The organism is Murimonas intestini, from assembly GCF_024622195.1.
Classification (GTDB): Bacteria; Bacillota; Clostridia; order Lachnospirales; family Lachnospiraceae; genus Murimonas; species Murimonas intestini.
In genome coordinates, this window is the sequence record NZ_JANKBI010000021.1 from 1 (window position 1) to 57671 (window position 57671).

At 41.5% G+C, this 57671-nt stretch carries 55 protein-coding genes, 1 tRNA gene and 2 pseudogenes (1 of these 58 running past the window's edge); 18 read left to right on the forward strand and 40 right to left on the reverse strand.

Annotated elements, in window-relative coordinates; translation table 11 throughout:
- Window positions 1-188: 188 nt before the first annotated feature.
- The 3 genes from NSB28_RS21560 to NSB28_RS21570 all read right to left on the reverse strand — a co-directional run bounded on the left by NSB28_RS21560 (window position 189) and on the right by NSB28_RS21570 (window position 4936).
- A complete protein-coding gene (locus NSB28_RS21560; RefSeq protein ID WP_109748663.1) occupies window positions 189-2474 on the reverse strand; it encodes a hydratase in 2286 nt (761 codons plus the stop codon).
- Window positions 2475-2494: 20 nt separating this feature from the next.
- Window positions 2495-3583 carry a PucR family transcriptional regulator gene (locus NSB28_RS21565; protein ID WP_109748662.1) on the reverse strand — a complete coding sequence of 363 codons (1089 nt, stop codon included), beginning with the start codon at window positions 3581-3583 and terminating at the stop codon, window positions 2495-2497.
- A 240-nt stretch (window positions 3584-3823) separates the two neighbouring features.
- Window positions 3824-4936 carry an ABC transporter ATP-binding protein gene (locus NSB28_RS21570; protein ID WP_109748661.1) on the reverse strand — a complete coding sequence of 371 codons (1113 nt, stop codon included), beginning with the start codon at window positions 4934-4936 and terminating at the stop codon, window positions 3824-3826.
- Between the two features lie 264 nt (window positions 4937-5200).
- On the opposite strand from NSB28_RS21570, the gene NSB28_RS21575 reads away from it, so the two are divergent.
- Window positions 5201-6148 carry a 3'-5' exonuclease gene (locus NSB28_RS21575; protein ID WP_109748660.1) on the forward strand — a complete coding sequence of 316 codons (948 nt, stop codon included), beginning with the start codon at window positions 5201-5203 and terminating at the stop codon, window positions 6146-6148.
- A gap of 86 nt (window positions 6149-6234) precedes the next feature.
- Here the strand turns inward: NSB28_RS21575 and NSB28_RS21580 are convergent, their stop codons facing one another.
- The 3 genes from NSB28_RS21580 to NSB28_RS21590 all read right to left on the reverse strand — a co-directional run bounded on the left by NSB28_RS21580 (window position 6235) and on the right by NSB28_RS21590 (window position 10162).
- Window positions 6235-6972 (reverse strand): tyrosine-type recombinase/integrase, encoded by a 738-nt coding sequence (locus NSB28_RS21580; protein WP_109748659.1) that lies wholly within the window; start codon window positions 6970-6972, stop codon window positions 6235-6237.
- Window positions 6969-8768 (reverse strand): D-alanyl-D-alanine carboxypeptidase family protein, encoded by a 1800-nt coding sequence (locus tag NSB28_RS21585; RefSeq protein ID WP_257497906.1) that lies wholly within the window; start codon window positions 8766-8768, stop codon window positions 6969-6971. The genes NSB28_RS21580 and NSB28_RS21585 overlap by 4 nt, the downstream gene beginning before the upstream one ends.
- A gap of 104 nt (window positions 8769-8872) precedes the next feature.
- Complete coding sequence (locus NSB28_RS21590; RefSeq protein ID WP_109748657.1) at window positions 8873-10162, reverse strand: Na+/H+ antiporter NhaC family protein; 1290 nt, start codon at window positions 10160-10162, stop codon at window positions 8873-8875.
- Window positions 10163-10394: 232 nt separating this feature from the next.
- Here NSB28_RS21590 and NSB28_RS21595 point away from each other — a divergent pair, with 232 nt between their 5' ends.
- The 4 genes from NSB28_RS21595 to NSB28_RS21610 are packed head-to-tail and all read left to right on the forward strand — an operon-like array spanning window position 10395 to window position 14918.
- Window positions 10395-11171: an ABC transporter ATP-binding protein gene (locus NSB28_RS21595; protein ID WP_109748656.1), complete on the forward strand. Its 777-nt coding sequence runs from the start codon at window positions 10395-10397 to the stop codon at window positions 11169-11171.
- Window positions 11161-13203, forward strand: coding sequence for an ABC transporter permease (locus NSB28_RS21600; RefSeq protein ID WP_109748655.1), 2043 nt, complete (start codon window positions 11161-11163; stop codon window positions 13201-13203). The genes NSB28_RS21595 and NSB28_RS21600 overlap by 11 nt, the downstream gene beginning before the upstream one ends.
- 16 nt (window positions 13204-13219) lie before the next feature.
- Window positions 13220-13903, forward strand: coding sequence for a response regulator transcription factor (locus tag NSB28_RS21605; RefSeq protein ID WP_109748654.1), 684 nt, complete (start codon window positions 13220-13222; stop codon window positions 13901-13903).
- The gene (locus NSB28_RS21610) at window positions 13896-14918 is read left to right on the forward strand and encodes a sensor histidine kinase (RefSeq protein WP_257517613.1); all 1023 of its coding nucleotides are present in this window, start codon (window positions 13896-13898) and stop codon (window positions 14916-14918) included. The genes NSB28_RS21605 and NSB28_RS21610 overlap by 8 nt, the downstream gene beginning before the upstream one ends.
- Here NSB28_RS21610 and NSB28_RS21615 read toward each other — a convergent pair.
- The 6 genes from NSB28_RS21615 to NSB28_RS21640 all read right to left on the reverse strand — a co-directional run bounded on the left by NSB28_RS21615 (window position 14915) and on the right by NSB28_RS21640 (window position 21266).
- Window positions 14915-17779: an ATP-binding protein gene (locus tag NSB28_RS21615; protein ID WP_109748652.1), complete on the reverse strand. Its 2865-nt coding sequence runs from the start codon at window positions 17777-17779 to the stop codon at window positions 14915-14917. The two genes, NSB28_RS21610 and NSB28_RS21615, sit on opposite strands and share 4 nt — an antisense overlap.
- Window positions 17780-17967: 188 nt before the next feature.
- Entirely contained in the window at window positions 17968-18387 is a 420-nt protein-coding gene (locus NSB28_RS21620; protein ID WP_109748651.1) for a transcriptional repressor, read from the reverse strand.
- 4 nt (window positions 18388-18391) lie between these two features.
- Complete coding sequence (locus NSB28_RS21625; RefSeq protein WP_109748650.1) at window positions 18392-18535, reverse strand: FeoB-associated Cys-rich membrane protein; 144 nt, start codon at window positions 18533-18535, stop codon at window positions 18392-18394.
- Between the two features lie 54 nt (window positions 18536-18589).
- On the reverse strand, window positions 18590-20776 hold the full coding sequence (gene feoB, locus NSB28_RS21630) for a ferrous iron transport protein B (RefSeq protein WP_109748649.1): 2187 nt from the start codon (window positions 20774-20776) through the stop codon (window positions 18590-18592).
- Between the two features lie 44 nt (window positions 20777-20820).
- Window positions 20821-21042: a FeoA family protein gene (locus NSB28_RS21635; RefSeq protein WP_109748648.1), complete on the reverse strand. Its 222-nt coding sequence runs from the start codon at window positions 21040-21042 to the stop codon at window positions 20821-20823.
- An 11-nt stretch (window positions 21043-21053) separates the two neighbouring features.
- Window positions 21054-21266: a FeoA family protein gene (locus NSB28_RS21640; protein ID WP_109748670.1), complete on the reverse strand. Its 213-nt coding sequence runs from the start codon at window positions 21264-21266 to the stop codon at window positions 21054-21056.
- 226 nt (window positions 21267-21492) lie between these two features.
- Between NSB28_RS21640 and NSB28_RS21645 the strand changes: the two genes are divergently transcribed.
- From NSB28_RS21645 to NSB28_RS21655, 3 genes are read left to right on the forward strand one after another with little or no spacing between them, the layout of a single operon-like run.
- A complete protein-coding gene (locus NSB28_RS21645; protein ID WP_109748647.1) occupies window positions 21493-21858 on the forward strand; it encodes a metal-dependent transcriptional regulator in 366 nt (121 codons plus the stop codon).
- 35 nt (window positions 21859-21893) lie between these two features.
- Window positions 21894-22280, forward strand: coding sequence for a BlaI/MecI/CopY family transcriptional regulator (locus tag NSB28_RS21650; RefSeq protein WP_109748646.1), 387 nt, complete (start codon window positions 21894-21896; stop codon window positions 22278-22280).
- The gene (locus NSB28_RS21655) at window positions 22281-24107 is read left to right on the forward strand and encodes a BlaR1 family beta-lactam sensor/signal transducer (RefSeq protein ID WP_109748645.1); all 1827 of its coding nucleotides are present in this window, start codon (window positions 22281-22283) and stop codon (window positions 24105-24107) included.
- A 153-nt stretch (window positions 24108-24260) separates the two neighbouring features.
- Here NSB28_RS21655 and NSB28_RS21660 read toward each other — a convergent pair whose 3' ends face one another.
- The 12 genes from NSB28_RS21660 to NSB28_RS21715 form a co-directional block, all read right to left on the reverse strand.
- Window positions 24261-24929: a class I SAM-dependent methyltransferase gene (locus tag NSB28_RS21660; protein WP_109748644.1), complete on the reverse strand. Its 669-nt coding sequence runs from the start codon at window positions 24927-24929 to the stop codon at window positions 24261-24263.
- Entirely contained in the window at window positions 24919-25605 is a 687-nt protein-coding gene (locus NSB28_RS21665; protein ID WP_109748643.1) for an ABC transporter ATP-binding protein, read from the reverse strand. The genes NSB28_RS21660 and NSB28_RS21665 overlap by 11 nt, the downstream gene beginning before the upstream one ends.
- Window positions 25606-25610: 5 nt before the next feature.
- The gene (locus NSB28_RS21670; protein WP_257517614.1) at window positions 25611-27833 is read right to left on the reverse strand and encodes a hypothetical protein; all 2223 of its coding nucleotides are present in this window, start codon (window positions 27831-27833) and stop codon (window positions 25611-25613) included.
- A gap of 137 nt (window positions 27834-27970) precedes the next feature.
- Window positions 27971-29095 (reverse strand): sensor histidine kinase, encoded by a 1125-nt coding sequence (locus NSB28_RS21675; RefSeq protein ID WP_257497907.1) that lies wholly within the window; start codon window positions 29093-29095, stop codon window positions 27971-27973.
- Complete coding sequence (gene vanR / locus NSB28_RS21680) at window positions 29088-29792, reverse strand: VanR-ABDEGLN family response regulator transcription factor (protein WP_109748641.1); 705 nt, start codon at window positions 29790-29792, stop codon at window positions 29088-29090. The genes NSB28_RS21675 and vanR overlap by 8 nt, the downstream gene beginning before the upstream one ends.
- Before the next feature lie 385 nt (window positions 29793-30177).
- The gene (locus tag NSB28_RS21685) at window positions 30178-30738 is read right to left on the reverse strand and encodes a GNAT family N-acetyltransferase (protein WP_257497908.1); all 561 of its coding nucleotides are present in this window, start codon (window positions 30736-30738) and stop codon (window positions 30178-30180) included.
- A 28-nt stretch (window positions 30739-30766) separates the two neighbouring features.
- Complete coding sequence (locus tag NSB28_RS21690; protein ID WP_109748640.1) at window positions 30767-31066, reverse strand: DUF1330 domain-containing protein; 300 nt, start codon at window positions 31064-31066, stop codon at window positions 30767-30769.
- Window positions 31067-31100: 34 nt separating this feature from the next.
- Complete coding sequence (locus NSB28_RS21695; protein ID WP_109748639.1) at window positions 31101-31790, reverse strand: hypothetical protein; 690 nt, start codon at window positions 31788-31790, stop codon at window positions 31101-31103.
- 260 nt (window positions 31791-32050) lie between these two features.
- Window positions 32051-32392, reverse strand: coding sequence for a HEPN domain-containing protein (locus NSB28_RS21700; protein WP_257497909.1), 342 nt, complete (start codon window positions 32390-32392; stop codon window positions 32051-32053).
- A gap of 39 nt (window positions 32393-32431) precedes the next feature.
- A complete protein-coding gene (locus tag NSB28_RS21705) occupies window positions 32432-32587 on the reverse strand; it encodes a nucleotidyltransferase domain-containing protein (protein ID WP_257497910.1) in 156 nt (51 codons plus the stop codon).
- 260 nt (window positions 32588-32847) lie between these two features.
- Window positions 32848-33096, reverse strand: a complete 249-nt coding sequence (locus tag NSB28_RS21710) for a TfoX/Sxy family DNA transformation protein (RefSeq protein ID WP_109748636.1) — start codon at window positions 33094-33096, stop codon at window positions 32848-32850.
- 75 nt (window positions 33097-33171) lie between these two features.
- Complete coding sequence (locus NSB28_RS21715) at window positions 33172-33519, reverse strand: hypothetical protein (RefSeq protein WP_109731892.1); 348 nt, start codon at window positions 33517-33519, stop codon at window positions 33172-33174.
- A gap of 287 nt (window positions 33520-33806) precedes the next feature.
- Here NSB28_RS21715 and NSB28_RS21720 point away from each other — a divergent pair.
- Window positions 33807-34532: pseudogene (locus tag NSB28_RS21720) on the forward strand (tyrosine-type recombinase/integrase).
- A 2-nt stretch (window positions 34533-34534) separates the two neighbouring features.
- Window positions 34535-34660, forward strand: a pseudogene (locus NSB28_RS24755) (transposase zinc-binding domain-containing protein); the annotation flags it as partial.
- Between the two features lie 344 nt (window positions 34661-35004).
- Here NSB28_RS24755 and NSB28_RS21725 read toward each other — a convergent pair.
- From NSB28_RS21725 to NSB28_RS21755, 7 genes are all read right to left on the reverse strand, one after another.
- Window positions 35005-35202 (reverse strand): hypothetical protein, encoded by a 198-nt coding sequence (locus NSB28_RS21725; RefSeq protein ID WP_109748635.1) that lies wholly within the window; start codon window positions 35200-35202, stop codon window positions 35005-35007.
- A 259-nt stretch (window positions 35203-35461) separates the two neighbouring features.
- A tRNA-Arg gene (locus NSB28_RS21730) sits at window positions 35462-35535 on the reverse strand.
- A 327-nt stretch (window positions 35536-35862) separates the two neighbouring features.
- Complete coding sequence (locus NSB28_RS21735) at window positions 35863-36738, reverse strand: DUF3881 family protein (RefSeq protein ID WP_109748634.1); 876 nt, start codon at window positions 36736-36738, stop codon at window positions 35863-35865.
- Window positions 36739-36785: 47 nt separating this feature from the next.
- The gene (gene serS / locus NSB28_RS21740; protein WP_109748633.1) at window positions 36786-38069 is read right to left on the reverse strand and encodes a serine--tRNA ligase; all 1284 of its coding nucleotides are present in this window, start codon (window positions 38067-38069) and stop codon (window positions 36786-36788) included.
- A 215-nt stretch (window positions 38070-38284) separates the two neighbouring features.
- Window positions 38285-38797 carry a DUF4446 family protein gene (locus tag NSB28_RS21745; protein WP_109748632.1) on the reverse strand — a complete coding sequence of 171 codons (513 nt, stop codon included), beginning with the start codon at window positions 38795-38797 and terminating at the stop codon, window positions 38285-38287.
- A gap of 12 nt (window positions 38798-38809) precedes the next feature.
- Window positions 38810-39718, reverse strand: a complete 909-nt coding sequence (locus NSB28_RS21750; RefSeq protein WP_109748631.1) for a ParB/RepB/Spo0J family partition protein — start codon at window positions 39716-39718, stop codon at window positions 38810-38812.
- Complete coding sequence (locus NSB28_RS21755) at window positions 39709-40485, reverse strand: ParA family protein (protein ID WP_109748630.1); 777 nt, start codon at window positions 40483-40485, stop codon at window positions 39709-39711. The genes NSB28_RS21750 and NSB28_RS21755 overlap by 10 nt, the downstream gene beginning before the upstream one ends.
- Window positions 40486-40842: 357 nt before the next feature.
- Between NSB28_RS21755 and NSB28_RS21760 the strand changes: the two genes are divergently transcribed.
- A complete protein-coding gene (locus tag NSB28_RS21760; RefSeq protein ID WP_109748629.1) occupies window positions 40843-41370 on the forward strand; it encodes a GNAT family N-acetyltransferase in 528 nt (175 codons plus the stop codon).
- Between the two features lie 89 nt (window positions 41371-41459).
- On the opposite strand, the gene NSB28_RS21765 is transcribed toward NSB28_RS21760, so the two are convergent.
- A complete protein-coding gene (locus tag NSB28_RS21765; RefSeq protein WP_109748628.1) occupies window positions 41460-41786 on the reverse strand; it encodes a hypothetical protein in 327 nt (108 codons plus the stop codon).
- A 403-nt stretch (window positions 41787-42189) separates the two neighbouring features.
- Here NSB28_RS21765 and NSB28_RS21770 point away from each other — a divergent pair, with 403 nt between their 5' ends.
- Window positions 42190-43134 carry an alpha/beta fold hydrolase gene (locus NSB28_RS21770; RefSeq protein ID WP_257497911.1) on the forward strand — a complete coding sequence of 315 codons (945 nt, stop codon included), beginning with the start codon at window positions 42190-42192 and terminating at the stop codon, window positions 43132-43134.
- Between the two features lie 98 nt (window positions 43135-43232).
- Here the strand turns inward: NSB28_RS21770 and rsmG are convergent, their stop codons facing one another.
- From rsmG to rpmH, 8 genes are all read right to left on the reverse strand, one after another.
- Window positions 43233-43961, reverse strand: coding sequence for a 16S rRNA (guanine(527)-N(7))-methyltransferase RsmG (gene rsmG / locus NSB28_RS21775; protein ID WP_109748626.1), 729 nt, complete (start codon window positions 43959-43961; stop codon window positions 43233-43235).
- Between the two features lies 1 nt (window position 43962).
- Window positions 43963-45852 carry a tRNA uridine-5-carboxymethylaminomethyl(34) synthesis enzyme MnmG gene (gene mnmG, locus NSB28_RS21780; protein ID WP_109748625.1) on the reverse strand — a complete coding sequence of 630 codons (1890 nt, stop codon included), beginning with the start codon at window positions 45850-45852 and terminating at the stop codon, window positions 43963-43965.
- Between the two features lie 57 nt (window positions 45853-45909).
- Window positions 45910-47286, reverse strand: coding sequence for a tRNA uridine-5-carboxymethylaminomethyl(34) synthesis GTPase MnmE (gene mnmE / locus NSB28_RS21785; RefSeq protein ID WP_109748624.1), 1377 nt, complete (start codon window positions 47284-47286; stop codon window positions 45910-45912).
- Between the two features lie 111 nt (window positions 47287-47397).
- Window positions 47398-48228 (reverse strand): RNA-binding cell elongation regulator Jag/EloR, encoded by an 831-nt coding sequence (gene jag / locus NSB28_RS21790; RefSeq protein WP_109748623.1) that lies wholly within the window; start codon window positions 48226-48228, stop codon window positions 47398-47400.
- 16 nt (window positions 48229-48244) lie between these two features.
- Complete coding sequence (locus tag NSB28_RS21795; RefSeq protein WP_109748622.1) at window positions 48245-49510, reverse strand: YidC/Oxa1 family membrane protein insertase; 1266 nt, start codon at window positions 49508-49510, stop codon at window positions 48245-48247.
- 39 nt (window positions 49511-49549) lie between these two features.
- Window positions 49550-49759, reverse strand: a complete 210-nt coding sequence (yidD, locus tag NSB28_RS21800) for a membrane protein insertion efficiency factor YidD (protein WP_109748667.1) — start codon at window positions 49757-49759, stop codon at window positions 49550-49552.
- A gap of 5 nt (window positions 49760-49764) precedes the next feature.
- Window positions 49765-50109, reverse strand: coding sequence for a ribonuclease P protein component (rnpA, locus tag NSB28_RS21805; protein WP_109748666.1), 345 nt, complete (start codon window positions 50107-50109; stop codon window positions 49765-49767).
- Window positions 50110-50163: 54 nt separating this feature from the next.
- The gene (gene rpmH / locus NSB28_RS21810; protein WP_109748621.1) at window positions 50164-50298 is read right to left on the reverse strand and encodes a 50S ribosomal protein L34; all 135 of its coding nucleotides are present in this window, start codon (window positions 50296-50298) and stop codon (window positions 50164-50166) included.
- A 575-nt stretch (window positions 50299-50873) separates the two neighbouring features.
- Here rpmH and dnaA point away from each other — a divergent pair.
- The 6 genes from dnaA to gyrA form a co-directional block, all read left to right on the forward strand.
- A complete protein-coding gene (gene dnaA, locus NSB28_RS21815) occupies window positions 50874-52226 on the forward strand; it encodes a chromosomal replication initiator protein DnaA (protein WP_109748620.1) in 1353 nt (450 codons plus the stop codon).
- A 241-nt stretch (window positions 52227-52467) separates the two neighbouring features.
- Window positions 52468-53571, forward strand: a complete 1104-nt coding sequence (gene dnaN, locus NSB28_RS21820) for a DNA polymerase III subunit beta (RefSeq protein ID WP_109748619.1) — start codon at window positions 52468-52470, stop codon at window positions 53569-53571.
- A gap of 26 nt (window positions 53572-53597) precedes the next feature.
- Window positions 53598-53807, forward strand: a complete 210-nt coding sequence (locus tag NSB28_RS21825; RefSeq protein ID WP_109748618.1) for an RNA-binding S4 domain-containing protein — start codon at window positions 53598-53600, stop codon at window positions 53805-53807.
- Window positions 53808-53818: 11 nt separating this feature from the next.
- Window positions 53819-54901: a DNA replication/repair protein RecF gene (gene recF / locus NSB28_RS21830; protein ID WP_109748617.1), complete on the forward strand. Its 1083-nt coding sequence runs from the start codon at window positions 53819-53821 to the stop codon at window positions 54899-54901.
- A gap of 29 nt (window positions 54902-54930) precedes the next feature.
- The gene (gyrB, locus tag NSB28_RS21835) at window positions 54931-56856 is read left to right on the forward strand and encodes a DNA topoisomerase (ATP-hydrolyzing) subunit B (protein WP_109748616.1); all 1926 of its coding nucleotides are present in this window, start codon (window positions 54931-54933) and stop codon (window positions 56854-56856) included.
- 12 nt (window positions 56857-56868) lie between these two features.
- On the forward strand, window positions 56869-57671 hold the start of the coding sequence (gene gyrA, locus NSB28_RS21840) for a DNA gyrase subunit A (protein ID WP_109748615.1). Its footprint extends 1717 nt past the window's final position; the window shows 803 of its 2520 coding nt (coding positions 1-803); the start codon lies at window positions 56869-56871; its stop codon lies beyond the right edge, outside the window.

Consider the following 57671-nt stretch of genomic DNA (forward strand, 5'->3'; position numbering starts at 1 on the left):
AGGATGATGACTTAGATGACGATGAATTTGAAGAAGGATTTTATATTGACCTCTTTTAATCACCGTCTGTTTGCTTCGCCCGCATTTTGCGGGCTTTTTTTAATCAATGGTTCGCCATTTGGCGAACTTTCCTATTATAGAACAAAAAGCTGCCGCAAAATCTGCGGCAGCTTCCTGCTGTTCAGTCATTATCCTTTATAATAATTAATCAGGCATCCTTTCAGGATGATCGTTCTCTCATCATCTGTCAGTTCGCCCATCTGCAGCGTGAATTCTTTCATGGTATCACCTGCCACATATGCTTTGATCTCTGTGGCCTTCTCTTCCACAGCCCTGCGCACATCCGGCACGAACAGGTAGTCACCGTTCTTAAACGGAAGTTCGCCCTTCTCGATCACGAAGGGCAGCATTCCCCAGTTTATCAGGTTGGAGCGGTATCTCTTCGTTGCATATTCATTTGCAATATTTGCCCATCCCCCAAGCACCTTCTGGCAGGAAGCCGCCTGCTCACGCGCTGAACCATCTCCGGGCTTTACGGCAAAGATCGTGCTTCCTATACCTGTATTAGAAGCATCAGCTTCAGGATACAGAGTATGGATCGTATCAATTACAGGCTTTAACTCACTAAATGCCTCTGCCGGGTCTTTACCCTCTTCCCTGGCTGTCTCAGCAGCCTGCACCTCTTTTGCCCTTCCCACATAAGCCGGGTCCTTTCTGGACAGGGTAAACTGTGCCAGTCCGATTGGATTTGAGCGGTAGGACGATGTCTCACCTGACGGGATCAGCTCATCTGTAGTAGTGACAGGGTCATGGATCTCTGATACGACCTTCAGGATCAGGTTGTCAGTCAGTGCGCACATTGCCGGCCAGTCCTTGATGTTAGGACCAAACTTGATCTCCACATCAGGGTCTGCGACCCCGTGGCTGTCGAATACGCGGTTTGCATAGATCTCTTTATCAAAGAAATATTTAGGATTGCTGTATGTTACGTCTACTTCAGTGGCAGGAGTCAGATATCCCTTGTTTGCCGCTGTAGCTGCTATAGAGCGGGCATCCATAAGAGCAACTGAGGATATCTGCCCATTCTGAAGCTTGCTGCCCTCCCTGTTGGGGAAGTTCCTCGTAGAATGACGGATGGAGAATGCATTGTTGGCCGGCGTGTCTCCTGCTCCAAAACATGGGCCGCAGAATGCAGTCTTTACAATAGCGCCAGTCTGCATCAGATCTGTCAGCCTTCCATTCTTGGCCAGTTCTACATAGATAGGCGTGCTGGCCGGATATACGCTCAGTGTAAACTCATCGCTTCCGATACTGTGCCCTTTAAGGATATCTGCAGCCGCACAAATATTTTCAAAACCACCGCCGGCACAGCCCGCAATGATTCCCTGATCTACATAGAGCCTTCCGTTTCTCACTTTATCCTTTAATTTATAATCCACAGCTCCATCCAGGCTTACTGCCGCCTTTTTCTCCACATCATCCAGAATATCCAGAAGATTTGCATTCAGCTCTTCTATGGTATATGTATTGCTGGGATGGAACGGCATGGCAATCATAGGACGGATCCTGCTCAGATCCACATAGACCATACCGTCATAGTAGGCTGCCGCACCTGGGTTCAGCTCTTTATAATCTTCGCTTCTTCCATGGATATCATAGAATTCCTGAATCTTCTCATCTGTCCTCCAGATCGATGACAGGCAGGTAGTCTCAGTAGTCATTACGTCAACGCCGATCCTGAAATCAGCGCTCAGGTTAGACACACCCGGCCCCACGAATTCCATGACTTTATTCTTTACATAGCCATTTCCAAACACTTCGCCAATTATGGCAAGGGCCACGTCCTGAGGCCCCACGCCCGGTACAGGAGCTCCTGTCAGATATATTCCGATGACTTCCGGCATGTTAATATCATATGTCTTGGAGAGCAGCTGCTTAACAAGCTCCGGACCGCCCTCTCCCATAGCCATAGTGCCCAGGGCACCATAGCGTGTGTGTGAGTCTGAACCCAGGATCATCCTGCCGCCGCCTGCAAGCATCTCCCTTGCAAACTGATGGATAACTGCCTGGTGAGGAGGTACATATACCCCGCCGTATTTCTTGGCGCAGGTAAGTCCAAACATATGGTCATCCTCATTTATCGTCCCGCCCACGGCACACAGACTGTTATGACAGTTTGTCAGCACATAAGGGATGGGGAATTTCTCAAGGCCTGAGGCACGCGCCGTCTGTATAATACCTACAAATGTAATATCATGGGATGTCAGCTTATCAAACTTAATTTTCAGCTTTTCCATATTTCCGGAGGTATTATGCTCCTCCAGTATCCCATATGCGATCGTGTTCCTGGCTGCTTCTTCCTTTGAGGGTGCCCCTCCCAGTTCACGCTTCAGGACAGCCTCCGCTTCGGGGCCATCCTCCACGATATCCGTTCCATTTACAAGATACACACCTTTGTCGTATAACTTTATCATCGAACTAATCCTCCTTTTATTTAATAATCCTGTTTCTCCATATATTTCATGTAGCTGACTACCATAAGAGCTATTTTAAATGTGAGGGCATCATCAAATACCCTGATATCCAGCCCTGTACTCTTCTGGAGCTTCTCCAGACGGTATACAAGGGTATTTCTGTGGACATACAGCTGCCTGGACGTCTCAGACACGTTCAGATTATTTTCAAAAAACTTATTTATAGTCATCAGTGTCTCATCGTCAAAGGTATCCGGCATATTCTCCCCAAACACTTCTCTCATGAACATCTCACAGAGAGGTATGGGAAGCTGATATATCAGCCTTCCTATTCCCAAAGTACTGTAAGCGATAACTGTCTTTTCCGAGTAGAATATTTTTCCCACGTCAAGGGCCATTTTTGCCTCTTTGTAGGACTTTGACACCTGTTTGATCTCATTTACGATAGTTCCGTAGGAGATGCGCACGCTTGTCATGGCTTCTGAGTTGAGCATGTCCCTCATTGTCTGGGCTACTGTCTCCAATTCCTCATATGTCTCATCTTCTCTTAACTCTCTTACAATAATAATGCTCTTTTCATCGACAGCAGTAATAAAATCCTTAGTTCTCGCTGCAAACAGGCTCTTGACTGTTTCCATGGCATTGCTGTCCTTCTCATACTTAGTCTCTATCATGAAGACAACACGTTTTGCTTCCACTTCTATATGAAGTTTTTTAGCCCTGTTGTAGATATCCACCAGAAGAAGGTTATCAAGAAGCAGATTCTGGATAAAATTGTTTTTATCAAATCTTTCTTTATAAGCTACGATCAGATTCTGGATCTCGCTGACCGCAACCTTGCCGATCATGTATGCATCTTCGCTGGAGCCTCTTGCCACCAGCACGTATTCTACACTTCTGTCATCAAATATCTTAAAGAAATGATATCCCTGTATTACCTGGCTGTCTGCTGCTGATTCCACAAAAAGCCTGACTGTATCGGAGGGGATGTCATCTCCCTGGAAGGTAGACACTACATTGCGCCCCTCCAGATCCAATACGCACAAATCGATTCTGGTAATTGCCCTTAATTCATCTATGGCATTCTGTAATACCTGGCTTGAAATCATCTTTTCACATCCTCGCTTATTTTAAATTTAACTGTTCTATACCTTTACAGTTACATATAACTCATTAAATCACTGATATGTTATGACTACTACTATAAAGCATTTTTTTCAAAATATCAACAAATTCTGAATTTTTCCGGTCAAACAGCCCGCCGGCCAATATTATAAACAGCACGGCCCTCACAACATAAAACAGGGGATGCCGCTGCTGCGGTACCCCCTGTCACTATTATCATATATTTAGTTTGTAACAGTAAGTTCTGTTTCTTTGTCAAATACATGAATCTTCTCAGCATCAAGAGCAAATCTTACTTTGTCTCCTGTCCTTGCTGTTGTACGCGGATCAACACGTGCTGTCATCGGGAAGTTCTCAACATCGAAATACAGGAATACTTCAGCACCTAACAGCTCGTAAACTCTGATTGTAGCGTCTACAACTGTCTCCGGTGAAGACTCGATGAACATCTGAGAATCATGTACGTCTTCAGGACGGATTCCTAATACTACAGTCTTTCCAACATATCCGCCGTCTTTAACTTTTTTAGCTTTTGCAGGCGGAAGCTTGATGTCATGAGAACCAACCTTTAAGTAGATATCTCCAGCTTTTTCATGTACATCTGCATCCATGAAGTTCATCTGAGGAGATCCGATAAATCCGGCTACGAATAAGTTGTTCGGGTTATTGTAAAGGTTCTGAGGTGTATCTACCTGCTGAACAACACCGTCTTTCATAACAACGATTCTTGTACCAAGTGTCATAGCCTCTGTCTGGTCATGTGTTACATAGATGATTGTAGCTCCCAGTCTTTCATGAAGCTTAGCAATCTCGATACGCATCTGAACCCTCAGCTTTGCATCCAGGTTTGACAGCGGCTCATCCATAAGGAATACCTTAGGATCACGGACAATAGCACGTCCCATAGCAACACGCTGTCTCTGACCACCTGACAGAGCCTTCGGCTTACGGTCTAATAATTTCTCCAGGTCAAGGATCTTAGCTGCTTCTTTAACCATTTTATCAATCTGGTCCTTCGGAACTTTTCTAAGTTTCAGACCAAATGCCATATTATCATAAACTGTCATATGAGGATACAGAGCGTAGTTCTGGAATACCATTGCGATATCTCTGTCTTTAGGCTCTACATCGTTAACTACTCTGTCGCCGATTTTTAATGTACCGCTTGTAATTTCTTCCAGACCGGCAATCATACGAAGTGTAGTGGATTTTCCACAACCTGAAGGTCCAACGAAGATGATAAACTCTTTGTCTGCGATCTCAAGGCTGAAATCTTTAACAGCTTCAAACCCGTTCGGGTATGCTTTACAAATGTGCTCTAATGATAAACTTGCCATTTTAAACTCCTCCTAAATGAATTCCTTTGAATTTCTTTACGTTGATTAACTGTCCTTAGTATACTAAAAGTCTTTATTTTATGCCATACTAGAATTGCCCAAATATTTTCCGGCTGACTTGTCACTTGTGCTTATCAGATAAATCCATTTTTTCATTTTAGGTAATTCTGCATAATTCCTTTCAATTTTCATATACAAGTTGACGAACCCCTTGTGTTTTTGACACTGTTTGTGTATACTCGTATTAATTGGAGGAAGCTATCTGTGAAAAACTACATTGTATTTGACCTGGAATGGAACCAGTGTCCTTTTGGAAAAGAACGAGAAATCAGAACACTCCCCTTCGAGATCGTCGAAATTGGGGCAGTAAAACTAAATGATAAAAAGGAAGAGATCGGCAGATTCAGGGAACTTGTCAGACCCAAAGCTTACACATCACTTCATTTTAAAACAAAGGAAATCATCTCTCTTTGTGAGCAGGACCTGGACAATGCCAGAAGCTTTCCCGAGGTCTTTGCCGATTTTATCAGCTGGTGCGGGGAACAGCCTCTTTACTGTACATGGGGCCCCGGCGACCTTCTGGAATTTCAGAGAAACATCAGATACCATGGCCTTGAGAATCCGTTTCCAAAGCCCCTGTTCTTCTATGACATCCAGAAGATATTCAGTATCGTTTATGAGGACAGGAAGAGCCGCAGGACTCTGGAACATGCTATTGATTTTCTGAATCTCCCCAAAGAAGATACATTTCACAGTGCGCTGGACGATGCCTGCTATACTGCCGCTGTTCTTTCACACATTGACTCTGAGGACATACTCAGGAATTATTCCATTGACTACTTCCAGGCCCCTCAGACAAGAAAGGAAGAAATATATGTAGTCTTTGACACTTACTCAAAATTTGTGTCAAAGGAATTTACTTCCAGGACAGAAGCCATGAAGGACAGAAAAGTGACATCCACCAGGTGCTATCTCTGTAATCAGTCGGCTAAAAGAAAGATACGCTGGTTCACGAGCGGAGGAAAGAACTATTTTTCTCTCTCCTACTGTGAGGAGCACGGATGGCTGAAGGGCAAGATACGGATAAAAAAATCCGAAGACGGAAAATATTTCTGCGTCAAGACCCTGAAGCTCATCACTGCCCAGGAGGCGCAGGAGATATGTGCCAGGAAGGAAAGCGCCCATCTGAAAAAACTGCTGAAGAAAAACTAAACTGTGTTTAAAAAATGCTTTAACGGCATCCTGCCAAACCTATTTGCTGGTTCTGGCAGGATGCCGTTAAAAATTTATACTGCGTATCATTTTGTATTTTTGAAATTATCTACCAGGTCTTCCATCTCTGTAAGAAGACAGTCCACCCGCCCAAAAAAAGCGTCATTATTTGTGGGATTGTCCATCTCGCTGCACAGACTGTCCAGAGTATCCTTAAGACTGAGTATCCTTTTCTTCCCTGCCCCGTCCTTAAACAGCATGTAACGGCTCCTCTCATTCTCCTCCGGCGTCATCTTCTTTAACACAACCTCCACATTGGGCTTTTCGCCAATATACCTGTATGTAATGGAGGGGGAAGCGTGGTTTAAAAGATTCTGGAGATAGTAGATATCGTTTGTGTGTTTATAATATCTCCATGCAAATGTCTTTCTCATAGTCTGGGCGCCAATAGAATTTAATCCTATAGATTTCCCTATATTTTTAAATACTCTGTACGCCTGTTCCCTGGACAGGGGAGTTTCTGACCCGCTGTGTCCTAGTATCAAGTATGCCTCAGGATCTTTACCCTCCGTATAGTCATGTATGATCTGTTTCAATTCTCCCGGAATATTAAAAGTCCTCTTAATATTCTTAGTACCAATCGATGCTTCTATACTGTCTTTGTCTCTTATATCGCTGTTCTTGAATTTCAGGATCTCCTGAAGCTGAAGGCCTGTCCCCACACCTATTTCAAACAGAATATAATATTTATCGTCCACTTCCCGAAGCTTTTTTTTAAAAATTTCCAGTGTCTCATCATCCTTTATAGGGGCTACCCAATTCATACCTGTTCCTCCTCTTCCTCATCCTGTCCGCCTTCTGCCGTCACCTGGCCCACATCTTTTACATTGACTGAGCCTGCTTCCTCTATAGCTTCCCTCTGCTCAATGAACTTTTCCGCTTCCTCTATCTCTTTCTCCTCTTTTTCTTCCTCCATCATCCTGGCAGCCTCCTCTTCCCTGCGCAGCCTGTCCGCTTCTATCTCGGCACGCAGCTCAGCCTCTATCTCCAAAGTGGATTTCCTGTCTATCTCCTCTTCCCTTTTTATCCGCTCTTCCTTTTCCCTCTGGCGCTGCTTCCTTATCTTCTGAGAATTGTGGTTTCTGACGATCCCTATGACCAGGATTGGTATCAGAACAAGAAGCAGTATGAGCACGATTAGGGCTGCCAGCAGATCGTTGTCATAGATCCACCCCCAGAACCTGTTCCAGACACTCTGTACAGTACCTACTGCATTATCTATAAAACCTTCTGACTCCTCCGTCTGAGGCACCCTGTCCTGGTACTTCAGATATGTCTCTGAGGCTTTTGGCAGGCTGACATTAAACGCTGCAGGAGCCAATGATATCTGGTCCTCCCCTACCGGCCAGTTCTCATACATATAAACTGCCTGCTGCCCCTCTATCTTTCTTTTCACCGCAGAAGGGTCAGTACCTGCCGGCACAGTCACTTCTGTATTTTCATTCACAATAAAAGCCGGCTTTTTCAGCTCCTCATCAGTCATCATTCCCATCTTGCCAAAGCTGCAGATCCCCATAAGCTCAGCCCGGCTCATATTGGCTTCCGGGTTTTTTACATCCTTATTAATGAAATTCGTGAAGCCATAGTCCAGCAGGTCGGCTGTTTCTGTAAATGTTTTTCCTGAACCATTTACCTTCAGGATAATGCAGATCAGCTTCTTGTCATCCTTCTGTGCAAAGGTAACAAGAGTATTCAGAGATTCTGTCACGAATCCTGTCTTTCCTCCCAGGCAGCCGTCATACTTAAATTCGTCATCATACAGCATTTTCTGGTGATTAAGCAGGTATCTGTTCTCATCAACCTTGTTTGTTTTTTCTATGGTATACTCTACTGTCCCGGTAATCTTGCAGAATGTGGGGTTTGCTATGGCAGCCTGGGTGATTATGGCCATATCCCTGGCGCATGTATAGTGCTGTTCATCAAAAAGGCCGTGGGGATTTGCAAAATGTGTATTCACACATCCCAGCTGCGCTGCCTTATCATTCATCATCTGCACAAAGCCATCCACAGAGCCTGCCACATGCTCCGCTATACCCATAGCTATATCATTGGCCGACTCCAGCATAAGCCCGTACAGAGCATCCTCCATAGTCATCTTTTCACCGGGCTGAATGCCCAGATGGCTGCTTCCGAATTCAATATTAAATACGATCTCCGAATAAGTGACTTCTTCATCCAGACTGCTGTTTTCCAGGGCTACAAGTGCAGTCATGATCTTGGTGATACTGGCCGGATACTCCTTAGCCTCCGCGTTCTTACTATACAGGAATGCCCCTGTGGAGGCGTCCATCACTGCGGCGGCCTCCGCCTCTATCTGCTTCCCCTGAGGCCATCCTTTAATTTTATTAGATTCTATAGGAAGGTAATAAGATTCGGGGATATACTCTGTCTCTTCTTCCGCACTCTCTTCCCCGCCGTCCTGTCCATCTGTCTGTCCGTCACCGTCATGTACTGTCTCACCATCCTGGGCAGAAGCCATTACATATCCAGCCGGCACACCCGCCAGAAGCACAGAGACAAGAATTACCAGTGACAATATCCGGATTTTACTTTTTTTCATACGTACTATCTCCATTTTATCATTGACAATTGTTGATTTTGCTGCATTCTTTTTGATTTTTGTATATCACATACTATAACACAGTTGAGTTTTAGCATCAATGTTTAAATCATTTCTTCCCTACTATCTTTCTTCCTGAACACGATAAAAAGTATTGCACTCACAGCCATCAGAAAAGGATAGAACAGATACGGCATTATCTCAAACGGGGCGCATCCTGTGGCCTCCGCTGCCAAAAGCAGCTGGGCCCCATACGGAATCATCCCCTGTGCTGCTGCTGCAAATATATCCAAAAGCGATGCTGATCTTTTAGGTGATATTCCATACTCTGTACTGATCTCCTTTGCGATGGGACCTGCTATCACAATAGCGACTGTATTATTTGCAGTCGTCATATCTACAAGCAGCGCCAGAACAGCTATTCCCAGCTCTGCACCTCTTTTTCCTTTTATACGCCCCTTTATGAAACTGAGAATATAGGCAATACCTCCATTATGTCGTACAATAGCCACGATACACGCCACAACAAGGGAAATAACTGTTATATCATACATTCCCTTAACGCCGTCTCCTACGGCATTAAAGATTCCTGTAACAGGGATGGTGCCCGTAGCTGCTCCGATTATAAGAGACAGCACCGTTCCTCCTGTCAGCACTATAAAAACATTGATGCCCGCCAGGGCGCCTAAGAGCACCAGCAGGTACGGGAGTATCTTTATAAGCTCATAGGGCAGCTCTCCTGTCACTGTATAGCTAGTATTTCTCGTGATTATCAGGAATATGATAAGTGAGACCACAGCTGCCGGCAGCACAATAAGAAAATTGGCCTTAAACTTGTCCTTCATCTCACATCCCTGAGTCTTAACGGCTGCAATAGTCGTATCTGATATCATAGAGAGGTTGTCACCAAACATGGCTCCGCACACCACAGCCCCTATACAAAGAGCTGCAGAAAATCCTGTTTTCTGGCTGATCCCCACTGCTATTGGCGCAAGCGCCCCTATTGTTCCCATACTTGTCCCCATGGACAGGGAAATAAAACAGGCTATCAGCATCAGCCCTGCAACCGCCACCCCGGAGGGCAGGACTGACAGGCTGAAATTTACAGTGCTCTCCATCCCTCCGGCCGCGGTAACAGCCCCTGAAAATCCTCCTGCTGCCAGAAATATCAGACACATGGTCACAATATTGTCTTCGCCGACTCCCTTTGCCACCACAGATATCTTTTCTTCAAAGCTCATTTTTCTGTTCTGCAGGAAGGCACACAGCAGCGCCATTAAAAAGCCTACAATTGCCGGCATGCTCCTGAAATCACCGCTTATAAAACTAATGCCCAGAAAAGCGGCCAGAAACACACCGATGGGCAGCAATGCACTTAATTTACCTTTTTCCATAATATGTCCTCACTTTATATTTATAGTCCCTATTATAACAAAAAAAATTCATATGGCAATTATTATAAGCATTAACACGAATTATTGTGCAGCGCCGCCCGCATCTGCTTTTAACCTTACAGCAATTGTAAGTATTTTTCACCGCTGTGCTTTGGTATAATCAAATATACATACAGGCAGGTTCACTTGGCTCGTTGCCGCGTGAATAATGAACAGATACAAGGAGGAAATTATGGACCAGAAAATATTAGATGTGCAGTCCCTGCATAAACATTATGGGAAAGGTGATAACATTACAAAGGCTCTGAACGGCCTCTCATTTCAGGTACTCCCCGGTGAATTTCTGGGTATTATGGGAAGCAGCGGTTCGGGAAAGACTACTCTTCTCAATTGTATAGCTACAACAGTCCAGCCTACAGAGGGCAGGATCCTTTTAAAGGGTGAGAATCTGAGCGAATTCAAAGGCAGAAAGCTGGCAGCTTACCGTGGAAACAGGATTGGCTACCTGTTCCAGAACTTTGAACTGCTGGACAACCTTACAGGCATGGAAAATATAATGCTGCCCCTGTCAATCCACAACATTCCCGAAAATGAGGGAAAAGCCAGATTAAAAGAACTGGCAGATTATCTGGAGATCAGGGATGTTCTTAATAAATTTCCGGGTCAGATGTCTGGAGGCCAGAAACAGCGGGTGGCGGCAGCCAGGGCTTTAATACTCAGACCCGAGATCGTGCTGGCAGATGAACCTACAGGCGCACTTGATTCTAAGAATGCCAGGACTCTGATGGACAAGCTATCCGGCCTGAATGAGGAATACGGTACTACTATCCTGCTTGTCACCCACGATTCAAATGCGGCCAGCTATTGTTCACGTATCCTTTTTATACAGGATGGTGTCATTTTTCATGAACTGAGGCGCAGGATCCCGGATGAATCCCGTCAGGGATTTTATGAGAGGATTATAGACGTCATGGCTCAGCTGGGAGGTGGAAACGCTAATGTTCTTTGACCTGATACGCAGAAACAGTAAAAGAAACCGAAAGGAAAACGGGATATTTTTTGCATCACTCATTGTCTCTGTGGTAGCTTTTTATATCATCCTTTCTCTTAGAAACCAGGATGTCATTATATTTCTTCAGACAATGGAAAGTGATGCAGTAAACCGGCTTCTGGGGCTTATACCCGCTCTTTATGGATTTTCACTCTTTATCCTGTTCTTCCTTATTTATTTTTCCAGCAGGTACCAGTTTGAACGCAGAAGCCATGAATTGGGGCTCTATTTAATGATGGGTATGAGACGTTCCAGGCTCTTTTGGCTCTTATTGGCAGAGGATTCTCTAAGCAGCCTGATCTCCCTTTTGGCTGGAATCCCGGCAGCTGTTTTCCTGTCTGAGATTATCAGCCTTGTCACTGCAAAACTTGTAGGCCTTGGCATAATAGGACACCGCTTTACCTTTTCACTCTCAGCTGTCCTTATCACTGCTGCAGGCTTCTTCCTGATCAAACTTTTGGCATTTGGAATACTCACCATTCAGTTTGCGGGAAAAGAGATTTCCCTGCTTCTTGCAGGTGACCGGGAAAAAGAGCAGCAGGTGCCTCGCCCTCTGGCCGCTTTATTAAAACTGGCTGCAGGGATACTCATGATTGGGGCCGCATACAGCCTGGCTATTATGGGACTGTCCTGGTCATCTCTCTTATACATGGGCATGACAGTCCTCCTTGGTATATGCGGCACATTTTTAGTGCTTTACGGATTTAGTGCTTTGATAGAGATCATACTTCGGCGAAAGAAAAACAGCAGAGGCCTGAAAGTATTTACCTTCCGCCAGCTGCAGGAGAATGTCATATGCAGGACTAATTCCCTGGCAGTCTCATCTCTTTTAGCTTTACTTGCCCTCTGCTGTTTTGGGTTTGGATTTTCAAGTGCGTGGAGCGCATACTCAAAATCCGGTCATGTGATCGATTACACTTTTGAGGGCAGCAGGGAAGAGGTCCTCAGCCAGACTGATAAGCCGCCGCTCTTTGATTATATAGAAGATGTCTTTGAAGTCAGGACAGGAGGCCTCAGGGATGACATCTATCCTATTGAGACAGACCAGCTCCTCGATGCCGTCTCACAACAGGAGGCATCCCCTGAAAGGGAGATCCTGCTTAATAACTTAAGTCAGTATTTCTCTCCCTATCTGATCTCGCTTTCAGGATACAATCATATTCTGGAAATTTCCGGTGAAACTCCTCTTGTACTGAAAGACGGAGAAGCAGCCATATATAACGGTGCGGAATTTACTAATCCCCGACTTACGGAGGTCCTGGATAAGTCTCTCTCCCTGGAACCTGTAATAAAGATAAACGGCAAAGACTGCCGGCTTTTTGGCAAAAGCCGCAACACAAATCTTGTGGTTGACCGGCTCATAAATATAAGTATGGGACTTATAGTCACTGATGAGGAGTTTGACAAGCTCCTGCCTGAAGGCTCTTATAGCTCTTACTGGAATGCATCCCTTTCAAAAGCAGTGACAGAGAAATCAGGCTTAATGCAGGCCATAACGGAGGTCAACAGCCTTTTAGACAAAACCGGTCTGAATTATGAAAGCTATCTTCAGAATATAGGCAGGCAGCTGTTCTACCTGACGGCTTCCAGCTATACCACCATTTATCTGGCTCTCATATTTCTTATCATTGCAAATACAGTCCTGGGAGTACAATTCCTGATGCAGCAAAAGAAAACAGGACGCCGCTACAAGACACTGATAAATCTGGGCTGCGATTATGAATCTATGCGCCGTTCAGCCAGGACACAGATAAAATGGTACTTCGGCATTCCTCTCATTTTAGCCGCAGTCAGCAGCATATTTGGAATAAGATCCCTGTTTACAGGCTTTCTGTCACCGTCAATGAAAGGAGATCTCTTAGAATTGTCAGTCATTGCCATGGCTATGATTATACTTCTTTGTGTGGTAGAATATTTTTATATTGCAGCTGTGATGAGATTAAGCGATAAGCATATCCTGGAACTGATGCAGTCAACCAGGGAAGAATAAGGAGTGTGGGGATTCCATGAAAAAGGTGGCCATAGTGGAGGACGATGTGTTTATGAGGGAGGAATTAGAAGATATCCTGATAAAAGAAGGATACTGTGTTTTCTGCATAACGCGCTTCGATGATACGGTAAAAACTATTCTCAGGGAATCCCCCGGGCTTGTGATCCTGGACATCAACCTGCCCGGGGCCACAGGCTTCGATATCTGCAGGCAGTTAAAGAAGCTCTGCCCTGTTCCCGTATTAGTCCTCACTTCCAGGGACCGTTTAAAAGATGAGCTGCTCGCCCTTGACCTGGGCGCCGATGAGTTTTTGACAAAGCCCTGCCACAAAGACAGGCTTCTGGCCAGGGTCTCTAATCTTTTCAGAAGATATGAAAGCCGCAGCAATATGATAGAACGCAGCGGCCTTGCTCTTGACCCCCGGACTTTCACCCTTTACTTTGGCAGCAATTCAGCTGTCCTGCCTGAAAACCAGGGTAAAATCCTTGCGGCACTTCTTGAAGCCCATGACGGACCTGTAGAAAAAAGCTCTCTCTTTCTTGCACTCTGGGGAACTACTGAGTATATTGATGAGAATGCGCTTCAGGTAAATATGACCCGCCTGAAAAAAACCCTGAAGTCTCTAAATCTGAAGCTTCGTATTGAGACTGTAAGAGGCGTGGGATATCAGCTTCTGGAAATGGAGGAGAATGATGTTTAAGACTATCCCCGCCGCATGGCGGAATCATAAGAACTGGGTGTTTTTCTTCCTTTTAACGGATATTATGTTTGCCGTTTTTCTTTGGCTGGTGTACCCTGATTCATTTTATCCGGTGCTGGCAGCCTTTACTCTGGGCTGTATACTTCTTCTGGCGGTAGCACTTTTCTGTACAGGCAGAAATGATGATAAAAAATATAAGGCATTCATGGCCTTTCTGGAAGAACCTTCACAGGAACATGAATCAGAGGCACTGAGGCTGTCCAGTCCTTTTGAACGTGACATGCTCCAGACTGCCTCCTGCCTGTTTCATCAAAACAGACAGAAGCTAGAGGACATTTCTCTCCGCCTGAATGAATACGAAGAATATGCAGAGACCTGGGCACACGAGATAAAGACTCCCCTCTCTCTCATGACCTTCCTTCTGGATAACCGGCAAGACGAGATTCCCCCACCTTTGTATCACAAACTTGAATACGTAAGAAACCAGCTTCAGGAAGATATTGACCAGATGCTTTACTATGCCCGGCTGAGATCAGACCATAAGGATTATTTATTTGAAAAGCTCCTTCTGCCAGTCTGCTGCAGCGATGTCCTGGATGAATACAAAATTCTCCTGAATGAAAAAAACTTTCAGATTGTTATTGATCTTCCCGCCCTGACAGTACTCTCCGACAGAAAAGGGCTGGAATTTATTCTGAAGCAGGTTGTCAGCAATACCATCAAGTATGCAAGGCCCGGGGAAAAAAATCCTCTCTTATCTGTCAGCGGATATATGGATGAAAATAAGACTCATGTACATCTCAGAATAAAGGACAACGGCTCAGGAGTCAGGCCTTATGACCTGCCCTTTATCTTTGAAAAAGGCTATACAGGTGATACCGGCAGCCAGAGAAAGAGAGCTACCGGTATGGGGCTTTACCTTTTGAGACAGATGGCCGATGATCTGAAAATAGAGGTGGAGGCCTCATCTGCCGGCCAGTCCTTTGAGATAACATTGATCTTTCCCTCCGTCTAATCCGCCAGTTCCTTCTCCAGCACACTGCAGAGATACTGAAGATCCACAGGCTTGGGGATAAATCCATTCATTCCTGCCTCCATGGCAGCCTTTTCATCCTCCTTGAAGGAATTAGCTGTCATGGCTATGATCGGAATAGATGAGGCATCCGCATGTCCGCTGGAGCGTATGGCCTTTGCAGCCTTAAGCCCATCCATTACAGGCATTTTAATATCCATCAGCACCGCATCATACCACCCGGGGCGGCTGCCAGCAAACATTTTAACAGCCTCAGCGCCGTCGGAAGCCCTCTCCATGGCAGCTCCCTGCATCCCAAGCAGTTCATGCACGATCTCAGCATTCAGGTCATTATCCTCAGCCAGAAGTATTCTGCTGCCTGACAGCTCTTTCCTGTATTGCCCTTCCTTCTTTTTCTCTCTTTTTTCATTTCCGCTCTTATGTCCTTCTCCAAGCCTGAACCGGAGAGTAAAATAAAATACAGCCCCCTTGCCAGCCGCACTCTTTAACTTCAGTTCTCCACCCATAGCCTGCACAATACTGCTGCTGATAGGCAGTCCCAGCCCTGTTCCTGAACTTTTTGAAGTACTTGCCCCAACCTGTTCAAAGGCTTTAAAAATCTTCTTCTGGTCCTCAGGCGCAATGCCGATCCCTGTATCCTTTACTTCAAAATAAAACTCCGCACTGACGCCGTCACAATGTTTCTCACTCATACTTAAAATGACGTTTCCTCCGGCAGGAGTAAACTTAAACGCATTTGACACCAGATTTGTCAGTACCTGCCTGAGCCTGATAGAATCTCCCGTCAGACTGCCATGTGCGATATTCTGCTTAACCTGGAAATGTATCTTTCTCTCAGCGGCCTGAGCTTCCATCATCTTTACAAATTCATCCAGCATATCATCAGCGGAAAATTCTTCTTCCTCTATCTCAAGCTTTCCATTTTCTATCCTGGACATATCCAGTATATCATTGATCAGGGCCAGAAGATATTTGGAGGATGAGTTGATCTTCATCAGCTTTTCCCTGATATTTTCCGTCAGCCCCTCATCCATGCATGCCAGATTTGTCAGTCCTACGATGGCATTCATTGGCGTTCTGATCTCATGGCTCATCTGGGACAGGAATTCACTCTTGGCCCTGCTCTTTGCCTCCGCTTTATCCAGCTCGCCTAATATCATAGAATTTTTAATCCTGACCCGGGCGATCAGAAGCACCGCTATCATAATAAGGATCAAAAAGGCGCTGAGTACTGCTATGAAAGCAATAGGGTTTGCATATATCATATCCATCAGAGTCATATTAGAATGTCCTGTTGATATAAGGCTCCTGTCCAGCAGCATATCCTTTTCTTCTGAAGTGAGATTTCCTATAGACTTATTTAATACTGTAAGCAGCTCAGTTTCAGCCGGACGCCTCAGAGCAAATGAAATCTCCATACTGTTGTTTACCCTGCTGACAAGGACTGCATTTGAATATACATGGTTCTGCATTTCCTTATCAATCTGGGCGGATATACTGTAAAAGAAGTCTATCTCCCCTTTATTGACAGCCTTAAGTCCCTCCTGCTCCGTATCATAGTAAAGGACTTGGCTGGCTTTTACGTCCTCCGGCATCTGGCGTCCCTTGATTATTCCGCCTGTCAGTCCATCTGCCGGATAGTCAGCGGCTTTATTTTTTACTATGATATTATTCATGCTTACATAGCCCTTAGTCAGAGCCAGACCTTCCTCTGCAGCCCTGTTCTGAGTATCCAGATAATACCCCAGTATATCAGCCTCTCCCCTGCTCACCATATTTACAGCCTCTTCGTATGTATCCGCAGCCGCATAACTGAAACTCAGTCCTGAGACTTCAGAAAGTTTTTCAAGCAATTCAGGTATCAGGCCGTCATGATGGCCTGATTCACTGTCAATACAGTAAAACGGATGATTATCCAACACTACCGCCACAGTTATACTTTTTTTCTCATTAATATAATCCAGTTCCTTCTCATTAAACTGGACATCAGACTGTTTAAGGTCGGGATAATTCTTTTCATAGTGATTCTTTGCAAAATCAGGATCTGATTCCATTATGCTTCCAAGAGCCATATTCAGCCCATCCAGAATTTCTTTATTATCTAATCTTGTCACTAAATAATACGGCTGTGCATCAAAGGATGCAACTATCCTGAGATCGCTGTCAGCATCCACGTCATTTCCAAGAAGCAGGTCTACATCCCCCTCCTTCAGATACTTAAAAAGATTCTCTTTTCCCTCCGCATCCTCGTATGTATAATACTTGATCTTACATTCAAGTCCGTTCATACTGAGATATTCTTTCAGGCGCCTTATTTTTTCTTCTGCCTTTTCAAATACCCCTATGGTCTTTCCATTCAGGCTTGACAGATCATAGCTCTTTATATCCTGATTACTTTTAAGAGATAATAAGGTAGCGCGGCTGGACCCCATGCTGTATTTGGGATAGGCGAAATATTCTTCAAACCCGGGCATATAATAGGTCCCGCCCATAAGATCAAATTTGCCTTCCATGAAGTCATTAGTAAGCTCCTCCGGCTCCACCTCTATATACTCATAATCCCATCCTGTATATTTAGCTATCTCGTCCAGGTAGTCTACCATTAAACCTCTATGAGCTCCGGAAGGGTCTGTTTCACTCAGCCCTTTTATTATGGGGAATGCCACTTTAAGCGGTTCTTTTGCTGCTGCCTCACACTGAACCTTTGCAAAAAGAAAAGACAGCACAACTGCCATAACCGCCGCCATCCTGATAACTGCACGCAGAGCGCCGCCAATCTGATACACAGAGGCACTCTTATATCTATATTTTTTATTGGTTCCAACAGTACCACACTTTTTCATAAGTACTCCCTAATCCTTCTATGGTTATTTAACGCTTATACTTATAATATATCAAACCATGTTAAAAGGCAATATAACAGAGAGTAAACAGAGAATAATCTGCACAGCAGAAAACACCGGATATGAAAGGCTTCAAGCCTTATACATACCCGGTGTCCATATAATTTAAACTTTCCGGCAGCCTTTTATCAGCCGCAATCACATTTTTTCAATGCTGCTGCCACAACCTTCTGCTCTTTCAGGTAGCCGCCGCTTTTCAGTCCATTTTCCAGGACCCTGTTCCATTCCTCCCCTGTAAGATGGAGGAATGTGCCGTCATCCAGTTCTATCCTGCATGCCTCCCCAGCTCTGCAGTCCTTTGAGCATGATATCTTATACATATTCTTACGGCTGATAGCCCCAATCTCCTCCAGCGTATTTACCATTCTGTATACTGTGGCAGGTCCTATCCTTTTATCCAGGCGGGATGCTTTATAGTAAATTTCCTTACAGCATGAACAGTCATCCTCCAGTATAATATCCAGAAGTATCATTCTCTGCCTGGTGATCCTGCATCCCTGCTCCTTAAGCTTCCTGATCACCAATTCTTTCTGCATTTGAGTTCCCATACGGTTATCTCATGTGGCACTGTCCGCCGCAATGGCTGCAGCTGCCGCCGCATTGGATGGATTTACCGCTTTTCTTATCCTTTACCATACTCCTGACAACCAGCCCGATGACGCACAGGACAATCATTCCAACAATTATAGTTCCCATTTACAGACCTCCTGTCTATAGTTTCTATCAAATCTGCAAGTTTCTTCAGCACTGCTACTTAGCTTTTGCCATACCTTTCATATTTACCCTGAGGGTGCTGCTCTCCCTGTATGGCCTGAAGAGCAGGTACAAAAATCCAATTACCAGTAAAAATGCAGCTGCGGTCCAGATTCCAAAAGAACCTCCTGTTATAAGGCTCCCAATCTGGTATACACAAAGCGAAACTACATATGCAAGTCCTGTCTGGTATCCAATGGCAAACCAGAACCATTTGGCATTATTCATCTCCCTTTTGATAGCTCCCATCGCTGCAAAGCATGGAGCACACAGAAGGTTAAATATCAGGAATGAATATGCTGCCACAGCCGTCATGCTTCCTGCAAGAGTTCCCCATATCTCTGATCCGTCTTCTGCCACCTCGGCAAATCCATAAAGGATGCCAAAAGTACCCACAACATTTTCTTTTGCCACCAGTCCTGTGATAGCAGCCACGGCGGACTTCCAGTCACCCCATCCAAGAGGTATGAATATCCAGCTCACTGCATTTCCAATTGCTGCAAGGATACTGTGGTCCAGCTCCATATCCTCCAGCATCCTGAACTGTCCGTCTATCCAGCCGAAGTATGTGGTGAACCATACTACTATCGTTGATAAAAGAATGATCGTGCCGGCCTTCTTAATGAAGGACCATCCCCGTTCCCACATGCTCCTGAGTATATTTCCCACAGTAGGCATATGGTAAGCCGGCAGCTCCATTACAAAGGGAGCAGGATCCCCTGCAAACATTTTTGTTTTCTTTAATATGATCCCCGAGCAGATGATTGCCGCGATACCTACAAAATATGCACTGGGCGCCACCCACCATGCGCCCCCGAACAGCGCTCCTGCTATTAATGCTATTATCGGGAGTTTTGCCCCGCATGGAATGAAAGTAGTTGTCATGATCGTCATCTTGCGGTCTCTGTCATTTTCTATTGTTCTTGAGGCCATGATCCCGGGAACTCCACAGCCGCTTCCAATAAGCATGGGGATAAATGATTTTCCTGAAAGACCGAATTTTCTGAAAATCCTGTCCATGATAAATGCAACTCTGGCCATGTAACCGCATGCTTCCAGGAAAGCCAGAAAAATAAATAATACAAGCATCTGGGGAACAAATCCCAGAACAGCGCCGACTCCGGCTACAATACCGTCTAATATAAGTCCCTTCAGCCATACAGCACATCCAATGGCATCAAGGCCGCCTTCCAGAACAGAAGGGATACCGGGCACCTGCACAAGCCCAAATAAGCTCCATCCGTCCCCAAAAACACCGTCATTCATCCAGTCAGTGGCCCATGTCCCCACAGTAGATACAGATACCAGATAAACTATGACCATCACAGCTGCAAATATAGGGAGTGCCAGCCACCTGTTTGTAACCACCCTGTCTATCTTATCAGAAGTTGTCATCCTTCTTTTTCTGTTTTTTGTACAGCATTCATCTATGATAGAGGATATAAATACGTATCTCTCATTTGTAATGATACTCTCAGTGTCATCATCCATCTCTTTTTCAATCCTGGATATTACATCTGACACATCCGGCACAGATTTCATCTGAGTCTGGATCTTATCATCCTTTTCCAGAAGCTTTACTGCAAAAAAGCGCTTCTGCCTTTCGGGAATACTGTCGTCCAGCCTGGACTCTATCTCATCCAGAGTACTTTCTACCCCGGCCGCAAACTTATGTACAGCAGGTTCTGCATTTTTCTTTCCCGCCAGGGCAACAGCCTTTTCTGCCGCCTCCCTGATTCCAGTCCCTTTAAGGGCGGATATCTCAATTACTTCGCATCCCAGCTTCTGCCTCAGTTTATTAATATGGATCTTATCTCCGTTCTTTTCAACCAGGTCCATCATATTTACAGCCATTATGACGGGAATGCCCAGTTCCAGAAGCTGTGTTGAAAGATAAAGGTTTCGTTCAATATTCGTTCCGTCTACAATATTTAAAATCGCATCCGGCCTTTCTCCGATCAGGTAGTTTCTGGCCACCACTTCTTCCAGGGTATAGGGCGACAGGGAATAGATTCCCGGAAGGTCCATTATGATCACATCCTTGTGCCCTTTAAGCTTGCCCTCCTTCTTTTCCACAGTAACGCCGGGCCAGTTTCCCACAAACTGATTAGAACCCGTTAAAGCATTGAACAGCGTCGTCTTTCCGCTGTTGGGATTACCTGCTAACGCAATTTTTATCGACATCTTTTACCTCTTTCCCGCATCATCTAAATGCTATCTGCGCTCTCTCACTCTACTATGATCATCTCTGCATCTGCTTTTCTCAAAGAAAGCTCATAACCTCTCACTGTCACTTCAACCGGATCTCCCAGCGGGGCGACTTTCCTTACAAAGACATCCACACCCTTCGTGATCCCCATATCCATAATACGTCTTCTGACCGGCCCCTCCCCTGTGAGCCTGGTTACCTTTGCATTCTGTCCGCACGGGACCTCTCTTAATGTCTTCATCTTCTCTCCTCTCAGCCTACCATGATCTTATTTGCCATATCTTTTCCGATGGCAACTCTGGAATCTTTCACATTTACTATCATATTGCCGCCAATCTCAGATACAACAGTGACGTCCCCTCCGGCAACAAATCCCAGATTTTCCAGAAAACGCCTTGTCTCTTCTTTTCCCCCGATTTTACGGATAATATTTTTTTCACCTGCTGTGGCCATTGTTAAAGGCATATATCTCATCTTCTTTCTTCTTGTAATATTTTAATAGGAAACCAGTTTTATTATCAAGGTTAGTATATTCTAACCTTGATTAGTTGTCAATAACATTTTTGATAAATTTTTCTCATTAATGAATTATCAGACCTGCTGTTTTATTCCTTTGATGTTATGGCTGAAGTATGTTACAATAGCTGAAACAGCTACTTACCCACATACTAAAAAGCAAGAGGTGATGCTAATGAATGTTACTGAATCAGCAGAAAATTATTTAGAAACCATCCTGATGCTGAGCAAAGTCCATCCTGTTGTCCGCTCCGTGGATATAGCCGAAGAGCTTGGATTTAAAAAGTCCAGTGTAAGTGTAGCTATGAAAAACCTGCGTGAGACGAACCAGATCTCTGTAACAAAGGAAGGATATATTTATCTGACAGAATCAGGACGTGCAATTGCTGAAATGATATATGAGCGCCACGAACTGCTCTCCTCCTGGCTGGAAAGACTTGGAGTCGACAGTGAAACCGCTGCAAACGATGCCTGCCGCATTGAACATGTTATCAGCAAGGAGAGCTTCGATGCCATAAAAAAACACATCAGTTCAAAATAACTTTTACCTGTCTTCTGAGACTAAGGAGAATTATTATGAGATCATTGCCGCAGATATCCGAGGCAGAATTCGAAGTCATGAAGGTTGTATGGAATCATGCGCCCATAAACACGAATGAAGTGACAGAGAAGCTGACCCGCACCACACAGTGGAAGCCAAAAACTATACAGACCCTGCTGAAGCGCCTTGTCCAGAAAGGTGCAGTAACATATGAAAAACAGGGCCGGGTCTTTGTATATACACCGCTGGTGAGAGAAGATGAATATGTAAACCATGAGAGTGACAGTTTTCTGAACCGCTACTATGACGGCAACATCGTTTCAATGGTATCCGCATACCTGGATAGTGACCATCTTACGGATCAGGATATTGCCAGCTTAAACAAACTCCTCTCAGAGAGGAATAAGAAGGAGGGATCATAAATGCCGGCAGGTAATCTGATTCCTTCTTTTACCATGCACTTTCTAAGCAGCAATCTTCTTCTGATGCTTTTTTCCGCCGTTTTCTTCCTGAGCAAGCGTATTCTGAAGAACCAGGTTTCACAGAGGATACAATATAATCTGTGGTTTCTGTTTCTGGCTCTTCTTACGATGCCATTTATTCCTTTAAACACTTCATATCAGGGTATTTTTAATGGCTGGATAGGGAAATTATTTGATTTTACCATGCATTCTTCTTCCAGTCCTGCCGTGCCATCATCACCTGTCACAGGCAGCGGTGCGCTAAACTGGGCAGAGGATTTTTCAGTCTCTGTATCAAACCACGCTTCCTCCCTGATCTGGTACGCAGTATGTGCCGTCTGGGTCCTTGGAATACTTGGAATGCTCTTTTTGCTGATACGTTCCTCGCTTCGTCTCAGGGCTCTGAAAAAATCAGCGCTGCCATTACAGAACAGGGCTGTCAGGCTTGTATACAGGCAATGTCTCCGGGATATAGGCTGCAAAAGAAATATCCCCATATACAGCACGGCATTCCTGAAATCCCCTGTGGCAGCCGGCCTGATAAATCCCAGGATATATGTCCCAATACATATGATCTCTGATTTTAATGATTCACGCTCAGGAAAAAAGGCGCTGCGCTATATACTTCTGCATGAGCTGGGACACTGCAGGCATTTTGATTCCCTGATCAATTTTCTTATGAATGCCGCCTGCACTCTGTACTGGTTTAATCCAATAATCTGGTACGCAGTTAAAGAGATGCGCTCGGACAGGGAAATTGCCTGTGATACATTTGTGCTGAACCTGCTGGATGAAAATGATTACACCGACTATGGCAGGACATTGATACATTTTGCGGACAAGGTACCTGCAGCACCGTTTTCTTCCGCGGCAGGCATAGGCGGAAGCCTGAAACAGATCCAGAAAAGGATCGTAAATATAGCCTCTTATAATGGCTATTCCAGACACGTAAGAATAAAAGGTATCTGCACTTATCTTCTGGCAGCTGCCCTGGTTCTGGGCTGTGCTCCTGCCCTTAGCCTGAATGCCCAAGCTGATGATATTTATCAGATCTCTTCAAATAAGACTGTTGCTTATGAAGATCTGTCTACTTATTTTTCCGGTTATGACGGAACCTTTGTGCTCTATGATATCTCCTCTGACTCCTGGAATATCTACAACCGAAAAACAGCTGAAAAACGTGTATCTCCTGATTCTACTTTTAAGATATACAGCGGCCTTTTTGGATTGGATGCAGGCTCTGTATCTAATTCCAGTTCTTTTATTGAATGGGATCACACACAATATCCATTTGAAGCATGGAACAAGGACCAAAATCTGGATTCAGCTCTCAAAAATTCAGTAAACTGGTACTTCCAGGAGCTGGACCGCAGAACAGGAGTCAAGGAGATCAGCAGATATATAAACGAGATCGGATACGGAAATCGCGACCTGTCCGGAGGACTTGATGAGTTTTGGCTTGAATCTTCTCTAAAAATATCACCGGTAGAGCAGGCAGAATTACTGGCCCGCCTTTTTAGCGATGCATGGGATTTTACAGAACAAAATGTGCAGGCTGTAAAAAATGCACTTCTTATTTCAGATATGGGAAATATCAGACTGTATGGGAAGACAGGCACAGGAAGTATCGAAGGAAATGACATAAACGGCTGGTTTATCGGCTGTACTGAGGCGGAGGGCAGTAATTATGCGTTTGCTGTAAATATACAGGGAGACAAAAATGCAGATGGAAAAACCGCCTCGCAGATCGCCCTTACTATTCTGAGGGATAAAGGGATTATTTATTAATAGAGTAGAAATAAAAATTGCTAAAAAGACGCTGGAAACCTTACTGTTAAGGTCTTCAGCGTCTTTTCAGTGTTTCTGAGAGGATTCTAACCGCTGGCTTTCTGCTTAAGAGATGGATGTTTTCCATTCAAAAATTCGAATTGGACATGAAATTTATTTTATCCCCCAAATGCCAACCTGCATATTAGAAACCCACAAAATTTCTGCAGCTCTAAAACCGCAGTTATTAAACAATTCCAGATGTTCAGTTATGGTAATAGGAAAATAATCCCTGTTATAACGGTTTATATGGTTATTGGTTTCTAAAGAAGTTCTTCCCTGTTTCTTTTGATACTCTTCCCATCTGTTTAAATATATCTTTTCCCCAAAATCGCTAAATGGAGCAAAATTTTCAAAACTTATAAATATGCCATTTTCTTTTAATGACTGGTAACAGCTCTGGACAGCTTTCTTACGCTCTTCTCTCTGCAGATAGTGGTTTACCTGTATTGCGGTTATAACATTATACTCATTAAAATATGATATTTCTTGAATATCACATAAAATAAATTCTGTATTTGGATAGGTGAATCTTTCTTTTGCAATTTCAAGCATTTTAAATGAACAATCACAAAAAGTAAATTTTTCTACTTCAATATTTTTAAAAGCTATTTCAGCCATTTTACCAGTCCCGCATCCTACATCAAGCCAATTTAACGCATTAGGATTGCAGGTCTTAACTAAATCAACCACTTGCTGATAAATTTCATCATAGTATGGAAGTGTACGTTTAATTTGCATATCATATTCTTTCGAATCAAATGCAGATATATTATCGTTCAATCACAGCACCTTCTTTCCTGATTGCTTTATGATAAACAGATAAATCAATAATTCTATCTGCTCTTTGAGCAAGGTCAATACTGTGTGTTACCATAATAATTGTTTTATGATATTTTTGGCTTAAATTTTTTATCAGAGAAAATGACAATTCTGCCGCCTGTGCATCTAAGGCTCCTGTTGGTTCATCTGCCAAAATAATTTTTCCGGACTTTAGAATTGTTCTTGCCAAGGCTACTCTTTGCTGTTCACCTCCAGAAAGTGTATTGACTACGGCATTCGACAAATGTAACAGACCAACCGTTTTCAATATTTTCCGAATACGATCCATTTTTTCCTTTTTGTTTATTCTTAAAAAGTGCATAGAAATGAGCAGATTTTGTGTAACTGTTATATCATTTATAAGGGCATACGATTGAAAAAGATAATTGATTGTATCACGCCGAAGTAATGTGGCTTGGCGGCTGTTAATTTTAGGAAGTCTTTTTCCATTAATCTTAATATCTCCTTTGTCACAAGGCTCTAATGTACCAATCATATTTAGCAATGTTGATTTTCCACAGCCAGATGGTCCGACTAAAGCCACTAATTCACCGTCTTTTACACAAAAAGAAACATCTTTTAAAATAGTTCTTGAACCAAATTTTTTTGTAACATTATTTACTTCAATAAGATTCATAACATTCACTCTCCTTTAAAAGCAGTTATTATATTTTTTAATTCATTCCGTGCCATAAATTTGATAAAAATAAAAACTTGAATTAATGACACAGCTAAAATCAGCAGCAAACCAAATTTTGATCTTATGATCAGCATTGCTATGAGTTCAATCACACACCATACAATCAACATCAACATTGGCTTTCCATATAACTGCATGAAAGAAAAACCCAGAAATTTTTTAACATTGATTTTTTCTTGATTTGCAATTCTAAAAACCATTGCCAGAGTCAGCAGCAGTCCTAAAAGTATCAATAACAGCATTAGAAAGATTATACCAAACCAAAGGAGTGTTGTTCCTAATTCTTTCTGTAATCCATCAATATAATTTTGAACATCAGTAAATATAAGTGAATTATCAGTAAGATGATATGCAGACAATATAGAGGGAGCAGTACTGGCCATAGCAGATTGTTTATCCGCAAACTTGATATACCCATTAAAGCCTGTTGCTTTCAAACTCTCTGTTTCAGTATATTTCATATTTTGTGGTGTTGCTATATAAATCACAGGTGAGTTTACCTCTGTACTGTTTTTATCGTCTGTTGTCCAGGTAAAAAGCTTTTCTTTTGATTCATATTCAATAAACAGAAACGAAGGCTGCTGCGTAAAAGCGGTTTGGATATCACCATCACTTATACTTTTAGTATCTTTTTCCTGCACCCATTTTGAAACCTGTTCTTTTTCTTCCTCATTCATTCCAGCAGGTATCAAATACAATCTTGCGCCTTCTTTTGCCCGTGCCAGAGCTGACTCATCCACTTGTATCCCCAGTGTTTCAAGGTAATTTGGCGATATCGTAAAAAGCCAAAACGGATCACTGGGTATTGCTTTATAAGTTTGATTGCTATTCCACATTTTAAGAATATCTTCGTTGTAATATTCCGTCTGAATTAAATATACCCCTGACTTTTCCGCAATCGACGAATACCAATCATACAAGTTTTGATCCAACTCTTTTGAATTGCCCGAAAATGATTCTGCCTCTTCCCCTATGGAAATCTCACTGAGTAATTGATATTGTGATACCGTTTCCCAACGCTGTGACAGACTGGCATTCCTTGAGATCATTTTCATTGGCTGGTCTACATATGCTCCACAAAAAATCAACCCAAAGCTAACCCCTAAATAGGCAACAATTCCTAATCCATATAAAACTTTCCTGGGTATTCGTCCATGAATGGCATCCAATGGTTTTGTAATCAAAATAACGGAAGCGGAAATTAATATTTCTGCTCCAATCAATCCCACATTAATACACGCTGCCGCAGCATATCGGCTTAAAAGAGTAACCGAAAAACTGCCCCAACCTCCAAGCAATCCATTAATAACTACTAAAACAGGTATTATTAACATTGAAAACACGAAAAAATTTCCAAGTATTTCCTTAGCAAATGCTGTTCGAGTCCAGCCGAGCAGTACAAGCTTTCCCTGTTTCGGAAGATTTTTCATAGCGATTACAAGAAAAAATACAATATTCAGAAAAATTTGTGCAGCAAAAAAAGCAAGCAATATATCTCGCATAACAAGATTGTTTGAACTATTTCCGCCGCTTGTTTCTAAAATATTACTTTCGGATAGTCCACTTATTTCAGACAACATATGCAAAAATGATTCTTTTTCTTCACTCTCGCTAAGACCAACTATTTTATATTGGCCATTAACTGTCTTACTATCATTAAAAAGACTTCCTAACTGCTTTACAACCACATTTTCATAAAACCGGAAATGCGGAATATCTCCAACACTGTTAACGCTGCCGGTTTCCACACCCAAAGTACTGTCAGGATTTTCAGCGTTTAGCAATGTACTTAATTTTTCAGAGTTTAAAATAGCACAATTAAGGAAAGAGAAATCTGTGATATTATTTTCAACATTTCCATAAACTCCGATTTTGTAGCCCTTTATACTTCCGTTATTATCAAGCATCAAATCTGTACGAGAAATAAATAGTTTCTGCTGGTCGGCAGTTTCTGTCAAAAAGTGCTGTATGTCCTTTTGTTTCTCAGGAGCTACATTTTTTAGGTATATTACAGTAGATTCACTGCCTTGGGGATATTTTTGCCATTCAGACATATATTGCTCATTTAACAGAAACACAGCTAAAAGTGCTATTATCACCCCTTGTATGATAATGAACAGGTATCCAGCATATCGAATCTTACCAATCATATATTCTCTTTTCACTTAATTCACCCTTTCGATTTTATATCCTGCTGTAGTATATAATAAAAAACCCCTTTCTTGATACACTAATTATATCAAGAAAGGAGTTTCCATATTTTCGTTTCTTCTTATTGCTTATGATTTCTTTCTGACTTAAATCATACGATTTTCTGACAATCAAGGGGAAGCTGAATTGTAAAACGAATACGTTCATCTGCACTGTAAGCAGTAATAATTCCATGATGTAACTCAACGATTTCTTTTGCGATAGCCAGGCCTAAACCTGCACCGCCTGTATTACTGGAGCGGGCAATATCTAAACGATAAAATTGTTCAAATATTTTTTCTAATTTTTCTGGCGGAATGGTATTGCCCGTATTTTCTACACAGATTTGAACACTGTTTTCTAGCTGAACAAGAGTAAACTGTATAATAGAATCATTAAAACTGTAATTTATTGCGTTCCGAATCAAATTGTCTATTGCACGTTCTAATTTATCTGCATCGCATAAAAGTTCAATATTTTCTGGAATCTGTATATTCCATTTCAAATTTTTGTCTTTCAAAACAGGATTAAACTCATAAGTTATCTGCATAAGCATTCGACTCAAATTTGTGAGTGCAGGTTCCAAAGTCAACTTGTTTGTACTAAATCTAGTGATTTCAAAAAATTCATTAATAAGCTCCTCTAATCGTTCTGCCTTATCCCTGGCAATTCCTGTATATTTTGAAATCAGTTCAGGTGAAATATTCGGTTCATCCTCTAATAGCTTCAAGTAGCCAAGAACGCTGGTTAAAGGTGTTTTCAGATCATGTGCGAGGTAAACCAGCAAGTCATCTCTTCTTTTCTCTGCTTCTTGAGCTGCTTTCTGACTTTCTAAAGTCTGTATACGAACTGTATTTAAATCATCTTCAATTTTTTTTAAATCAGGAGGCAAGGAAACAGGAGCTTCTGTTGGTGTTGCCAAAAGTTGAGCCGCTTCTGTTACATCATCCAGATATTCCAATGGTTTTAACTGAAAACGATAAGCAATATAGTAACACCCCATAATGGATAAGCCCGCAAATACTGCGTATGTTATCACACGCAATAATGGTTTCCATACTGCAAAATTCTCGGAATGATACCACCAATCCGCAGAAGTAACAATTATTAGTGCCAACAAAAACAACATAACTAAGACAACTTCAAAACCAACCAATACCGCTAATAATTTAACTGCATTCTTTTTTGCCATTTGTTTATGTGTTTCACGGCTTACTGACATATTTTTATTACTCAATGATATACCCTACCCCCCATACAGTTTTTATATATTTCGGTTTGCGTGGAAGTTCAAACATTTTTTCCCGAAGCCTTGCTATATGAGCCATTACAGTGTTGTTATTATTTTCTAAAAATTTTTCACCCCAGATTTTTTCAAACAATTCTTCCGCTGAAACAACTCTGCCGTGATTTTTGCACAAATACCAAAGTATATTAAATTCAAATGGAGTCAGCGACAGTTCAATTCCATTCAGGGTGCATTTATGACTGTCAGGACAAATATATAAACCTTTATTATCGTAACTTACAGGTTCACTGGAAACTGCTTGTGTAGTATTATACTGATTATATCTTCTAAGCTGTGTCCTTACACGTGCTATTACTTCCAATGGATTAAACGGCTTTGAAATATAATCATCCGCCCCCAATGTAAGACCCTGTATCTTGTCTATATCTTCGCTTTTAGCCGTCAGCATAATTACAGGAAAATAATACTTTTCCCGAATCTTTTGGCAAATACGAAAACCATCAATATCAGGCAGCATTATATCAAGAATTGCCAAGTCTATTTCTTTTTCTTCAATACATTTTAAAGCTTCTGTACCATTATAGAATTTATAAACTGTGCAACCATCGTTTTTCAGATATACTTCTAACAAATCTGCTATCTCTTTTTCGTCATCAACAATCATTATTTTATATTTACTCAACATAGTGTTCTCCTTTATTACTTGCGGAGTTGTTTCTATACTCCTTATATCTTATATCCAAAGACTTTTACGTACCTTTGGGTATTAAATATATTCATTCAACTGCCGCTTACCCCGCAGTCATATATTTAAGGATTTCTAACCTCCCAATGCGTACTAAATATACTATATCCGCTTGAACGAACAATATCAAGTCTGCAAATGTGAACTTTTGCAGCGAGAGGTAACACAGTCTATCAGGACATAACCATAATTCTTTCACCTGATCCACATGAGTTTTATATTGTAAGATTCTTAAAACACAAAAAGCCGACTGGATATTTAAACCAATCAGCTATTTATAATTATTTTTTATTTAATTTTGGCTCAATGACAAACCGGAGGTTGTCTAATACTTATTGTATGTGTATACGTCAACAGTTACAATTTCTTGACCGCCCCAATTCTTTTCTTGTAAAGTAAAATCTTCTTTTACAAATTTATTGTTCAATAACACTTTTGATGAATATACGTTCTCTGGCATAACAAATGCCTGAAGTGTAGTAATATTAACTTCATTTACTAAATATTCAACCATTAATTTTAAAACGTTTGTTGCAATTTTCTTATTCCAGTAATCCTCATTTAAACGATAGCCCACTGTTATTTTATTTTCTCTCTTTTTATAGTCAAACATTTCTGCTAAACCTACAAGTCTATTAGGGTTATCTTTTAAATAAATCCCCGCAATTATATACTTTTTATTTTCAAAATCTTTACCGCCAAGATTTTTGATTGCAGTCTCTAATACTTTGTTACTCTTCTTATACAGAAAAGGCGGTATATACTTATACACATTATCATTATTGCTTATCTCTGACAACGCTGCAACGTCATTTGATTCCATTTTTCTTATAATAACTTTATCGTTTTCTAAATATGGAAATGCATCAAATAATTTTTTCATCATAACCCCCACATATTTAAAGTTGACTTTTCTATTTAATTCCCTCCACAATAACAGCCCTGCTGTCGACGCTATTAATGCGTTTTGACATTATGGCTTTATATTCGGGTGATGAGAAGCAGGCATCTAAATCTTCTTTGCTGTTAAATTTAATCAGAATGACACGTTGGGGAGTTCTACCGCCGCAAAAACTAAATATATTTTCCGTTCTTGCTAAATATTCTCCACCATAACTTTCTACAATCGGCTTTACATCATGAATATACTCATCGTATTCTCCACGTCCCTTTTGTTCATCAATATAAGTATCTACAATAAAATACCAAGGCATAGCAATTCCTCCTTTTCTGCAAACCTAAAATTTTTTAATATCCAATTCCACTCCAATAAAAAAGAAAAATCAGCACACATCCCCATGCATTACCAGTGTAACGGTAAGACACTAACATTCCGTAGATTAATATAAACTCAGTTACAGCGCCTATCATACTGTAAGACTGCCCCAAAAGCATATGTACCACCAAACAAAATATACCGCAAATGATTGCCCCCCTGTCTGTCCACAGGCTCTTTGAGGGAAATAACTTATTGATACGGTCAGACATGACAACATAAGAAAAGCCTTCGAAGAACCCCCAGGTAACTGCAATAATAAGCATACCAATCACATTTACCGGAAAACCTGCTGCTAAAACTGGTTTTGTAAAATTGACATTCTGCAATGGAAAATAGGAAATATGTTCATTCGTAAATAAATGCAAAAGGAAGCTTGGCAAACAAGAAAGTGCTGATAACACTATTGTTAACAATAGTTTTTCCTTTTTTAATCCAAAACTTTTAAAACTTTCTTTGTTGCGTATGCAAATAATAACTACCCCTAGTCCCATTAGTCCAAATTCACAAAATGCACCTACCAAGGTTTGTGCTAAAAGAGGCAGCGCTCCCATATCAATTTTAAGCAGCATATAAAAAATGCCGACAATCCCATATGCTGTAAGTGCAGATAAACCTAATATTAGTATATCTACACCATATTTTTTTGTATTTGATTTCATAATCTGTCCTCCCCCAACTTCAAAGTTGTCTTTTTAATTATATCACGCATCCACAAAATAGAAAACGCCGAAAACCTTGTAAACACAACGTTTTCGGTGGATTACAAATGTTATCTCGTACCTCCACGTTACGTCTGATATTAACTAATTTTATCCCGTCATATTAGCAAGCAGTTAGCAGGAAACTTACAATTAGGGTAATGTTACTGTGTAAAAATAGTTCTATCCTGTTTGGGTATGTGTTACTATTTATCCTTTCCTCATTCAAATAACTGTTTCATTTCTTCAATTGCTTTCTTAGCATGAAACTCTTCAATAAATAATTCTTGTGGATATCTACTCTTCACTCCATAGGGTGTTAGGTTATCACAAATGTCCAATATTTCCTCTAGAATATCGTATTCCTCCTGTAATAAGGCAATTAACATTTCTAAATCATGTGTTTTTTGAATCGTTTTATTATTAGAAATCAGTAAATCTTTTAAAAGCTTTTCAACTGCCTGTTGACAATGATAACATATTATTTCTAATGTCTCTTCATTGCACCTTGTCTCAAAAGAACTTTCATAACCAACTACAATATCTACTGGTCGTTTTCTCACTCCCCTCAAAGACTTATATGCTTTTTGTGAAAGTTCAATCTAATCTCCTGCATTATCCGGTACAACAAGATTAAAATTATAATCACTATCTTCAGTATATGTGTCCTTTGCATAGGAACCAAAAAGATATATTTGTTTTAGCATTATGGTTAATACTAATTTTTCCTTTATGACATTAATCTCAGAATTAATCATATGCATATACCCCCATCATATTTTACTTCTATTGCTTCTTTTATCATTATAATAATTATAACCAATAAGGTCAATGTGATTCTCATTTCTTTAGGTTATTCAGACTAAACTATAAATTATTCATAGACTCGGCAATCTTGCCGCTTTGCCAGGCGGCTATGTAGGATTCTTAGAACGCAAAAAAGCCAACTGGCTATTTTAACCAATCGCCTATGTATAAGTATGTTTTATTTAATTTTTCTTCAATGACAAACTGGAAGTTATAATTGTTTGAAATATGATTTTAATTCTGATTTACAAGTATTGTCCAGTTGTTTAATTTCAATGCCACGGATAGCACTTTCCAAATGATAAAGAATGACAACACAAGTGTTTGGATATTGCGCTTTGAGCCGAAAAACAGCTTGTTTGCTACCAATTTCGATTAATTCTTCGGCTGAATGAATACCAACTGAATGAAGTTTCTTTTCCATTGTTTTTCCTAATCCTAAAGTTGTAACTGCCGCCATGCCTTTCTCCTTTTCGTTTATTTCTGCCAATTGCTAACTTCCAATTTTCCAGTCCCAACAACTGGAATTTGTAAATCAAACAATATTCTCACCCAAGATTATTTTGGGCATTGTGGTTAAACACCTATTCCAACGTTTATAGAATTTTTCTATACCAAGTTTTCCAACTCTTGCATGAGCTTCTTCATTTTCCAGCACCCAATACAAGACATATGTTACCTTACCTACATTTCTTGTAAGACGAACAGGTAATTCTCCCTCTTTAACTGCATTGAAATCTTTTTGTCGGTGAGTACGTTTTATATAGTGTACATCAATAACACCATCTTGCTCCAAGTAAAATTCTGCTACTTCCCTCATCAGTTCTTCGATTTCATCTAACTTGGTCAGTTTTGCCTCATATATGCATATTTCATTAAACATAAAATACCTCCACAAATTCTAATTGAACAAAATCGCTGCGCGATGGCCTGCCAAGGCTGTGGCATAGCGATTTTCTGTTTTCTATAACAAAAAACAGTGGAAAGCAAGTCCTAAAAGTAGTATTGTTAAGTCACCACAACGAAACAATCAAACAGGATCGACCTTCCCACTGCCTATGAATAGAATACCACCCTTCCGCTTGGTTGGCAAGCGGTTTTACGACTCAAATGCGCCTCCGTGTCAAGCAGTGTTGTGATTACTACTTATTTTACACGGAAGATTTTATTATGTACGAAAAATATTTAGAACGGCTTGAGGAAGCCGGAAAAATCCGCAACCTCAAAGAACGTTCCATCAGTTGCTATAAGAACTATGTTTCTTACTTCCTGAAATATCAAGCGAAACGACCGGAAGAACTTACCTGTCAGGATGTTAGGACTTTTCTGCTTGCCAAAAAAGAGGAAGGACTAAAAGCCACAACTCTGAATCTTTATAATTCAGCCATCCGTTTTTTCTATCAGAATGTCCTACATATCCTTTGGGATGATATCACAGTTCCACGCATGATTCTGGAACACAAGCTTCCAACAGTACTGACTATTGATGAAATCGACCGTCTGCTGGAAGTTGTCGATGATATCAAGTATAAAGCCATGTTTGCAACGATGTATTCTTCCGGAATGCGGGTTTCTGAAGTGATCCATCTGCATTATGATGATATTTCCCGTTCAAATAAGCAGATTCATGTCCGGGATACGAAGAACAGGATGGACCGATATACAATTCTATCTAAACGTTGTCTGGATATCCTTACACAATACTGGTTTGAGAAAGAACGTCCCCGTGGGATCCTGTTTCCTAATAAATTTACTGGCAATTACCTGACAGTCAGTACACTGGAGTAAGTGATGCGGCGGGCAGTATCCGATGCTGAACTCCCAAAGAAAGCAACCCCACACTGTCTGCGCCATAGCTTTGCAACTCATCTGATGGAGCAGGGAGTAGAACGGTAAAACTTGAAAAATATTCTCCTTCTCCGGAACAGGCAAAAGTTTCCCGCAATATCTTGAACTGCAAAACCGGAGCCTATGGTGCAAACATCAGTGTATGTGAAGACTGTGATTCTGTCCAAATCCATTACGCTTGTGGTGGCCATCTTGGAAAGCCTCAGATGCGTATGCCGCAAAGGTGTTAAAATGCTTCAGCCTTCATATGTTCCAAAAGCCTCAGGAACTGAGGTTTTATTGTTATACCTATTTATCAGAGAACATTTGATTCCTGTAGCAATTACACAAAGAATCCGGTATAATCGAGAGTAAGAGCAAAAGATTGAAAGTCCATAGGTACTGGCTGTCCGGACGCTTACTTTGTTCAATTAGGTCAAATCGAAAATAGTGTAAACGAAAGGGCAGTTTACTGGAATGCCAAAACTGCTTTTTCGTTTACCCTATCATCGATTGTAACCTAAAGAATTTGCCTTTTTAATTATATCACGCACCCACAAGATTTCCTATCCACTTTTACTTTCTTTACAGATGCTTTTGTCACCTTGAAAATAAGTTCATCAACACAGTCTGTGTATCTGCCTTGCTGAATTAGTTCGTTTTTCAATTCCACAAGGCTTTGTAACAAAAGTGTTCTTTCTTGGCTATCCACATACAAATAATATTTTTTATCTCTCATAACTGCACCTCCATCCTTTTCCATCATTATAAAGAAAAATAAAAATCTATTCAAAGATGCCATAATCAGGACTACTTAATCTCAGAAAACACCCCTTTATACTGGAAACTCTCGCCTTTTAAATTAGCAGGAAGGGCATTTCCATTAGCAAGATGCCTTAAAATCCTGCTAATCGTAAATTGCTATGAGTTCAAAATTTTTCAGAAAATAGAAAACGCCGAAAACCTTGTAAACACAACGTTTTCGGCGGTATTCTCAGCGTTCCTGAGCGGATTCGAACCGCTGGCCTTCCGCTTAGGAGGCGGACGCTCTATCCTGCTGAGCTACAGAAACACATCGGTCAATTAAAACCCGACTATACATTTATACCACATTTTCAATCATTTGTGAAGTGTAAAATTGCTTTTTTTTAATATTTTTTCATTTTATTGTAAAAGAAAGTAACTATTCAGCAGGTCTGTGCATCTACTGCACAGACCGTGAGAAAATGATTCAAGGGTGCAAAAATTCCATCGCCGAAGGCGATTTCAAATGGATTTTTGCATGTAACTGTGAAGGTACTGAACAGTTACAAAAGAAAAATGGATACGAACCCACAGCGACTCTGCAGATATCATATCCATCTCTCCTATATTTTATGATGTTATTTACCTATATAAATCATGAAAAGTTCAGACAGCCCTGCAGCCATACTGTTCCTTTAAACCTTCTGCCCTCTTCCGGGATTCCCAGAAGGTCCTTCTCATTTATACAGATGTTAAACTGCATCCCATTGCAGTCTATCCTCATCTGGAATATTTTCTCGCCTGTCACAGAATTTGACTGCTTCTGGCACTCCAGTATCTCTCCCAGTATCTGATACTGGTCGCATTCCATTCCATAAGGCATAAAGAAGGAATCTACAATTGTGAAGACATCCTCATTTTGGATTCTTCTGGAAACCATTGTATAAGTATCTATATCTTCCAGGGTCAGGCTTTCCATGGCCTCCTCATCGCCTTTGCGCGCAGCAGCTATAAGATGGCTGCGGTTTGCAGTCGCTTCTCTGTCCGACACGATCTGCTCTTTACTTTTACAGATAGGCAGCAGAACCTTTCCCTGCAGGGAAAGACCTGCAAATGTGGTACTGACACTCTTTCCTTTTATCTTATACTGAAAGCATTCTTTCTTATACTCAGCGGCATTCTGCAGATAAAATATGAGGGAAACTCCGACTCTCATATCCTCACATACGCCTGCATAAGAATCTCTTGGCCCATGCTTTTCTATCCCTACATCTTCTCTTGTGGTGACTCCGCTTCCTTTCATATAAGGAAAATAATACTCTCTGTGAAAACCATCCTCATCCTTCTCCCCGCAGACCGTAATTCCAATATCCGGCCCAAATTCTTTGGACAATTCTATAAATTCACTTCCTGTATCTTCTTTTACAGCCACCTTTTTATCGCAATGATCGGATACTTCCTTCAAAAGCGGTTCTAATTCCTTATCTCTTTTTATATTACTAAATCCAATTGCCCTTAAATAACTGTGCACCTGTTCACCCCTTTTACAATACTTTATTATTTACACTGCTGACTATTTTACTTTTTCTCAATCTTTTCTTTACCGCCCATATATGGCCTGAGTACTTCCGGTATGCTGACACTTCCATCCGCATTCAGATTATTTTCCAGGAAAGCGATCAGCATTCTTGGAGGCGCTACCACTGTATTATTCAAAGTATGTGCAAAATACTTTCCATCCTGTCCGGACACACGTATTTTCAGCCTTCTTGCCTGTGCATCCCCAAGATTAGAACAGCTGCCCACTTCAAAATACTTCTTCTGTCTCGGTGACCATGCCTCCACGTCTATAGACTTCACTTTCAGGTCTGCCAGATCACCAGAGCAGCATTCAAGTGTACGCACTGGTATGTCTAAAGAACGGAACAGATCAACTGTATTTCTCCACAGCTTTTCAAACCACATCTTGCTGTCTTCCGGCTTGCATACTACGATCATTTCCTGTTTTTCAAACTGGTGTATACGGTATACACCTCTCTCCTCTATCCCGTGTGCTCCTTTTTCTTTACGGAAGCAGGGTGAGTAGCTTGTAAGGGTCTGTGGCAGATTATCCTCAGCGATAATAGTATCAATGAATTTTCCTATCATGGAGTGCTCGCTGGTTCCGATCAGATAAAGATCTTCACCTTCGATCTTATACATCATTGCATCCATCTCAGCAAAGCTCATTACGCCTGTCACCACATCACTTCTGATCATGAACGGAGGAACGCAGTACGTAAATCCTCTGTCGATCATAAAATCTCTTGCGTAAGATATTACAGCTGAATGAAGCCTCGCAACATCCCCCATAAGGTAGTAGAAGCCGTTTCCAGCCACTTTTCTGGCGCTGTCCAAGTCCAGACCGCCGAAGCTTTCCATTATTTCTGAATGGTAAGGAATTTCAAAATCCGGCACTACCGGCTCTCCAAACTTCTCCAGCTCTACGTTTTCGCTGTCGTCCTTTCCAATAGGAACTGACGGATCAATAATATTTGGAATTACCATCATAATCTTTTTAACTTTTTCTTCTACTTCTTTTTCAATATCTGAAAGCTCTGCAAGCCTGTCAGCCTGGGATGCCACCTGTTTTTTTACTTCTTCGGCTTCTTCCTTCTTTCCCTGTCCCATCAGGGTACCGATCTGTTTAGACAATCTGTTCCTGTCGGCTCTTAAAGCTTCTACTTCCTTTTTTATATCTCTATTCTGCTGGTCTAATTTAAGAACCTCATCCACTAATTCCAGTTTTTTATCCTGAAATTTATTTTTAATATTCTGTTTTACTACATCCGGATTTTCTCTGACAAACTTTATATCTAACATATTTTTTTCCTCTCTGCTTCATACTTTATTTGTAACTGTTCATTGCCTTGACAGCTACCTTTATTCTTAATATTCCCCGTAGGGAAGGGCCTAATCAAAAAAGCTGTTGGTATTTCTTATCATACCCCATTTCTTCCAATTCGTAAAGAGAAATGATAACGAAATATTTCAACAGCTTTTTATAAGTTTATATGATTATTACCACAGCATATCTGTCAGATATCTACATGGGCGTTCACTGCCTGGCGCAGCGCTTCTTTTTCTTCCTCTCCGAGAACTATATATGATTCTCCGTTCACAATTTCTTTTATATAAGTATAACATCCCTCTCTGCTGTGTATAGCATTCAGGACAAATCCACTGTTATCCTTATCAAGCATAGCTAAAGCAAAACTGAGTTTGCCGCCTACTTCTTTAAAAGCATCATACTTTACAATCGCAGTTTTATTTAATGTCTTATCCTGGATTTCTTTGATCCTGCGGATTTCTTCCATATGATTTTTACTGGATTCTGTGAGCGTATCAAGCTGGTTGAAGCTCTTTATAAAAGCCGCCTCCAGAGAAATGCCGTCTTTGCCTCTCATAAACTGTTTATATTTCTTTGTAAACCGGGACATCTTGAAAGAAAGCTTAACCATATAAAGGAAAAGAATAAGCATAAACAGTATAACAACTATCAGAATAATTCCAGGATCAATTCCTATTGCATTTAAAATTCCACTTTCCATCTGCTTTCTCCTCTATTTAATTGTTTCGAATAATTCCAGAAGCCGCTCCAGCTCTTCATTAGAATAATATTCTATTTCTATTTTTCCTTTGTTGCCTGTTTTATGATTTACATAAACTTTGGTACCCAAAATTCCTTTTATTTTTTCTTCTATATCTTTATATATAAAAGCGTTCTCTATCTCTGGTTTTTTCTTTACTTCCTTTTGTTCGCGGCTCTGCAGGCTCTTCATGAGCCTTTCAGTTTCCCTCACACTCAGTTTTTCATCAAAAATTCTGGTAGCTACATGATACTGCTGATCTTTATCTTCTAATGCTAGCAGCGCTCTTGCATGTCCTGTAGAAATCATATCATCTATGACCATCTGCTGTACTCGCTCATCCAATTTCAGCAGCCTCATTGAATTAGTGACAGCTGTACGGCTTTTAGAAACTCTTTCGGCAACTTCATCCTGTTTTAATTTAAATTCTGTCAGCAGCCTTTTATATGCCTGTGCCTCTTCTATAGGATTTAAATTTTCTCTTTGAATATTTTCAATCAATGAGATTTCTACGATTTCCTGTTCTGTATACTGTTTTACTATAACTGGAATTTCTTTTAACCCTGCCAGTTTTGCAGCCCGCCATCTTCTTTCGCCTGCAATTATTTCATAATAATCATCTTTTTTCTGTACAATTAATGGCTGTATAACTCCAAACTGCTTGATTGACTCTGCCAGCTCCAGAAGTGAATCTTCATCAAAGCTTTTTCTGGGCTGTTCTCTGTTTGGCTCAATTTCAGTTATTTTCAACATCACTTCTTCTTTTTTTACTACCTTTTCAACTACAGCCGATTGTTTTGGTTCAGATGCAGCTTTCTTTGGGCTCTGTATCTGAATAAGAGAATCAAGCCCCTTTCCCAAACCTGTTTTCTTTACTGCCATTCTTCTTCTCCTCTATGTATAACCTCTTCCGCCAGTAACCGATAACTTTCGGCGCCGGTAGACTTAGGATCGTATTCTGTTATAGGCTTGCCATAGCTCGGAGCTTCAGCCAGTCTTATATTTCTCGGAATAATTGTCTTATAGATATTCTGTTTAAGATTACTTTTCACATTTTCCACTACTTGTAATGAAAGATTTGTTCTGGCATCATACATGGTAAAAACCACACCTTCTATTTCAAGCTCCGGATTTAAGCGCTCCTGCACAAGATTAATAGTATGCATCAGCTGTGTAAGTCCTTCCAACGCATAATATTCACATTGTATAGGAACCAAAACTGTATCTGCAGCACACATAGAGTTAATTGTAAGCATACTTAAAGACGGCGGACAATCAATTAGAACAAAATCATAATCTTTTTTTATCTTTTCCACTTCTTTTTTTAATATATACTCTTTTTCATCAACACCAATTAATTCAATTTCCGCTGCCGCCAGATTAATATTAGAAGGAACTATAGTTAAATTTTCAAAAGCATCTTTTATCATGCAGTTTTCTATACTTGTTTCGCCTAGCAATAACTCGTAAACTGTATTTTCCAGTTCTTCTTTTTCAACTCCTAGTCCACTAGTAGTATTTCCCTGGGGATCCATATCTATAATCATAACTTTCTGACCAAGTTCGGCCAGAGATGCGGATAAGTTTATAGCTGTAGTTGTCTTTCCAACTCCGCCTTTCTGATTGGCAATAACAATGGTTCTTCCCATATTATTAAATCCCCCTTTTCTATCACGGTCTCATTATAGCATCCTTTTTCTTATAAGGCTATAGCAAATGTTTCACGTGAAACATTTTTTAGTAAAAATTAATATTTGTAAGAATGTTTCACGTGAAACATTCTTACTACATTTAATCTTTTAGATTGCTTTTTTCACAGATACAATGTAAAATCACTGTAACTATACAACAGGTCTTTGCATTTACTACACGGTCTGTAAAAAATGAGTCAAGAGTGCAAAATTTCTATCCGCAGGCAATTTAAAATGTATTTTTGCATGTAACTGTGAAGGTACTAAACAATTACAAATCATTTTAAAATCAATTTATCTTTGGAGGTAACCCTTATGTACTATGAAATCAAAACAAACAGGCTGTTATTACGTCCACTAAGGCTTAAAGATTTAGAAACAGTCTATAAGTATTCATCAGACGAAGAAAACTCAACATTTATGATTTGGCTGCCTCATGATACTAAAGAAAAAACAATTCAATTTTTAACAAGGGTTACTGAGGAATGGTCAAAAGAAAATCCTGATTTCTATGAATTTGCAATTATACTTAATGAAACACAAATAGGAGCTGTATCTGTTGCACTAAATAAGGACAAATCAGAAGGCGAACTTGGGTGGATCGTTAACAAGAAATATTGGAAAAAAGGTTACGCTTTGGAAGCTGCTGCTGCTGTTAAAGACTTTGCCATAAATGAATTAGGTGTTACTAAATTAACTGCAAATTGTGATTATAGAAATACCAACTCGTATAGGTTAATGGAAAAATTAGGCCTTACATTGGAAAGTAGTGACGGCACAAGAACATACCCTAAAAGTAACGAAACTGTAAAAGAGTTAATATACTCTCTTACTATTAATTAATTTTAATTCGTAACAGCCAAAAAATACAGAAACAGCTCAATAATTCTGCAGTCAGCTGTTTCTGTGCTTTTACAGATTTCATTAAAAACCTACTTTTTTAATTTTTCATAATCTTCCTTAAGCGCCTCAAACAATTTCTTTTTATCGGAATACACGATTTTCTTTTCGTCCAGTTTATCATTTTCAATCTTAATCAACCGGAGCTTTTCACTCATAGTACTGACTTTATTTTTATAAACATTTCCTGAATTTCTGGGAGAAAATATTTCAAAATCTATATCAGACTCCTCCTGTATTTTACGTATTTCCATTTTAAGTATATCTTGCTCACTTTTATTCTTATTATACTGTTCATCTATCTTTTCAAGTTCTTCATTAATTTCTTTCAAGTTTCCATATATATATTCTTCCAGCATTTTATATCATCTTCCTTTCACAGGTATTTTAGAACACATGATTTTAAAGTTTCTTTACATATTATATATAATAGCTTAATTTAGAGATATTTGCAAACCCTATAATCAGAATAGCCAAAGTTACTGTACACTCTGTGAATAGTAACCAGCTGAGTTACCATTCACACGTCACCGTCCCGCGAGGTGTTTTCGTGCGTATTTTGCACGAAAATCCCGAGGGCTGCAGCGCGAAACGGCGCTTTTGGCCGTTTCTGTGCATCGCGAAGCGTGTTACTGGTCACAGAGTGAACAGTAACTCAGCTAACTTTGACTCCCGCGACAGGTAAATAAAAAGATTGTATCTTCGGTCGTTTTGGACTATAATATACTATATATTCTCATCTGAAAGGAGTGCATTACCCATATGAAAAACAAAGTAAAAACAACGTTTATCGTAACTACTCTCGCAATGGGGCTTTTGCACCTGATTAATCACTTTATCAGTGCTGCAGCAACTGTGAATAATCTACTAAAGCCACGTGCCGGAAAACATTTTGACTGGCGCTTTGGAAATATATATTATACAAAAACAGGGAGTGGATCGCCTCTGCTGCTGATCCACGATTTAGCCCCGTATTCTTCTGCCTATGAGTGGCATGAAGTAATCAGGAAATTTTCTAAAGATCACACTGTGTATGCGATTGATTTAATTGGCTGTGGACGTTCCGATAAACCAAACATGACATATACGAATTTTCTCTATGTCCAGCTGGTATCAGATTTTGTAAAACAGGTGATTGGACAGAAGACAGATGTCGCTGCAACCGGTATCAGTTCCAGCTTTGTTGTGATGGCCTGTCATAATGATCCCGCGCTCTTTAACAGAATTGTCATGATCAATCCGGAAAGTCTTATGAAACTCAGCAGTATACCCGGTAAGAGATCAAAAGTTACTAAGTTTATTCTGGATATGCCCATAATCGGAACAGCCGTATACAACATAATTGTCAACAGAAGCAATATAGAATATAGCTTTACTGAAAAATACTTATATAATCCTTTCAGACTGCAGCAGCGTTATATAGACGCCTATCATGAAGCAGCACACCTTGGCAAAAGCGGCGGCAAATATCTTCTCTCCAGCCTGAATGGATTCTATGTAAATGCAAATATAAGCCATGCATTAAAAGAGATCAATAACAGTATATTTATAATCAACGGAAAAAAACGTGATGACAGTATCGCTGTTGCCGATAGTTATCTGGCTGTGAATCCGTCAATTGAAGCAGATTATATCAATGATGCTAAAATGCTGCCTCAGCTTGAAACACCAGATGAACTTTACCAGCATATGAGTTTGTTCTTATAAGACAGAAAATACCGCTTCCTGCACTGTTAACATATACAGTGAGGGAAGCGGTATTTTTATTTATTCCCGTCAGAGCGTGTTTGATGCTGAGCCTGCATTTATTTTATGGGTTCTTTGGCGGGAAGTCCTGCTTTTCTGGGATAAGTTTTAGGGGTACTCTTAACCTTTTCTATAACTACCAGACTTCTCTCTATATCACTGCCCGGCAGCATAAATTTAACTACCTCTTTTTCTCTGCCCCCCAATAAAAAAACTGCTTTTTTTGCCTCTTTGTATTCTGTATCCACATTTCCCGATTTATATGATATAAACAGTCCCTTGTTTTTTGTATACGGTATACAATATTCAGACAGTGATGCCAGATTTGCAACCGCCCTGGATACTACAATATCAAACTGCTCCCTGTAGTCCTTCTGCCTTGCATAGTCCTCAGCTCTCCCATGTATTGTCTCTATTCCTGTAAGACCCAGCTTTGCCGTCACTTCATTTAAAAAATTTATCCTTTTATTCAGAGAATCCAGAAGCACAACTCTCAGATGAGGATACACGATTTTCAGTGGAAGGCCCGGAAAACCTGCCCCGGTTCCTACGTCCAAAAGAGCGCTGCGTTTATTAATATCAATAGCTTTTACTATTGAGAGACTGTCAACAAAATGCTTTCTCATGACCTCATCATAATCAGTAATCCCTGTGAGATTCATCACTTGATTCCATTCAATCAATATGTTGTAATAATTTGCAAACTGTTCTTCCTGTTTTTTAGAAAGCTGAATTCCCAGAGATTCACACCCTTCCGTCAAAACGTGGTTCTTTTCTATCTTCTCCATACTACTGCCCTCCTCTGTATCTTCTCTGCTCCAGATATACGAGTAAAACTGAGATATCCGCTGGCGATACACCCGATATTCTGGAAGCCTGCCCTATTGAAACCGGACCATACAGCTTGAGCTTCTGTCTCGCTTCGATGCGCAGACTCTGTATATCATCATAGTCAATATCCGGCGGTATCTTCTTTTCCTCCAGCTTCCTGAACTGCTCTACCTGCTTTAACTGGCGTTTTATATATCCCTCGTACTTAATATTTATATTTACCTGCTCTCCTGCCTGCCAGGGCAGTTCGGGCCTGTCCTCATCTATTTCCTTAAGCATCTCATAATCCAGCTCAGGGCGCCTTACAAGATCTCCCATAGTGACACTTGTCTTAAGAGGTGTGCTGCCGTGGGCCTCAAGGAAGCTCTGCACCGTCTTATTTGCCCCTACATGGAGATTCTCCACACGGTTTATCTCATCTTCTATCATCTTCTTTTTTTCCAGCAGAGCCCTGTATACCTCGTCTGAGACAAGCCCTGCCTCATGCCCCACAGGTGTCAGCCTCAGATCGGCATTGTCCTGTCTCAGCAGAAGCCTGTACTCTGATCTTGATGTCATCATCCTGTATGGCTCTCTGTTCTCTTTTGTAACAAGATCATCTATCAAAACTCCTATATAAGATTGTGAACGGTCCAGAATGATCTGTTCCCTGCCTTTTACTTCCAGTGCAGCATTTATGCCTGCTACAAGTCCCTGGGCAGCTGCCTCCTCATACCCAGAGCTTCCATTGAATTGACCTCCGCTGAACAGTCCTCTTATAGATTTAAACTCAAGAGTGGCTGACAGCTGTCTGGGATTGATACAGTCATATTCTATAGCATACGCATTTCTCACTATTTTTGCATTCTCAAGCCCAGGCACAGAGTGATACATTTCATGCTGGACATCCTCCGGCAGTGAGCTGGACATCCCTCCCACATACATTTCATTTGTGTGCAGGCCTTCTGGCTCAATAAAAACCTGATGTCTGTCCTTATCCGCGAATTTAACCACTTTATCTTCTATGGACGGACAGTACCTGGGGCCGGTACCTTCTATCATACCTGAATACAGAGGTGATCTGTCCAGATTTGCACGTATTATCTCATGTGTCTTTTTATTTGTATAAGTCAGCCAACAGGATTCCTGTTCGATCTGAACCTCTTCAGGGTCAGTAGAAAAAGAAAACGGTACTATCCTCTCATCCCCGAACTGCTCTTCCATCTTAGAAAAATCTACAGATCTTTTATCTATCCTGGCCGGCGTCCCTGTCTTAAACCTGTACATCTCCACCCCATTTGCCTTTAGTGAATCTGTCAGATAGTTTGCAGCCTGAAGGCCGTTTGGCCCTGTATAGGTACTCACATCCCCATATATACACCTGGCCTTTAAATACGTGCCTGTACAGAGTATACATGCCCTGCAGTTATATACAGCTCCGGAATATGTCTTTACCCCTTTTAACACACCGTCTTCTACAATGATCTCCGTCACCTCTGCCTGAACGATCTGAAGATGGTCGGTATTTTCAAGGATTTTCCTCATTCTCCTGCTGTACTCTGCCTTGTCCGCCTGCGCCCTGAGTGAATGTACTGCCGGCCCTTTTGATTTATTGAGCATCTTAGACTGTATGAATGTCCTGTCTATATTTTTGCCCATCTCGCCTCCCAGGGCGTCTATCTCCCTGACCAGGTGTCCCTTTGAGCTGCCGCCGATATTAGGATTACAGGGCATCAGCGCAATACTGTCTACACTGACAGTAAATACTATGGTATCCAGCCCCAGCCTTGCACATGCCAGCGCCGCCTCACAGCCTGCATGTCCTGCTCCCACCACAACAATATCTGTATTTTCAACCAACGTGTTCATCTGTCTTTTCCTTTCTCTGAAACGGCAGCCTCATCTGACGGCTGCCGCCCCTCCTTTTCACTTACCCATGCAGAATTTGCTGAATATTTCATTTACAAGGTCTTCCCCGACACTCTCACCTATAATAGTTCCAAGCTCTTCATAGGCGCTCATCAGGTCTATAGAATAAAAATCCTCCGGCATTCCCACTGCTATGCTGTCCCTCACCTGAGAAAGACTCTCTTTAGCGCTGACAAGAGCCGCCTTATGCCTTATATTAGTAATATACACCTCATCATTAAAGGAAATATCTCCTTTATAAAACATACTCTTCAGCTGGTTTTCCAGCTCTCCGATTCCTGTATTTTCTTTAACTGATATAGATATGACAGGTCCTTCCACCTTATCAGAGAGCATCTCTTCTGTAGTAACAGCCTCCAGATCTGCTTTATTTAACAGTACGATAGCCTGCCTTCCTCTGAGCATCTCTATGATCTGCTCATCATTGTCATCGAGACCAGTAGATGCATCCACTACATAAATGATGAGATCTGCATCCTTCGCATACTCCTTTGCCCTGGATACGCCGATCTGTTCCACCACATCCTTTGTATCCCTGATCCCTGCCGTATCTATTATGTTCAGGCTGATGCCTGACAGGCTTATATTCTCCTCCAGGATATCTCTTGTGGTCCCCGCTATGTCAGTGACGATGGCTCTCTCTTCCCCCACAAGCAGATTCATAAGAGAAGACTTGCCTGCATTTGGTTTGCCCACTATGACTGTCCGGATGCCCTCTGCCATGACCCTGCCGTCCTCAGCAGAATCAATCAGCCTGCCCAGCTTTCCCTGCAGTTCATCAACTACACTGTCCAGTTCTCCGGGATATCCCTCCAGACTGATATGCTCCGGATCATCAAGGGCTGACTCAATATATGCAATATGATATATGATCTTCTCCCTGATGCTCCTGACTGCCTCCCTCACAGACCCCTTCAACTGGCTGAGAGAACTCTTTAGCGCATATTCATTTTTAGCCTGTATAATATCCATGACGGCCTCTGCCTGGGACAGGTCAAGTCTTCCATTCAAAAAAGCTCTCTTAGTAAACTCTCCCGGCTCTGCAGGTCTGGCCCCGTTTTTTACAGCTGTATCAAGGACCCTCCTCATAGCGTAGACACCTCCGTGGCAGTTTATTTCAACTGTATCCTCGGCGGTGTAACTCCTTGGCCCTCTCATCAGCATCACAAGTACTTCATCTATTACCTCATCCCCGTCTTTTATAAAACCGTAATGTATAGTATGGGATTTCTGGTCAGACAGCCTCTTCCTGCCACCCTTTGAACTGTAGATCCTGTCAGCGATGGCAAATGATTCACTCCCGCTTATCCTGATTATGCCTATCCCTGAACTGCTCATGGCCGTAGAGACAGCCGCTATTGTATCTCCCTGCATAAAAATACCTCCTGACACTAAAAAAGAATGTTATTTCCGGGCATAATTAACCAATCCTATTGATTATTCGTGCTTTGACCAGGAATAACATTCTCTTATATACTGCTGTATTTATTTTTTTAAAGTAATTACAACCTTGCGGTAAGGCTCTTCACCCTCGCTGTGTGTTGACACATAAGGATCGTTCTGAAGCGCGGAATGTATGATCCTTCTCTCATACGGATTCATAGGCTCAAGGAACACCGGCTTTCTGGTCCTCTTTACTTTTCCTGCAATGTTCCTTGCAAGGTTCTCAAGAGTTTCCTTCCTTCTGTTCCGGTAATTCTCAGTATCCACTTTAACCCTTACATACGCTGATTTCCCTTTATTTACAACAAGGCTGGTCAGATACTGAAGTGAATCAAGCGTCTGTCCTCTTTTTCCAATCAATATTCCCATATCATCGCCTGAAAGATCTACGATCATATTGTCATCTTCAAACACGGCGTTTATCTGCACATTCATGTCCATTGACTTAAAGACATCATCTAAAAACTTTTTGGCACGGGAAATTGCTTCTTCTTCATTTACGGGGACTTTCGGTTCTGTCTTTCTGACGTCTGTTTTTTTAGGCTCTTCTTTTTTCTCTTCTCTTTTGATTTCCTGTTTCCTGGGCTCAGATTTCTTTACTTCCTGTCTCTTCGGCTCCGGTTTTCTGGCCTCCTGCTTCCTGACTTCAGCCTTCTTCTCTTCCTGAAGCTTAAGTTCAGCAAACAGCTCATCCTCAGATTTCTTTCTTCTGGCTCTGATAACAGCCGGCTTGCTGCCTATACCGAAAAATCCTGAACTTCCAGTTTCAAGCACTTCATACTCAATGTTATCACTGGTGGTTTCCAGCTGAATCAATGCTTCTGTTATAGCATCGTCCACAGTCTTCGCTGAAACTCTGATATACTCCTCCATAACAAGCCCTCCTAATTTATTTTTTCTTATTCTTCTCGTTGAACTGTTCTACCATCCTCGCCTTAGACGCAATGCTTCCCGGCTTCGCACTGCCGCTCTTGTAGTACTCTGTAGACTTCTCAATGGTTTTTGCTCTTTCCTCAGCAGTGATCTGCTTTTTCTGGCTGTTCTGAGGATTCTGGATATTCTTTACATTAGTTTTTGCCTGATTTGTAATCTTCTGAGGCGGCAGCCCCTGTTTAGCACGTTTCTTATTAACTTTATCCAGATTCTTCTTAACAAGCTCATCCACATCCACTTTGTCCATATGCTTGTTCACGATCACCTGCTGGACAGAACGTATTACAGCACCTGCGATCCAGTATAAGCCCATACCTACAGGAAGTGTAAAACAAAATACAGCTGACATGATAGGCATTACTGTATTCATTGTTTTCATGGTATTGCCCATAGTGCCTGTATTCTGGTTGCCCGTATCAGCCTGAGGAATCAGCTTTGTATTAAGCCACTGAGTCACACCTGCCAGAACAGGTACAAGAAGCGCCCCTATTACAAGCAAGATTGCTCCTGAAGCCATACCGCTCTGTATAATACTGAACGGTGAATCTGCTATATTCAGTCCCAGGAAATAGTTCATGTGGTCCACTTGCCCCTGAACACTGCCTATTACTGATGACAGATCAGGAAACTGAGATGAAAGCGCTGTCCAGTTTTCCGGTTTAAACTTATAGAGGACATCCACAATGGAATCAGCTGTAAAGCCCATCTTTTCAAAGTTGACCTGGGCCTGGGCTGCATAATCATTTAAAAATGTCTGAGCTGCACTATTGCCAGCCAGCTTGTCCACCAGGGGGATAAACGCATCTTTTACCTGTGTAACGTATGCCGGCACATTCCAGATTACTTTATACAATGCAAAGAGGATCGGCATCTGAATCAAAAGCTGGAGACAGCTTCCCATAGGAGACACGCCATACTTCCCATAAACTGCCTGGGTCTCCTCATTCATCTTCATCATGGACGCCTGGTCCTTTTTATCTTTATATTTCTTCTGTATTGCCTGAAGTTCCGGGTTCATCTTAGCTGAAAGCTTTGAAAATTTCTGCTGCTTAATTGTCAGCGGCATCATCAGCATATAGATGATAAATGTAAACAAAATAATTGTGAGACCTATATTCTGAATTGTCATCAAGCTTAAGAAGCTGAAAATGGCATTCATAATATAGCCCAGGACACTGGCTATCGGTCCCAGAATAAATGTTGTACTCTTTGTTAATAACATTGTGATTGTTCCTCCTGATTCTTACCTCTTCTACGGATTTTACGGAACCGGATCATAACCGCCCTTTGAAAACGGATTACACCGCAGTATTCTCCAGCAGGCCAGAATCGTTCCTTTAATTGCACCATATTTCTCAATCGCTTCCAGCCCGTATGTAGAACAGGTAGGAATATAAGGGCATTTTGTCCTCTTTAGTGGTGATAAATATTTTCTATATAATTTAATCATAGTGATTAATATTTTTTTCATATCCATCAGATCTTTTCTGTTAATATTTTATGAAGCCCGGCCAGATGCAGAAGCGCACTCTCCATTTCCCTGTAGCTTATACTCTTTGCTGTGGGCCTGGCAACTGTTATTATATCATATCCACATTTAAACTCTTCTTCATGCAGGCGATAGCTTTCCCTTAACAGTCTTGTCAGATGATGTCTCACGACACTGTTCCCGACCTTCTTACTTACAGATATCCCCAAACGGTTCCTCTCCAGGTTATTTTCGGCAATATACATCACCAGATATTTATTAGCTCTGGAACTGCCTTTCCTGTATACCGTCTGGAAATCCCTGTTCTTTTTCAACGATTCTGAAAATTTCATAAAGCCATCCTTATCAAGTTTTACAAAGAGAAGAAAAGGCCACAAATATGCGGCCTATGCTGATAATGTTTTTCTTCCTTTTGCTCTTCTGGCAGCTAAAACTTTTCTTCCGCCTTTTGTACTCATCCTAGCTCTGAATCCATGAACTTTTGATCTTGAGCGTTTTTTTGGTTGGAATGTCATTTTCATAATCTGGCACCTCCTTTATCTGCCCCTCATATCTATTCGAAATGGTAAACAGTTTTTTTTGTTAAAAAACATCATTTCAATTATATTCATAAAATTATGGGAAGTCAAGTAAATACTTGATTTTTTTATATTTTTTAAAAATAATTTCCACTATCCACACCAGTTTACGTAACGTTATCCACACAATGTGGATAACTTGTGCATAACTTTTGGACCAGCTGTGAAAATATATTGATAATTATTCACATATCCTTTATTTTCAAGGTCTCAGCTATGTTAATACACATTTTCACAGTTATTCACATCTATGTGGAAACCAAAACCTATAATCACATGCATTCACATCTATCCACACCCTTGTCCACCGCTTTTCCACGGGATGTTATCCACATAATCAGGAAAGTTACTCACAATTCTAAAATTTTTGATTGATAAATTGCAGAAATTAGTTTAATATTATATCCAGAGGCAGTGGCCTCATTGCGTCCAAAATCAGGAATCTGGCTTGGAAATAGGCCAAAATGTGGATAAATTCCAATATTTTACCCTAATCGGAATGTAAGGAGAAATATTCAATGAACGACATAGCAGAAAAATGGGACGAGATCCTATATACGGTAAAAATAGAACATGAGCTGTCGGAGGTTTCATTCAGTACCTGGCTGAAGCCGCTGACAGTACATAGCATACAGGAGAATACTGTGTATATCCTGGTTCCGAGCCAGCAGATGGGATTAAATTATATAAGTAAGAAGTACACTCTTCCTATTAAAGTGGCAATTGCAGAGATCACAGGCAGGAACTATGATATAGAATTTATACTCCCGGACCAGGCCCAGAGCATCGAAGCTGCCCAGAAACCTGCTGCGTCCTCATTAAATGAAAGTATAGAGAGGGCAAACCTCAATCCAAAATATACATTTGACACTTTTGTGGTGGGCGGAAATAACAATTTTGCCCATGCTGCCTCCCTGGCAGTAGCCGAATCTCCCGGAGAAATGTATAATCCTCTGTTCATATACGGAGGCGTGGGACTGGGCAAGACCCACCTTATGCATTCAATTGCACACTTTATATTAGAAAGAAACCCTGAGACACGGGTGCTCTATGTCACAAGTGAAGCCTTTACAAATGAACTGATTGAGGCGATCCGAAACGGAAATAACACGGCAATGACAAAATTTCGTGAAAAATACAGGAATATCGATGTTCTCCTGATCGACGATATTCAGTTTATCATAGGAAAGGAGTCCACTCAGGAAGAATTTTTCCATACCTTTAATGACCTGCACGGCAATAAAAAGCAGATTATCATTTCGTCCGATAAACCGCCAAAAGAGATGGCTACCCTTGAGGGACGTCTCCGGTCCAGGTTTGAATGGGGCCTTATTGCCGACATCTCATCTCCTGATTATGAGACAAGGATGGCCATACTCCGCAAAAAAGAGGAGCTGGACGGCTATACAATTGATGATGAGGTCATCAAGTATATCGCAACAAACATTAAGTCCAATATACGTGAGCTTGAAGGCGCACTGAATAAACTCATGGCTTTCAGCAATCTGGAAAAACGTGAAATCAATGTAGCTCTGGCCGAGGAAGCCCTGAAGGATATTATCTCGCCTGATGAAAAGAAGGAGATCACACCCCAGCTCATCATTGACATCGTGGCAGAGCACTTTCATATAAAACCTGAGGATATTAAAGGAAATAAGAGGAACTCAGAAATCGTACTGCCCCGGCAGATTGCCATGTATCTGTGCCGGGATATGACAGAGACGCCCTTAAAGGCTATCGGAAATCTGATGGGCAAGCGTGACCACACTACCATCATACACGGCGCTGAAAAAATAACAAAAGAAATTGAAAAATCGGATACTATGAGAAACACCATAGAGGTGCTGAAGAAGAAGATCAGCCCTTCATAAAGTTATCCACATTTTCATGTTAACAATAGAGGGATTTTTTGTGCACCAAAGTGGATAGAAAAAGTTATTATTTTTTATACTTTTGCTTTCCGTGCGTTTTAAACACATTTATCACCTTAAGAAAAGCCTTTAACATCAACGCCTTTCTTAATTATTCACATAATCACACACTCTACGGATGTGACTACGGACTTTTTTAATAATTATTTTAATAGCAAACCAGAAGGGAGTTATCCACAACATGAAATTAACCTGTTCAAAATCTAATTTATTGAAAAGCGTCAATATTGTAATGAAAGCAGTACCGGCTAAAACAACAATGCCGATCCTGGAATGTATTTTAATTGATGCCTCTGCTAATGAAATTAAATTTACATCAAATGATATGGAACTGGGTATTGAGACAAAAGTAGAAGGAAACATCATTGATAAAGGCATAGTTGCTCTTGATGCGAAAATATTTTCAGAGATCATCAGAAAATTGCCTGACAGTGATGTAACAATAGAGACAGACAGCAATCTTCAGACACTTATTACATGTGAAAAAGCCAAATTCAGTATATCGGGAAAATCAGGGGAGGACTTTTCGTACCTTCCATATGTGGAAAAGAATGATTTTATAACTCTTTCACAATTCACATTAAAAGAAGTGATCCGCCAGACCATATTTTCTATTGCAGCTAATGAGAATAACAAGATGATGACAGGTGAACTGTTTGAGATAGAAGGCTCCAGGCTGAAAGTGGTTTCCCTGGACGGACACAGGATTTCCATACGTAAAATTGAACTAAAAAATGAATATCCGAAGAAAAAGGTTGTCGTTCCTGGAAAGACACTCACAGAAATAAGTAAGATTTTATCTGGAGAAACAGAAGATATGGCAGATATTTTCTTTACAGATAATCATATTGTATTTGAATTTAATAATACAGTGGTAGTTTCCAGACTTATTGAAGGCGAATATTTCAGGATTGACCAGATGCTCTCCAGCGATTATGAGACAAAGGTGGAGATCAATAAAAGAGAGCTGCTTGACTGTATAGACAGGGCTACCCTGCTTGTCAAGGAGGGAGACAAGAAACCTATCATTATCCACATTGGCGATGAGGCCATGGAACTGAAGATTAATTCACAGATAGGTTCTATGGATGAAGAAATTGACATCAGGAAGGAAGGCAAGGATATCCTTATCGGATTCAACCCTAAATTCCTTATTGATGCTCTGCGTGTTATTGATGACGAGACTGTGACTATCTATCTGGTAAACCCGAAAGCACCCTGTTTTATCAGAGATGAAGAGCAGTCATATATATACCTGATACTTCCGGTGAATTTCACCGCATAGGAGAGGATAAAAAGAAAGGCAGCACAATGGAAACAATAAAATTACGGGATGAATATATTAAACTTGGCCAGGCGCTCAAGGCTGCCGGGCTTGTGGAAACAGGCGCTGATGCAAAAAGCGTGATACAGGACGGTCAGGTCCTTGTCAATGGTGTGACTGAGTGCCAGAGAGGCAAGAAATTGTATGACGGCGATGTGGTTACTTTTGACAGGGAAACCATAAAAATTGTTAAATAGTTGGTGCAGACATGGTCATAGAATCAATAAGGCTTGATAATTTCCGGAATTATGATTCGCTGAAGCTGAAGTTTGACAGCGGCACGAACATTTTCTACGGAGACAATGCCCAGGGAAAGACAAACATACTGGAGGCTGTGTTTCTGTGCGGCACCACTAAGTCCCATAAGGGAAGCAAGGACAGAGACCTCATCAAGTTCAACCAGGATGAATCGCATCTGAGGATGAGGCTTCGGAAGAATGACAGTCCATATAAGATCGATATGCATCTTAAAAAGAATAAGACAAAGGGGATTGCCATCAACGGGATCCCTATCAGAAAGGCAAGCGAGCTTTTTGGGATAGCCAATATGGTGTTTTTTTCTCCGGAGGATTTAAACATCATTAAAAACGGACCTTCCGAGAGGCGCAGGTTTATGGATGCCCAGCTCTGTCAGCTGAATAAGGTCTATCTTTTTCAACTGTCAAATTATAACAAGATACTGAACCAGAGGAATAAGCTGTTAAAGGAGATAGGATTCAGGCAGGATTATCTGGATACCCTGGATATCTGGGATATGCAGCTGGTTCAGTATGGGACAAAGCTTATAAGAGAGCGGGAGATGTTTGTCTCCAGGCTCAACGGAATTATCGAAGGCATCCATAGGAAGCTTTCAGGCGGCAGGGAAGAGCTTAAGGTGTCCTATGAGAAAAATATAGAGGCTGACAATTTTGAGAAGCAGCTTTTAAGAAACAGGGAGAAGGACTTAAAGCTTAAAATGACCATGACAGGTCCGCACAGGGATGACCTGTGCTTTGAGATAGGGGGAGTGGATATCAGGAAATTCGGCTCCCAGGGCCAGCAGAGAACGGCGGCCCTTTCACTGAAACTGGCTGAAATAGAGCTGGTGAAGCAGGAAATTAAGGATACGCCGGTATTACTGCTTGACGACGTCTTGTCTGAACTGGACGGAAACAGGCAACACTATCTGCTGGAGAGCATACATGATATCCAGACATTGGTGACATGTACGGGAATCGATGACTTTGTGGAAAATCAGTTTAAAATTAATAAAGTATTTCATGTGGTGGACGGTGCCGTCTATCCTGCATAGGGATACTTCAGGACAATAGGAGGATATATATGGGTACGGAATTTGAAGAAGAATATGGAGCGGACCAGATACAGATTTTGGAAGGTTTGGAAGCAGTCCGCAAAAGGCCTGGAATGTACATTGGAAGTACCTCCGCCAGGGGCCTGCACCATCTGGTGTATGAAATCGTAGATAATGCGGTGGACGAGGCGCTGGCAGGGTATTGTGATACGATTCAGGTGACCATTAACAAAGATAATTCAGTAACAGTCATTGACAACGGAAGGGGTATCCCTGTCGGAATCAACCATAAATCAGGTCTTCCTGCTGTTGAAGTAGTATTCACGATCCTTCATGCCGGAGGAAAGTTCGGCGGCGGGGGATACAAGGTATCAGGAGGACTTCACGGTGTCGGCGCTTCTGTTGTAAATGCTCTGTCCGAATGGCTGGAGGTAACCATCTACAGCGAGGGCAAGGTATACAGGCAGCGCTATGAGCGCGGCAAGGTAGTTTACAAGCTGAATGTCATCGGTGAATGTGACATGGAAAAGACAGGTACCATGGTTACATTCCTGCCGGATAAGGAAATATTCGAGGAGACAGTATTTGATTTTGGAGTTTTGAAGCAGAGGCTCAGGGAGATGGCTTTTCTCACAAGGAATATCAGGATCATCCTGAGGGATGAGAGGGAAGAAGAACCTGTTGAGAAGGTGTTCCACTATGAAGGCGGCATAAAAGAATTCGTGACATACCTGAATAAAGGCAAGACACCTCTTTACCCTGATATCGTATTCTGTGAAGGCTCAAGAGATGGGGTTTTTGTGGAAGTGGCCATGCAGCATAATGACTCTTACACAGAGAGCTCCTACAGTTTTGTAAATAATATCACAACGCCTGAGGGAGGAACACACCTGACAGGCTTTAAGAATGCTCTGACAAAGACATTTAATGCATATGCGAGAACAAATAAACTGATAAAGGACACGGAATCACTCTCAGGAGAGGATATACGTGAGGGGCTTACCTCCATCATCAGTATCAAAATTGAGGAGCCGCAGTTCGAAGGCCAGACGAAACAAAAGCTGGGTAATACAGAGGCCAGGGGAGCAGTTGAAAACGTAGTTTCCGACCAGCTGATGATATATCTGGAGCAGCATCCCCAGGTGGCAAAGATGATACTGGATAAATCCATCATGGCCCAGAGAGCCAGGGAAGCGGCAAGAAAGGCAAGAGATCTGACAAGAAGGAAATCTGCCCTTGACGGTCTGTCACTGCCGGGCAAGCTGGCCGACTGCTCAGACAAGGATCCAAAAAACTGTGAGATTTATATCGTCGAGGGTGATTCTGCCGGCGGTTCTGCAAAGACAGCCAGAAGCAGGGCAACTCAGGCCATCCTGCCGCTGAGAGGAAAGATACTGAATGTTGAGAAGGCCAGGCTGGATAAGATTTATGGAAATGCAGAGATCAAGGCTATGATCACGGCATTTGGCACTGGTATCCACGATGATTTTGATATTTCAAAGCTGCGTTATGACAAGATCATAATCATGACTGATGCCGATGTGGACGGGGCGCATATCAGCACCCTGCTGCTGACCTTTATATACAGGTTCATGCCGGATCTTATCAAGGAGGGCCATGTATATCTGGCAAAGCCGCCTCTTTTCAAACTGGAAAAGAATAAAAAAGTCTGGTATGTCTACAGTCCGGAAGAGCTGGCTAAGTTAATCGATGAAGTAGGAAGGGACCAGAATAATAAGATACAGCGTTACAAAGGTCTTGGAGAGATGGATGCAGAGCAGCTCTGGGAGACTACTATGGACCCGGAGAGGCGTATCCTTCTCCGTGTGACGATGGACGAGGAAGCTACTTCCGAGCTGGATGTTACCTTTACGACCCTGATGGGTGACCAGGTAGAGCCGAGAAGAGAGTTCATTGAAGAGAATGCCAAGTACGTACAGAATCTGGACATCTAGGAGGGGAAGTAATTGGAAGACAATATTTTTGACAAGGTTGAGGAAGTAGATTTAAAGGACAGGATGGAGAAGTTTTATATTGACTATGCCATGAGCGTGATCGCTGCCCGTGCCCTTCCCGATGTGAGGGACGGGCTGAAGCCCGTTCAGAGAAGAGTCCTGTACTCAATGATAGAGCTGAACAACGGACCAGACAAGCCGCACAGAAAATGTGCACGTATTGTCGGTGATACAATGGGTAAGTACCATCCCCATGGTGACAGTTCCATCTATGGAGCTCTCGTTAATATGGCCCAGGAGTGGTCTACCCGGTATGTGCTGGTGGACGGTCATGGGAACTTTGGTTCAGTAGACGGTGACGGCGCTGCCGCCATGCGTTATACGGAAGCCCGCCTGAGCAAGATATCAATGGAGCTGCTGGCTGATATAAATAAAAATACAGTTGATTTTATGCCTAACTTTGATGAGACAGAAAAAGAACCTGTAGTCCTGCCGTCCAGATACCCGAACCTGCTGGTAAACGGGACAACAGGCATCGCGGTAGGTATGGCCACGAATATACCGCCCCATAATCTGCGAGAAGTCATCAAAGCAGTTGTGAAGATGATAGACAACAGGATCGAAGAAGACAGGGAAACTTCCATCGAAGAACTCATGCAGATCATAAAAGGGCCTGATTTTCCCACAGGCGCCCAGATACTTGGGACAAGAGGTATAGAAGAAGCTTACAGGACAGGCAGGGGAAAGGTACGTGTCCGTGCTGTGACTGAGATAGAATCCATGCCAAACGGAAAGAGCAGGATACTTGTATCAGA

What these genes read in the sequence shown, in the direction of transcription:
- NSB28_RS21560 (WP_109748663.1), bottom strand. Translation starts at nt 2,474, where the DNA reads ATGATAAAGTTATACGACAAAGGTGTGTATCTTGTAAATGGAACGGAT.
- NSB28_RS21565 (WP_109748662.1), bottom strand. Translation starts at nt 3,583, where the DNA reads ATGATTTCAAGCCAGGTATTACAGAATGCCATAGATGAATTAAGGGCA.
- NSB28_RS21570 (WP_109748661.1), bottom strand. Translation starts at nt 4,936, where the DNA reads ATGGCAAGTTTATCATTAGAGCACATTTGTAAAGCATACCCGAACGGG.
- NSB28_RS21580 (WP_109748659.1), bottom strand. Translation starts at nt 6,972, where the DNA reads ATGAATTGGGTAGCCCCTATAAAGGATGATGAGACACTGGAAATTTTT.
- NSB28_RS21585 (WP_257497906.1), bottom strand. Translation starts at nt 8,768, where the DNA reads ATGAAAAAAAGTAAAATCCGGATATTGTCACTGGTAATTCTTGTCTCT.
- NSB28_RS21590 (WP_109748657.1), bottom strand. Translation starts at nt 10,162, where the DNA reads ATGGAAAAAGGTAAATTAAGTGCATTGCTGCCCATCGGTGTGTTTCTG.
- NSB28_RS21595 (WP_109748656.1), top strand. Translation starts at nt 10,395, where the DNA reads ATGGACCAGAAAATATTAGATGTGCAGTCCCTGCATAAACATTATGGG.
- NSB28_RS21600 (WP_109748655.1), top strand. Translation starts at nt 11,161, where the DNA reads ATGTTCTTTGACCTGATACGCAGAAACAGTAAAAGAAACCGAAAGGAA.
- NSB28_RS21605 (WP_109748654.1), top strand. Translation starts at nt 13,220, where the DNA reads ATGAAAAAGGTGGCCATAGTGGAGGACGATGTGTTTATGAGGGAGGAA.
- NSB28_RS21610 (WP_257517613.1), top strand. Translation starts at nt 13,896, where the DNA reads ATGTTTAAGACTATCCCCGCCGCATGGCGGAATCATAAGAACTGGGTG.
- NSB28_RS21615 (WP_109748652.1), bottom strand. Translation starts at nt 17,779, where the DNA reads ATGAAAAAGTGTGGTACTGTTGGAACCAATAAAAAATATAGATATAAG.
- NSB28_RS21620 (WP_109748651.1), bottom strand. Translation starts at nt 18,387, where the DNA reads ATGGGAACTCAAATGCAGAAAGAATTGGTGATCAGGAAGCTTAAGGAG.
- NSB28_RS21625 (WP_109748650.1), bottom strand. Translation starts at nt 18,535, where the DNA reads ATGGGAACTATAATTGTTGGAATGATTGTCCTGTGCGTCATCGGGCTG.
- feoB (WP_109748649.1), bottom strand. Translation starts at nt 20,776, where the DNA reads ATGTCGATAAAAATTGCGTTAGCAGGTAATCCCAACAGCGGAAAGACG.
- NSB28_RS21635 (WP_109748648.1), bottom strand. Translation starts at nt 21,042, where the DNA reads ATGAAGACATTAAGAGAGGTCCCGTGCGGACAGAATGCAAAGGTAACC.
- NSB28_RS21640 (WP_109748670.1), bottom strand. Translation starts at nt 21,266, where the DNA reads ATGCCTTTAACAATGGCCACAGCAGGTGAAAAAAATATTATCCGTAAA.
- NSB28_RS21645 (WP_109748647.1), top strand. Translation starts at nt 21,493, where the DNA reads ATGAATGTTACTGAATCAGCAGAAAATTATTTAGAAACCATCCTGATG.
- NSB28_RS21650 (WP_109748646.1), top strand. Translation starts at nt 21,894, where the DNA reads ATGAGATCATTGCCGCAGATATCCGAGGCAGAATTCGAAGTCATGAAG.
- NSB28_RS21655 (WP_109748645.1), top strand. Translation starts at nt 22,281, where the DNA reads ATGCCGGCAGGTAATCTGATTCCTTCTTTTACCATGCACTTTCTAAGC.
- NSB28_RS21665 (WP_109748643.1), bottom strand. Translation starts at nt 25,605, where the DNA reads ATGAATCTTATTGAAGTAAATAATGTTACAAAAAAATTTGGTTCAAGA.
- vanR (WP_109748641.1), bottom strand. Translation starts at nt 29,792, where the DNA reads ATGTTGAGTAAATATAAAATAATGATTGTTGATGACGAAAAAGAGATA.
- NSB28_RS21685 (WP_257497908.1), bottom strand. Translation starts at nt 30,738, where the DNA reads ATGATGAAAAAATTATTTGATGCATTTCCATATTTAGAAAACGATAAA.
- NSB28_RS21690 (WP_109748640.1), bottom strand. Translation starts at nt 31,066, where the DNA reads ATGCCTTGGTATTTTATTGTAGATACTTATATTGATGAACAAAAGGGA.
- NSB28_RS21695 (WP_109748639.1), bottom strand. Translation starts at nt 31,790, where the DNA reads ATGAAATCAAATACAAAAAAATATGGTGTAGATATACTAATATTAGGT.
- NSB28_RS21705 (WP_257497910.1), bottom strand. Translation starts at nt 32,587, where the DNA reads ATGATTAATTCTGAGATTAATGTCATAAAGGAAAAATTAGTATTAACC.
- NSB28_RS21710 (WP_109748636.1), bottom strand. Translation starts at nt 33,096, where the DNA reads ATGGCGGCAGTTACAACTTTAGGATTAGGAAAAACAATGGAAAAGAAA.
- NSB28_RS21715 (WP_109731892.1), bottom strand. Translation starts at nt 33,519, where the DNA reads ATGTTTAATGAAATATGCATATATGAGGCAAAACTGACCAAGTTAGAT.
- NSB28_RS21725 (WP_109748635.1), bottom strand. Translation starts at nt 35,202, where the DNA reads ATGAGAGATAAAAAATATTATTTGTATGTGGATAGCCAAGAAAGAACA.
- serS (WP_109748633.1), bottom strand. Translation starts at nt 38,069, where the DNA reads ATGTTAGATATAAAGTTTGTCAGAGAAAATCCGGATGTAGTAAAACAG.
- NSB28_RS21745 (WP_109748632.1), bottom strand. Translation starts at nt 38,797, where the DNA reads ATGGAAAGTGGAATTTTAAATGCAATAGGAATTGATCCTGGAATTATT.
- NSB28_RS21750 (WP_109748631.1), bottom strand. Translation starts at nt 39,718, where the DNA reads ATGGCAGTAAAGAAAACAGGTTTGGGAAAGGGGCTTGATTCTCTTATT.
- NSB28_RS21755 (WP_109748630.1), bottom strand. Translation starts at nt 40,485, where the DNA reads ATGGGAAGAACCATTGTTATTGCCAATCAGAAAGGCGGAGTTGGAAAG.
- NSB28_RS21760 (WP_109748629.1), top strand. Translation starts at nt 40,843, where the DNA reads ATGTACTATGAAATCAAAACAAACAGGCTGTTATTACGTCCACTAAGG.
- NSB28_RS21765 (WP_109748628.1), bottom strand. Translation starts at nt 41,786, where the DNA reads ATGCTGGAAGAATATATATATGGAAACTTGAAAGAAATTAATGAAGAA.
- NSB28_RS21770 (WP_257497911.1), top strand. Translation starts at nt 42,190, where the DNA reads ATGAAAAACAAAGTAAAAACAACGTTTATCGTAACTACTCTCGCAATG.
- rsmG (WP_109748626.1), bottom strand. Translation starts at nt 43,961, where the DNA reads ATGGAGAAGATAGAAAAGAACCACGTTTTGACGGAAGGGTGTGAATCT.
- mnmG (WP_109748625.1), bottom strand. Translation starts at nt 45,852, where the DNA reads ATGAACACGTTGGTTGAAAATACAGATATTGTTGTGGTGGGAGCAGGA.
- mnmE (WP_109748624.1), bottom strand. Translation starts at nt 47,286, where the DNA reads ATGCAGGGAGATACAATAGCGGCTGTCTCTACGGCCATGAGCAGTTCA.
- jag (WP_109748623.1), bottom strand. Translation starts at nt 48,228, where the DNA reads ATGGAGGAGTATATCAGAGTTTCAGCGAAGACTGTGGACGATGCTATA.
- NSB28_RS21795 (WP_109748622.1), bottom strand. Translation starts at nt 49,510, where the DNA reads ATGTTATTAACAAAGAGTACAACATTTATTCTGGGACCGATAGCCAGT.
- yidD (WP_109748667.1), bottom strand. Translation starts at nt 49,759, where the DNA reads ATGAAAAAAATATTAATCACTATGATTAAATTATATAGAAAATATTTA.
- rnpA (WP_109748666.1), bottom strand. Translation starts at nt 50,109, where the DNA reads ATGAAATTTTCAGAATCGTTGAAAAAGAACAGGGATTTCCAGACGGTA.
- rpmH (WP_109748621.1), bottom strand. Translation starts at nt 50,298, where the DNA reads ATGAAAATGACATTCCAACCAAAAAAACGCTCAAGATCAAAAGTTCAT.
- dnaA (WP_109748620.1), top strand. Translation starts at nt 50,874, where the DNA reads ATGAACGACATAGCAGAAAAATGGGACGAGATCCTATATACGGTAAAA.
- dnaN (WP_109748619.1), top strand. Translation starts at nt 52,468, where the DNA reads ATGAAATTAACCTGTTCAAAATCTAATTTATTGAAAAGCGTCAATATT.
- NSB28_RS21825 (WP_109748618.1), top strand. Translation starts at nt 53,598, where the DNA reads ATGGAAACAATAAAATTACGGGATGAATATATTAAACTTGGCCAGGCG.
- recF (WP_109748617.1), top strand. Translation starts at nt 53,819, where the DNA reads ATGGTCATAGAATCAATAAGGCTTGATAATTTCCGGAATTATGATTCG.
- gyrB (WP_109748616.1), top strand. Translation starts at nt 54,931, where the DNA reads ATGGGTACGGAATTTGAAGAAGAATATGGAGCGGACCAGATACAGATT.